This is a genomic window from Mesorhizobium waimense, assembly GCF_003601975.1.
Taxonomy (GTDB): Bacteria; Pseudomonadota; Alphaproteobacteria; order Rhizobiales; family Rhizobiaceae; genus Mesorhizobium; species Mesorhizobium waimense.
This window is the reverse complement of sequence record NZ_QZWZ01000004.1, coordinates 110,808-164,161: the sequence shown is the minus strand read 5'-3', so window position 1 is coordinate 164,161 and position 53,354 is coordinate 110,808. Positions and strand designations below refer to the sequence as shown.

Annotated in this window: 60 protein-coding genes and 1 tRNA gene (2 of these 61 cut by a window edge); 31 read left to right on the top strand and 30 right to left on the bottom strand. The window is 63.2% G+C overall.

Going from position 1 to position 53,354, the window contains the following annotated elements; genetic code table 11:
• The 6 genes from D3227_RS07625 to D3227_RS07600 all read right to left on the bottom strand — a co-directional run.
• Positions 1-294 carry the 5' end (the start) of an aminotransferase class V-fold PLP-dependent enzyme gene (locus D3227_RS07625; RefSeq protein WP_120013502.1) on the bottom strand. It extends 912 nt beyond the left edge of the window, so the window shows 294 of its 1,206 coding nt (coding positions 1-294); the start codon lies at positions 292-294; its stop codon lies off the left edge, out of view.
• 24 nt (positions 295-318) lie between these two features.
• Positions 319-780, bottom strand: coding sequence for a RidA family protein (locus D3227_RS07620; protein ID WP_120013501.1), 462 nt, complete (start codon positions 778-780; stop codon positions 319-321).
• 35 nt (positions 781-815) lie between these two features.
• Positions 816-1,604, bottom strand: coding sequence for an amino acid ABC transporter ATP-binding protein (locus D3227_RS07615; RefSeq protein WP_120013500.1), 789 nt, complete (start codon positions 1,602-1,604; stop codon positions 816-818).
• A 5-nt stretch (positions 1,605-1,609) separates the two neighbouring features.
• Positions 1,610-2,260 carry an amino acid ABC transporter permease gene (locus tag D3227_RS07610; protein WP_120013499.1) on the bottom strand — a complete coding sequence of 217 codons (651 nt, stop codon included), beginning with the start codon at positions 2,258-2,260 and terminating at the stop codon, positions 1,610-1,612.
• Between the two features lies 1 nt (position 2,261).
• Positions 2,262-2,927 carry an amino acid ABC transporter permease gene (locus D3227_RS07605; RefSeq protein ID WP_006203774.1) on the bottom strand — a complete coding sequence of 222 codons (666 nt, stop codon included), beginning with the start codon at positions 2,925-2,927 and terminating at the stop codon, positions 2,262-2,264.
• Positions 2,928-3,013: 86 nt separating this feature from the next.
• Positions 3,014-3,895: a transporter substrate-binding protein gene (locus D3227_RS07600; RefSeq protein ID WP_120013614.1), complete on the bottom strand. Its 882-nt coding sequence runs from the start codon at positions 3,893-3,895 to the stop codon at positions 3,014-3,016.
• Positions 3,896-4,014: 119 nt separating this feature from the next.
• Between D3227_RS07600 and D3227_RS07595 the strand changes: the two genes are divergently transcribed.
• A complete protein-coding gene (locus tag D3227_RS07595) occupies positions 4,015-4,818 on the top strand; it encodes an IclR family transcriptional regulator (RefSeq protein ID WP_120013498.1) in 804 nt (267 codons plus the stop codon).
• A 30-nt stretch (positions 4,819-4,848) separates the two neighbouring features.
• Here the strand turns inward: D3227_RS07595 and D3227_RS07590 are convergent, their stop codons facing one another.
• A complete protein-coding gene (locus D3227_RS07590; RefSeq protein ID WP_120013497.1) occupies positions 4,849-5,052 on the bottom strand; it encodes a YdcH family protein in 204 nt (67 codons plus the stop codon).
• Between the two features lie 241 nt (positions 5,053-5,293).
• On the opposite strand from D3227_RS07590, the gene D3227_RS07585 reads away from it, so the two are divergent.
• From D3227_RS07585 to D3227_RS07565, 5 genes are all read left to right on the top strand, one after another.
• Positions 5,294-5,473, top strand: coding sequence for a YdcH family protein (locus D3227_RS07585; RefSeq protein ID WP_006203778.1), 180 nt, complete (start codon positions 5,294-5,296; stop codon positions 5,471-5,473).
• A gap of 265 nt (positions 5,474-5,738) precedes the next feature.
• The gene (ispG, locus tag D3227_RS07580) at positions 5,739-6,992 is read left to right on the top strand and encodes a flavodoxin-dependent (E)-4-hydroxy-3-methylbut-2-enyl-diphosphate synthase (RefSeq protein WP_120013613.1); all 1,254 of its coding nucleotides are present in this window, start codon (positions 5,739-5,741) and stop codon (positions 6,990-6,992) included.
• Positions 6,993-7,137: 145 nt separating this feature from the next.
• Positions 7,138-7,995, top strand: coding sequence for a lytic transglycosylase domain-containing protein (locus D3227_RS07575; protein WP_120013496.1), 858 nt, complete (start codon positions 7,138-7,140; stop codon positions 7,993-7,995).
• A 38-nt stretch (positions 7,996-8,033) separates the two neighbouring features.
• Positions 8,034-8,453: a phosphotransferase-like protein gene (locus D3227_RS07570; RefSeq protein ID WP_245451687.1), complete on the top strand. Its 420-nt coding sequence runs from the start codon at positions 8,034-8,036 to the stop codon at positions 8,451-8,453.
• 12 nt (positions 8,454-8,465) lie between these two features.
• Positions 8,466-9,263, top strand: a complete 798-nt coding sequence (locus D3227_RS07565) for a Stf0 family sulfotransferase (RefSeq protein WP_120013495.1) — start codon at positions 8,466-8,468, stop codon at positions 9,261-9,263.
• Between the two features lie 17 nt (positions 9,264-9,280).
• Here the strand turns inward: D3227_RS07565 and D3227_RS07560 are convergent, their stop codons facing one another.
• Both D3227_RS07560 and D3227_RS07555 read right to left on the bottom strand, forming a co-directional pair.
• On the bottom strand, positions 9,281-11,623 hold the full coding sequence (locus tag D3227_RS07560) for a response regulator (RefSeq protein WP_120013494.1): 2,343 nt from the start codon (positions 11,621-11,623) through the stop codon (positions 9,281-9,283).
• Positions 11,624-11,768: 145 nt separating this feature from the next.
• Positions 11,769-12,503, bottom strand: a complete 735-nt coding sequence (locus tag D3227_RS07555; RefSeq protein WP_208646346.1) for a hypothetical protein — start codon at positions 12,501-12,503, stop codon at positions 11,769-11,771.
• A 170-nt stretch (positions 12,504-12,673) separates the two neighbouring features.
• On the opposite strand from D3227_RS07555, the gene D3227_RS07550 reads away from it, so the two are divergent.
• Complete coding sequence (locus tag D3227_RS07550; protein ID WP_120013493.1) at positions 12,674-13,351, top strand: TetR/AcrR family transcriptional regulator; 678 nt, start codon at positions 12,674-12,676, stop codon at positions 13,349-13,351.
• Positions 13,352-13,373: 22 nt separating this feature from the next.
• Here D3227_RS07550 and D3227_RS07545 read toward each other — a convergent pair whose 3' ends face one another.
• Positions 13,374-14,291 carry a polyprenyl synthetase family protein gene (locus tag D3227_RS07545; RefSeq protein ID WP_120013492.1) on the bottom strand — a complete coding sequence of 306 codons (918 nt, stop codon included), beginning with the start codon at positions 14,289-14,291 and terminating at the stop codon, positions 13,374-13,376.
• A gap of 129 nt (positions 14,292-14,420) precedes the next feature.
• Between D3227_RS07545 and D3227_RS07540 the strand changes: the two genes are divergently transcribed.
• The 4 genes from D3227_RS07540 to D3227_RS07525 all read left to right on the top strand — a co-directional run bounded on the left by D3227_RS07540 (position 14,421) and on the right by D3227_RS07525 (position 17,293).
• Positions 14,421-15,128 carry a transglycosylase domain-containing protein gene (locus tag D3227_RS07540; protein WP_120013612.1) on the top strand — a complete coding sequence of 236 codons (708 nt, stop codon included), beginning with the start codon at positions 14,421-14,423 and terminating at the stop codon, positions 15,126-15,128.
• A 220-nt stretch (positions 15,129-15,348) separates the two neighbouring features.
• On the top strand, positions 15,349-15,531 hold the full coding sequence (gene rpmF / locus D3227_RS07535) for a 50S ribosomal protein L32 (RefSeq protein ID WP_006203806.1): 183 nt from the start codon (positions 15,349-15,351) through the stop codon (positions 15,529-15,531).
• Positions 15,532-15,682: 151 nt separating this feature from the next.
• Positions 15,683-16,624, top strand: a complete 942-nt coding sequence (locus D3227_RS07530) for a phosphoribosylaminoimidazolesuccinocarboxamide synthase (RefSeq protein WP_120013491.1) — start codon at positions 15,683-15,685, stop codon at positions 16,622-16,624.
• A gap of 267 nt (positions 16,625-16,891) precedes the next feature.
• Positions 16,892-17,293 carry a hypothetical protein gene (locus D3227_RS07525; RefSeq protein WP_120013490.1) on the top strand — a complete coding sequence of 134 codons (402 nt, stop codon included), beginning with the start codon at positions 16,892-16,894 and terminating at the stop codon, positions 17,291-17,293.
• A gap of 14 nt (positions 17,294-17,307) precedes the next feature.
• On the opposite strand, the gene D3227_RS07520 is transcribed toward D3227_RS07525, so the two are convergent.
• The 3 genes from D3227_RS07520 to D3227_RS07510 form a co-directional block, all read right to left on the bottom strand.
• Positions 17,308-17,739, bottom strand: coding sequence for a GlcG/HbpS family heme-binding protein (locus D3227_RS07520; RefSeq protein WP_120013611.1), 432 nt, complete (start codon positions 17,737-17,739; stop codon positions 17,308-17,310).
• Positions 17,740-17,933: 194 nt separating this feature from the next.
• Positions 17,934-18,167 (bottom strand): hypothetical protein, encoded by a 234-nt coding sequence (locus D3227_RS07515; protein ID WP_120013489.1) that lies wholly within the window; start codon positions 18,165-18,167, stop codon positions 17,934-17,936.
• Between the two features lie 79 nt (positions 18,168-18,246).
• The gene (locus D3227_RS07510) at positions 18,247-18,768 is read right to left on the bottom strand and encodes a winged helix-turn-helix transcriptional regulator (protein WP_120013488.1); all 522 of its coding nucleotides are present in this window, start codon (positions 18,766-18,768) and stop codon (positions 18,247-18,249) included.
• Between the two features lie 98 nt (positions 18,769-18,866).
• On the opposite strand from D3227_RS07510, the gene D3227_RS07505 reads away from it, so the two are divergent.
• A complete protein-coding gene (locus D3227_RS07505; protein WP_120013487.1) occupies positions 18,867-19,706 on the top strand; it encodes an alpha/beta fold hydrolase in 840 nt (279 codons plus the stop codon).
• An 88-nt stretch (positions 19,707-19,794) separates the two neighbouring features.
• Entirely contained in the window at positions 19,795-20,451 is a 657-nt protein-coding gene (locus D3227_RS07500; protein WP_120013486.1) for a glutathione S-transferase family protein, read from the top strand.
• Positions 20,452-20,485: 34 nt separating this feature from the next.
• Here D3227_RS07500 and D3227_RS07495 read toward each other — a convergent pair whose 3' ends face one another.
• The 3 genes from D3227_RS07495 to D3227_RS07485 form a co-directional block, all read right to left on the bottom strand.
• Entirely contained in the window at positions 20,486-20,773 is a 288-nt protein-coding gene (locus D3227_RS07495; RefSeq protein ID WP_120013485.1) for an ArsR/SmtB family transcription factor, read from the bottom strand.
• 31 nt (positions 20,774-20,804) lie between these two features.
• Positions 20,805-22,052 carry an MFS transporter gene (locus D3227_RS07490; RefSeq protein WP_120013484.1) on the bottom strand — a complete coding sequence of 416 codons (1,248 nt, stop codon included), beginning with the start codon at positions 22,050-22,052 and terminating at the stop codon, positions 20,805-20,807.
• A 99-nt stretch (positions 22,053-22,151) separates the two neighbouring features.
• Positions 22,152-22,346, bottom strand: a complete 195-nt coding sequence (locus D3227_RS07485) for a DUF1192 domain-containing protein (protein ID WP_120013610.1) — start codon at positions 22,344-22,346, stop codon at positions 22,152-22,154.
• 214 nt (positions 22,347-22,560) lie between these two features.
• Here D3227_RS07485 and D3227_RS07480 point away from each other — a divergent pair, with 214 nt between their 5' ends.
• The 3 genes from D3227_RS07480 (at position 22,561) to D3227_RS07470 (ending at position 25,028) form a co-directional block, all read left to right on the top strand.
• Entirely contained in the window at positions 22,561-23,571 is a 1,011-nt protein-coding gene (locus D3227_RS07480) for an NAD(P)H-quinone oxidoreductase (RefSeq protein ID WP_120013609.1), read from the top strand.
• A 296-nt stretch (positions 23,572-23,867) separates the two neighbouring features.
• Complete coding sequence (locus tag D3227_RS07475) at positions 23,868-24,008, top strand: DUF1127 domain-containing protein (RefSeq protein ID WP_006203790.1); 141 nt, start codon at positions 23,868-23,870, stop codon at positions 24,006-24,008.
• A 321-nt stretch (positions 24,009-24,329) separates the two neighbouring features.
• A complete protein-coding gene (locus D3227_RS07470) occupies positions 24,330-25,028 on the top strand; it encodes a DUF1013 domain-containing protein (RefSeq protein ID WP_120013483.1) in 699 nt (232 codons plus the stop codon).
• Between the two features lie 82 nt (positions 25,029-25,110).
• Here the strand turns inward: D3227_RS07470 and D3227_RS07465 are convergent, their stop codons facing one another.
• From D3227_RS07465 to D3227_RS07450, 4 genes are all read right to left on the bottom strand, one after another.
• Entirely contained in the window at positions 25,111-25,830 is a 720-nt protein-coding gene (locus tag D3227_RS07465; protein ID WP_065518138.1) for a helix-turn-helix transcriptional regulator, read from the bottom strand.
• A 52-nt stretch (positions 25,831-25,882) separates the two neighbouring features.
• On the bottom strand, positions 25,883-26,293 hold the full coding sequence (locus tag D3227_RS07460; RefSeq protein ID WP_167480635.1) for a hypothetical protein: 411 nt from the start codon (positions 26,291-26,293) through the stop codon (positions 25,883-25,885).
• 8 nt (positions 26,294-26,301) lie between these two features.
• On the bottom strand, positions 26,302-26,667 hold the full coding sequence (locus D3227_RS07455; protein WP_120013482.1) for a VOC family protein: 366 nt from the start codon (positions 26,665-26,667) through the stop codon (positions 26,302-26,304).
• Positions 26,668-26,799: 132 nt separating this feature from the next.
• Positions 26,800-26,967 (bottom strand): hypothetical protein, encoded by a 168-nt coding sequence (locus tag D3227_RS07450; protein ID WP_120013481.1) that lies wholly within the window; start codon positions 26,965-26,967, stop codon positions 26,800-26,802.
• Between the two features lie 184 nt (positions 26,968-27,151).
• Between D3227_RS07450 and D3227_RS07445 the strand changes: the two genes are divergently transcribed.
• The gene (locus D3227_RS07445) at positions 27,152-27,331 is read left to right on the top strand and encodes a hypothetical protein (protein ID WP_167480626.1); all 180 of its coding nucleotides are present in this window, start codon (positions 27,152-27,154) and stop codon (positions 27,329-27,331) included.
• On the opposite strand, the gene D3227_RS07440 is transcribed toward D3227_RS07445, so the two are convergent.
• The 7 genes from D3227_RS07440 to tkt form a co-directional block, all read right to left on the bottom strand.
• Positions 27,303-28,073: an SGNH/GDSL hydrolase family protein gene (locus D3227_RS07440; protein WP_120013480.1), complete on the bottom strand. Its 771-nt coding sequence runs from the start codon at positions 28,071-28,073 to the stop codon at positions 27,303-27,305. The genes D3227_RS07445 and D3227_RS07440 overlap by 29 nt on opposite strands.
• 92 nt (positions 28,074-28,165) lie before the next feature.
• Positions 28,166-28,903 (bottom strand): DUF899 domain-containing protein, encoded by a 738-nt coding sequence (locus D3227_RS07435; protein ID WP_120013479.1) that lies wholly within the window; start codon positions 28,901-28,903, stop codon positions 28,166-28,168.
• Positions 28,904-29,072: 169 nt separating this feature from the next.
• Positions 29,073-30,098: a class I fructose-bisphosphate aldolase gene (locus tag D3227_RS07430; protein ID WP_120013478.1), complete on the bottom strand. Its 1,026-nt coding sequence runs from the start codon at positions 30,096-30,098 to the stop codon at positions 29,073-29,075.
• A gap of 140 nt (positions 30,099-30,238) precedes the next feature.
• Entirely contained in the window at positions 30,239-31,435 is a 1,197-nt protein-coding gene (locus D3227_RS07425) for a phosphoglycerate kinase (protein ID WP_120013477.1), read from the bottom strand.
• A gap of 104 nt (positions 31,436-31,539) precedes the next feature.
• Complete coding sequence (locus D3227_RS07420) at positions 31,540-33,423, bottom strand: potassium/proton antiporter (protein ID WP_120013476.1); 1,884 nt, start codon at positions 33,421-33,423, stop codon at positions 31,540-31,542.
• Between the two features lie 263 nt (positions 33,424-33,686).
• Positions 33,687-34,697, bottom strand: a complete 1,011-nt coding sequence (gene gap / locus D3227_RS07415; protein ID WP_120013475.1) for a type I glyceraldehyde-3-phosphate dehydrogenase — start codon at positions 34,695-34,697, stop codon at positions 33,687-33,689.
• Positions 34,698-34,853: 156 nt separating this feature from the next.
• Entirely contained in the window at positions 34,854-36,845 is a 1,992-nt protein-coding gene (tkt, locus tag D3227_RS07410; protein WP_120013474.1) for a transketolase, read from the bottom strand.
• A gap of 258 nt (positions 36,846-37,103) precedes the next feature.
• Here tkt and D3227_RS07405 point away from each other — a divergent pair, with 258 nt between their 5' ends.
• From D3227_RS07405 to D3227_RS07395, 3 genes are all read left to right on the top strand, one after another.
• Entirely contained in the window at positions 37,104-37,376 is a 273-nt protein-coding gene (locus D3227_RS07405; protein WP_006200774.1) for a DUF4164 domain-containing protein, read from the top strand.
• 4 nt (positions 37,377-37,380) lie between these two features.
• Positions 37,381-37,746, top strand: coding sequence for a cell division protein ZapA (locus D3227_RS07400; protein WP_120013473.1), 366 nt, complete (start codon positions 37,381-37,383; stop codon positions 37,744-37,746).
• Between the two features lie 188 nt (positions 37,747-37,934).
• Positions 37,935-38,594, top strand: coding sequence for a peroxiredoxin (locus D3227_RS07395; RefSeq protein ID WP_120013472.1), 660 nt, complete (start codon positions 37,935-37,937; stop codon positions 38,592-38,594).
• A 91-nt stretch (positions 38,595-38,685) separates the two neighbouring features.
• On the opposite strand, the gene rpoH is transcribed toward D3227_RS07395, so the two are convergent.
• Both rpoH and D3227_RS07385 read right to left on the bottom strand, forming a co-directional pair.
• On the bottom strand, positions 38,686-39,597 hold the full coding sequence (gene rpoH / locus D3227_RS07390) for an RNA polymerase sigma factor RpoH (protein WP_120013471.1): 912 nt from the start codon (positions 39,595-39,597) through the stop codon (positions 38,686-38,688).
• Between the two features lie 214 nt (positions 39,598-39,811).
• The gene (locus tag D3227_RS07385; protein WP_120013470.1) at positions 39,812-40,867 is read right to left on the bottom strand and encodes an RluA family pseudouridine synthase; all 1,056 of its coding nucleotides are present in this window, start codon (positions 40,865-40,867) and stop codon (positions 39,812-39,814) included.
• Positions 40,868-40,893: 26 nt separating this feature from the next.
• Between D3227_RS07385 and D3227_RS07380 the strand changes: the two genes are divergently transcribed.
• The 6 genes from D3227_RS07380 to D3227_RS07355 all read left to right on the top strand — a co-directional run bounded on the left by D3227_RS07380 (position 40,894) and on the right by D3227_RS07355 (position 44,183).
• Positions 40,894-41,277 (top strand): fimbrial protein, encoded by a 384-nt coding sequence (locus tag D3227_RS07380; protein WP_120013469.1) that lies wholly within the window; start codon positions 40,894-40,896, stop codon positions 41,275-41,277.
• Positions 41,278-41,308: 31 nt separating this feature from the next.
• The gene (locus D3227_RS07375) at positions 41,309-41,716 is read left to right on the top strand and encodes a VOC family protein (protein ID WP_120013468.1); all 408 of its coding nucleotides are present in this window, start codon (positions 41,309-41,311) and stop codon (positions 41,714-41,716) included.
• A 90-nt stretch (positions 41,717-41,806) separates the two neighbouring features.
• A tRNA-Glu gene (locus tag D3227_RS07370) sits at positions 41,807-41,881 on the top strand.
• A gap of 211 nt (positions 41,882-42,092) precedes the next feature.
• Positions 42,093-42,674, top strand: a complete 582-nt coding sequence (locus D3227_RS07365) for a VOC family protein (RefSeq protein ID WP_120013606.1) — start codon at positions 42,093-42,095, stop codon at positions 42,672-42,674.
• 21 nt (positions 42,675-42,695) lie between these two features.
• Positions 42,696-43,514 (top strand): glutathione S-transferase family protein, encoded by an 819-nt coding sequence (locus tag D3227_RS07360; RefSeq protein ID WP_120013467.1) that lies wholly within the window; start codon positions 42,696-42,698, stop codon positions 43,512-43,514.
• Positions 43,515-43,838: 324 nt separating this feature from the next.
• The gene (locus D3227_RS07355) at positions 43,839-44,183 is read left to right on the top strand and encodes a hypothetical protein (RefSeq protein WP_425374484.1); all 345 of its coding nucleotides are present in this window, start codon (positions 43,839-43,841) and stop codon (positions 44,181-44,183) included.
• Positions 44,184-44,238: 55 nt separating this feature from the next.
• On the opposite strand, the gene D3227_RS07350 is transcribed toward D3227_RS07355, so the two are convergent.
• Positions 44,239-44,457: a hypothetical protein gene (locus D3227_RS07350; protein WP_120013466.1), complete on the bottom strand. Its 219-nt coding sequence runs from the start codon at positions 44,455-44,457 to the stop codon at positions 44,239-44,241.
• 339 nt (positions 44,458-44,796) lie between these two features.
• On the opposite strand from D3227_RS07350, the gene D3227_RS07345 reads away from it, so the two are divergent.
• The 5 genes from D3227_RS07345 to pstA form a co-directional block, all read left to right on the top strand.
• A complete protein-coding gene (locus tag D3227_RS07345; protein ID WP_120013604.1) occupies positions 44,797-45,033 on the top strand; it encodes a hypothetical protein in 237 nt (78 codons plus the stop codon).
• 655 nt (positions 45,034-45,688) lie between these two features.
• Complete coding sequence (locus tag D3227_RS07335; protein ID WP_120013465.1) at positions 45,689-49,936, top strand: response regulator; 4,248 nt, start codon at positions 45,689-45,691, stop codon at positions 49,934-49,936.
• Between the two features lie 549 nt (positions 49,937-50,485).
• Entirely contained in the window at positions 50,486-51,514 is a 1,029-nt protein-coding gene (locus D3227_RS07330; RefSeq protein WP_120013464.1) for a PstS family phosphate ABC transporter substrate-binding protein, read from the top strand.
• 102 nt (positions 51,515-51,616) lie between these two features.
• The gene (gene pstC, locus D3227_RS07325; RefSeq protein WP_120013463.1) at positions 51,617-53,074 is read left to right on the top strand and encodes a phosphate ABC transporter permease subunit PstC; all 1,458 of its coding nucleotides are present in this window, start codon (positions 51,617-51,619) and stop codon (positions 53,072-53,074) included.
• Positions 53,071-53,354, top strand: the 5' portion of a protein-coding gene (gene pstA / locus D3227_RS07320; protein ID WP_120013462.1) for a phosphate ABC transporter permease PstA. 1,033 nt of this gene lie beyond the right edge of the window; 284 of the gene's 1,317 nt are visible here — the first part of the coding sequence; the start codon lies at positions 53,071-53,073; the stop codon falls past the right edge of the window. The genes pstC and pstA overlap by 4 nt, the downstream gene beginning before the upstream one ends.

The following is a 53,354-nucleotide window of genomic DNA, read 5'->3' as shown; positions in this document are numbered from 1 at the left end:
AAGGTTGGTGCCGGTCATCGCGCCGGCGATCGCCATGGTGATGCCGCTGGCGCAACAGGCGGTGATGAAGCCGGCCTCGCCGCCGGTCAGGCGCGCGATCACCGTGCTTGCGGCGCGCTGCAGATCGTCCATCTCGACCCATTGCGAGGCGATCTCCGCCATTGCCGCGATCGCTTCCGGGACGATGATCGAAGCGCCGAGCGTCGTCATAGTGCCGGAGACATTGATGATCGGGCGCAGGCCGAGCCGGTCGCGGATTGGCAGGTTGGAGCGGTCAGCGGAATAAGTGTTCATCTCGGCAGATCCATTTCTAACAAATCAGGTGGCGATCTCGACGACCGCCTCGATTTCGACGGTGATGTTTCCAGGCAACGAGCCGACGCCGATCGCCGAACGGGCATGCCCGCCGATCCTATCAAAGACGTCGGCGAAAAGATCGGAACAGCCGTTGACCACTTGTGGGTGGTCGCTGAAGGTCGGGATGGCGTTGACGAAGCCTAGCAACTTGACGACGCGCACGATGCGGCCGAGGTCGCCCGCTGCCGCATGCATGACGGCAAGCAGGTTGAGGCCGGTGAGGCGGGCATGTTGATAGGCCTCCTCGACGGTCACGTCTTCGCCCACCTTGCCGGTGCAAAGCGTGCCGTCGGCGCGCAACGGCCCTTGTCCCGAGAGGAAGATCAGGCGTCCGCTCTCGGCATGGGTGACGAAGTTGGCGATTGGCGTCGGCGGCTCGGGCAGCGTCAGGCCGAGTTCGGCGAGCCGGATGTAAGGCGTCATAAAATGCTCCTTGCGGCAGCTTTCGCTGTCCGGTGTCAGAAATGCGAGGCGCGGAAGCGCGCCAGAAAGCTGCGCAGGCGTTCGTTGGAAGCCTCCGTCGCCAGGATTTCGGCCGGCGGACCGACCGCGCTGACGCCGCCATCGGCCATGAAGACGATGCGGCTCGAGGCGTCGCGCGCAAAGGCCATTTCATGGGTGACCATCAGCATCGTCATGCCGTCCTCGGCCAGGCTGCGCACGACCGCCAGCACTTCGCCGACCAGTTCGGGATCGAGCGCGGAGGTTATTTCGTCGAGAAGCAGGATCTTCGGCTCCATCGCCACGGCGCGGGCAATGCCGACGCGCTGCTGCTGGCCGCCGGAAAGCTCGGCCGGCAGGCTGTCGGCCTTGTGGGCGAGGCCGACCCGGCCGAGCCAATGCTCGGCGATCTTGCGCGCCTCGGCCTCGCTCTTTCCGCGCACCTTGCGCAGGCCGAGCATGATGTTGCCGGCGGCAGTCAGATGCGGGAACAGGTTGAAGCTCTGGAACACCATGCCGGTCTCGGCGCGCATCGCCGCCAGATCGCGCTCGCTGCGGCGCTGGCGTGTCCCGGCATCGCGATAGCCGACCTCCTTGCCGTCGATGCGGATAGAGCCGCTGTCGTAGCTTTCGAGGAAGTTGACGCAGCGCAGCAGCGTGGTCTTGCCGCTGCCGGACGGGCCGATGATCGTCACCACCTCGCCGCGCTTCACCTCGAGGCTGACTGCACGCAGCACCTCGACGGTGCCGAAGGCCTTGGAAACATCGCGCACATCGAGCAGCGCGGCATTGGAGGCATCGGACATTCTTGCTATTCCCGAATGAAGGAGAAGCGCTGTTCCAGCCGCCGGCTGGCAAGCGAAAGCGCGTAGTTGACCGCGAAGTAGACCAGCGCGCCGAGGATATAGAGCGGCATGGCCTCATAGGTGCGGCCGATGACCTGGTTGATCGCCTGCATCAGGTCGGTGATGCCGAGCAGCGAGACCAGCGCGCTGCCCTTGACCGCATCGGTGACGCCGTTGATCCAGGGCGGCAGGAAGCGCCTGAAAGCCTGCGGAAAGATGACGTAGGCAAGCCGCTGGCGGAAGGTCAGCCCGATCGCCATCGCCGCTTCGGACTGGCCCTTGGGGATGGAGCCGACGGCGCCGCGCAGATATTCCACGACCTGCGCCGTCTTGAACAAGGTGAGCGCCAACACGGCCGCCCAGAAGGACTGCAGGTGAAGCCCGACGGCCGGCAGTCCGTAATAGACGAAGAAGATAAGCACCAGGATCGGGATGCCGCGTATGGTGTCGCTGAAGATGCGCACTGCCAAACGCGCAGGCGCCGGACCGTAGACAAGGCCAACGCCCAGCACGACACCGGCCACGAGCGACAGGACCACGACCAGCAGCGACACCCACAGCGTCACGGCGAAGCCTTCGGCGAGGAACGGCAAGGCGTAGAGGATCTGGCTCAGCATGTCAGCGCGCCGCCCTGAACCGGCGCTCGACGAGCCTGAGTGCGAAAAGCAGCACATAGCCGGTCAGCAGATACATCGCCGTCGTCACCAGATAGACTTCGACGATGCGGAAGGTGTTGAAATTGATCCACTGGGCGCCGTAGGTGAGCTCGGGCACCGAGATGACCGAGGCGACAGAGGTGTCCTTGAACAGCGACAGGAAGGTGTTCGAAAGCGCCGGCAGCGTGATGCGCAGCATCGTCGGCAGGCGCACATGGATGAGCCGCTGCCAGGGCGTCAGGCCGATCGCCTTGCCGGCATCCAGCTGTCCGCGCGGCACGGCTTCGAGGCCGGAGCGAAACACCTCGACCAGATAGGCGCCGCTGTAGAGCGACAGCGTGGCGACGAACGAGGTCGGTGCGCTGTAAGCGATGTCGACCACGGTCGGCAGGCCGTAGAAGACGAGGTAGACGAGCAGGATCAGCGGCACGTTGCGGATGAATTCGACATAGGCGGCGATGATCGAGCGCACGACGCGCCCGGCCGAAACATACCAGACCGCCAGCACGAGCCCGATGACGATGCCGATGGCGATCGAGATGACGGCGAGCTCAAGACTGAGCAGCAGCCCGCCCCAGAGCTTGTCGAAATGTCGCCAGATCAGGTTGAAGTTGAGCGTATAGCCCATGCGTCCGCCTCAATAGCCAGCGTGGCACCACGCTGTCGAGGAGAAGGAGACGGAAGGGCGTTTGCTTGCCCTCCCGCCGGCTAGTGTCAGATGACCGGAAAACCGGGATGGCGGGCCGGCGGCTCCAACCCGAAATAGTCCTTGAATGCCGCGTCGTAGAGCGTCGTTTCATGGCCGAACATGGCAGTCGCGAAGGCTGTGTTGACGAAGGTCAGCCAGTCGGGATCGCCTTGCCGCAGTGCTGCGCCGTAAAGCATCGAGAACCAGCTCTTGCCGGCATCGAAGTATTTGTCGGGATTGCGCGAAGCGAGCCAGCGAACCGTCGAGAGATCGACGGCGGCCGCGTCGACGCGCTTCGATTCCAGCGCCTGCAGCACGTTGGCCTGGGTGTCGATCTGCATCACCTGCGACTGCGGCAGGACGAGATGGACATTCTGCTCGGCATCGACGTTCTGCAGGATGGATATGCGTGTTGCCGAACCGCCGGCAAGCAGCTTGTCGAATGTCTTGTTCTCGGCACTCGGAAGCGTCAGCAGCGCGACGCCTTCGACGTAGTACGGCCTGGAGAAGTTGATCAGCTGCGAGCGCTGGGCGGTCATGGTCATGAACTGGATGGTGATGTCGACCTTGTTGGTGGTGACATTCGGAATGCGCTGCGCCGGGTCCTGCATGACGAACTCGACCTTGGTCGGGTCGTCGAAAAGACCCTTGGCCAGGATGTGCCCCATGGTGATGTCCATGCCGACAAGTTCGCCGGCATCGTTCTCGAAATGCCAGGGCGCGTTGGTGCTGCCGGTGCCGACGATCAGCTTTCCGCGTTCGAGAACTGTACGCAGCAGGCTGTCTGGTGCGGCCTGTGCCGCCGCCTTCTGAACATCGACCGAAGCGGCTGCGCCGATTACTCCGGCCGTGGCGAGCCCGGCCATTCCCAATTTCAGAAAATCACGTCTCTTGGATGTATCGTTCATGGCGACCTCCTTTTCGTGGTTGTGTTCCCCTTTCAGATACATGTGTCTTTTGACAATTTGTCTCTTATAAAAGACATGTGTACCTTGTACAAGACAGATACTAACATCAGGAATCAGTAATGCAAGACGGCATTGGCGTTACAGATCGGCCGGACATCGGCCCGGCCGAGGACAAGGTCTCCGGCTCTCGTGAGAAGGGCCTCAACCGGGTGCTCGAGATTTTTGAGTTCCTGCACACGACGCAGCGTGCGATCGGCATTGGCGACCTCGCCAAGGGCGTGAATGCGCCGCGCTCGACGACCTATACGCTGGTGCGTTCGCTGGTGGATGCGGGGCTGCTGGAAATGGCCGGCGACGGCAACCGGGTCTATTTCGGCAAGAAGCTTTATCTCTACGGAATGGATTATGTGCGCGGCAATGACCTGCTGCGCCGAGGGCGCCAGGAGGTCGACGACCTGTCGCGCCAGACCGGCGAGACCTCCGAATTGTGCATGCTGCAGAGCGGCCGCTACACGATCGTCCACTCCAGTCCGGGCACAAGGCCGTTTCGGATCAGTTCGGCCACCGGTCTGCAGATTCCGCTGCCCTGGACGGCTTCCGGCCGACTGCTGCTGGCCGGTCTCGAAAGGGCTGATATCGAGGACATGGTCTCCGAAGAAGATCTCGTGCTGCCGGATGGACGCCGGCTTAAGCTCGACGATTTTATCGGCGATATCGCAACGGCGAGGTCTACCGGCTACTGCGTGACATCGGGCCTTGTCGACGCCTACACGAAATGCCTGGCCGCCCCCGTGTTCTCGGCTCCCGGCAAGGTCGAGGCGACGATGTGCCTGGTGGTTCCGATCGACACGTCGAGGGAAAAGACCGACGAGCTGCTTGTCCTGCTGCGCCAGCGCGCGGCGCGGCTGTCAATCGCGGCGTGACGCGTTTGAGCCGCGAGGCTCGGACGCTGCTCAGGCAATGATGTCGGGAATGATGCGGTCTTCCAGCGCCATCAGCCGATCCTTGAGGAAGAGCTTCTTCTTCTTCATGCGCTGGATCTGCAGCGGGTCGCAGCCCACGGCGATCATAGCGTTGATGGCGGCGTCGAAATCGGCGTGTTCCTGCTTCAGGCGGGAATATTCGAGGCGGATCTCAGCCTGTTCCTGTTCGGACATTATCTACCGTCTGCACGTAAGCGGCGCCCAAGGATGGGCCTGATTGGGCGGGGCCGGCGGGGTTTTGCCACCGGTGCGCAGGCCTTATCACATTTCACATTGTCGTGGAATGCTACCACAGGGCATTCGACATCGATGGCGGATGGTGGCACAGTGTCATCGCGCTGTCACAGATGCGAACTGGCGGTGGACGCATTTTGGCGGCTGCAATCGAGGAAAACCATGAAAGGGAGAACCAATCATGTCTCTTGCATCCCATCTTGATGAGTTGCAGCGGAAACACGGCGACATCGAGCGCGAAATCACCGACGCGATGAACCATCCTTCGGTCGACGACCTCGAGATCGTGAATCTCAAGCGGCGCAAGCTGGCAATCAAGGACGAGATTGAAAAGCTGAAGGCAAAACCGACGACGCACTGACGCTCCACTAGCAAACAGCGCGCCCCTTTCGGCACGCGATCAACTTTCCGGTGGCAGTCATGCCGCCGGGGTTGGTGAGTTGTTTTGAAATCCAACTTCCCATTGCGTTGCGCCGCCACCGCGATACCGGAATGCGATCTTTGCGTGAGCGCCAGGCCTCATTGGCCTCCCGGAGATTTGCCGCGACTGCTTGCCGCTTGCCATTGACAAGCCATCTTTGCTCCTCCACCTCATGCCCGGACCTTCTAAGCAAAAGGCAACCGGCATGACCGGATATTTTTCTTCTCCTTTCCCGCGCCGTACGTCGGTCGGCGTCGATGTCGGCGGCGTGACCGTTGGTGGTGGTGCACCGGTCGTCGTGCAGTCGATGACCAACACCGACACGGCCGATATCGACCAGACCGTTGCGCAAGTTGCGGCGCTGCACCGTGCCGGCTCCGAGATCGTGCGCATCACTGTCGACCGCGACGAGAGTGCCGCCGCCGTGCCCGCCATCCGTGACCGGCTTCAGCGGCTTGGCATCAACGTGCCGCTGGTCGGCGATTTCCACTATATCGGCCACAAGCTCTTGGCCGACCATCCGGCCTGCGCCGAGGCGCTTGCGAAATACCGCATCAATCCCGGCAATGTCGGCTTCAAGGACAAGAAGGACCGGCAATTCGCGGCGATCGTCGAGATGGCGATCAAATACGACAAGCCGGTGCGCATCGGCGTCAACTGGGGCTCGCTCGACCAGGAGCTGCTGACCCGTCTGATGGACGAAAACCAGGCGCAAGGCTTTCCGCTCACCGCCCAGGAAGTCACCCGCGAGGCGATCGTGCAGTCGGCGATCCTGTCGGCAGAGATGGCGGAAGAGATCGGCCTTGGTCGTGACAAGATCATCCTGTCGGCCAAGGTCAGCGGCGTGCAGGATCTGATCGCCGTCTACACCGAACTCGCCACCCGCTCCAACCATGCGCTGCATCTCGGTCTGACCGAGGCCGGCATGGGCTCGAAAGGCATTGTCGCCTCGTCCGCCGCGATGGGCATCCTGCTGCAGCAAGGCATCGGCGACACGATCCGCATCTCGCTGACGCCGGAGCCGAATGGTGACCGCACGCGCGAAGTGCAGGTATCGCAGGAATTGCTGCAGACCATGGGCTTCCGGCAGTTCGTGCCGATCGTCGCCGCGTGCCCCGGCTGCGGTCGCACGACGTCGACCGTTTTCCAGGAACTGGCGCAGAACATCCAGGCCGACCTCAGGAAGAACATGCCTGTCTGGCGCGAGAAGTATCCCGGCGTCGAGAACCTCAAGGTCGCGGTGATGGGCTGCATCGTCAACGGCCCCGGCGAATCCAAGCATGCCGATATTGGCATATCGCTGCCAGGCACCGGCGAGACGCCGACGGCGCCGGTGTTCGTCGACGGCAAGAAGGCGGCGACGCTGCGCGGGCCGTCGATCGCAGCCGATTTCGAGAAGATGGTCGCCGACTATATCGAGCAGCGGTTTGGGCGCCACGGCAAGGCCGCAGCGGAATGAGCTCATGCCGAAAATCTGCTCCGGCGGCCACCTGAAGGCGTCTTCTACGCTTCCGGTGCTCGCGGACCAGATGTCCGCTCCGCTCCGGTTCTCGAGGCCACCATCATGTGGCTCACCGGAGCGGTTTTCAACACGGGCTCAGCGTTTGGCAGATGTCCTTGCGCTTACTGTTTCCTTGGTCTCCATCTGGCTTCTGTGTAGCAACGCCGCTTACGCCGATCCGCCGCAATCCGCCGCCAAGAGATTGATCAACCGGGTCTGCGATCTGATCGAGGCGCATGCCGACCAGAATGGCCTGTCCAGGGATTTCTTTGCCCGGCTGATCTGGAAGGAAAGCCGCTTCGATCCGAATGCGGTCAGCCCGGTCGGCGCGGAAGGCATCGCCCAGTTCATGCCGGGAACCGCCAAGATGCGAGGGCTGGCCAATTCCTTCGACATCGAGCAGGCGATCCCGGCATCGGCGAAATATCTCGCCGAAATGAAAGCCGGATTTGGCAATCTCGGCTTGGCGGCGGCTGCCTACAATGCCGGCGAGAGCCGGGTGTCGCGCTGGCTGAGTTCCGGCGGCTTCCTGCCGATGGAGACCGAGAGCTACGTCTTCGACATCATGGGCGAACCCGCCGACAAGTTCACCGACACCACCTATGCCGGCACCGTCCAGCCGCTCGACAAGAAAATGAGCTTCGCCGTCGCTTGCCGCAAGCTGCCGGTGATCATGTCGAGAACCGTGGCGATGGCCTCGATCAACGTCAAGCCATGGGGTGTTCAGGTGGCCGGCAACTTCCGCCGGGGTGCTGCGATCAATCAGTGGCTGCGGGTGAGGGGCCGGTTTCCGGCCTTGCTCTCCGGCCATGATCCGGTCGTCAGCCGGGTACGCACGCCAATCGGGCGGAGAGGCATCTATGCGGTCAGGATTGGCACCGACTCCAGGGGGGCTGCCGACGTCATCTGCCAAAAACTGCGCAGTATAGGCGGCGCCTGTATTGTGGCGCGCAACCGGTAGGTCGCCCTTGGCGAGTGCCCGCTTGAAAGGGTTTTGACGTGACAGCCAAAATCGTCCTGCTCAACGGCGTCGGCAGCGCGGGCAAAAGTTCGATCGCCAAGGATGCAAACGATCACAGCCGAACCCTTCCTGCATGTGCAGATGGATGTGTTCCTGGAGATGCTGCCCGAGGCGCTGCAGAACCATACGAAAGGCTTCGCCTTCGAACACTATTGCAGGACGGCAAGCCCTCCGTCGTTATCAAGGCAGGTCCGGTCGGCCGGCGAACCATGCAGGGTATGCGGCACGCCGTTGCCGCCATGGCCGGACAGGGCAACAACCTCATCGTCGATGACGTGCTGTGCGATGACGAGATGTCGGAGTATCTCAGCTTGCTGTCAGGCTTCGAGCTTTATCTCGTCGGCGTGTTCGCGCCGCTCGAATGCGCCGGTCGCATCCAGCAGGAGTTTCGGCTATAGGCGGCCCGTGGAATGGCCGGGTTTTGCCTGCCTTTGACAAGCGACAAGGGCCGCGGAATGTTTGACGGATACATCATTTGCGGCACACCGAGAACCGGAAGCACTCTTCTGTGCAATCTTCTGGCGTCCACGAGGACGGCCGGCAATCCTCATTCATTCTATCGGCGGCAGGACATATCGGCGTGGGCCGAAGACTGGAAGCTGCCCGGTCGTGACACGATGAGCGAACTCGAATTCAATGCCGCCTATCTCGACGCAGCGATCGCCGCTGGCAAGGACGGAACAGGCATCTTCGGTCTTCGTCTGATGAGGGAAAATCTGGATGAGCTCTCGGCGATCCTCGACCAGATTTTCCCACAACTTCCGTCGGACAAAGCGCGTTTCGAAAGAGCCTTTGGCCATATTCTCTACATACACCTTTCGCGCGAGAACAAGCTTGCGCAGGCCATCTCCCTGGTCAAAGCGGAGCAGACCGGTCTTTGGCATATTGCTCCTGACGGAACCGAGATTGAAAGGGTCGCGCCTCCGAAGGAGCCCCAGTATGACTTCGAGCGGATCAAACGTGCGGTCGCTGAGCTAGAAGCCTATGATGCGGCCTGGAACACATGGTTTGCTGAGCAAGGGGTAGGCCCGCTGCGGCAAGGCTATGAGCGTCTTTCCGCCGACCCGGCAGCGACATTGCTAGGCATCTGCGAGGCCCTCGGGATTCAACCACCGAATGCCGAGGGTGTGCGGCCAGGCGTTGCAAAGCTCGCCGACGAGACAAGTCTCGATTGGATGCGCCGCTATCGTTCGGACGCAGCCGCCTGACCCACTGATTGAGGTGGTTAGGCGGTCTTCGCCACCACCGTCTCGCTGAGCCAGGTGCCGATCTTGGTGCCGAGGCGATCGGGTGAGACCGGCTTCGGCAGATAGTCGTCCATGCCGCTTTCGATGCATTTTTCGCGATCGCCTTTCAGCGCGTGCGCGGTGACGCCGATGATCGGCGTGTGGCCGCCGCTCTGCTGTTCTATCGCGCGGATGGCGCCGGTTGCTTCGTAACCGTTCATCTCCGGCATCGAAACGTCCATCAGGACCAGCTTCGGCCGCAGCGCCCGGTACATCTCGACTGCGGTGCGGCCGTTGCCGGCGATGCGATAGCTCAGCCCTAACCCGCTGAGGATCTGGCCGAACACCAGCTGGTTCACGTCATTGTCCTCGGCAATCAGGATGTCGATCGGACCATTGGGTGCGGCGGCCGACTCCGGCGCGGCAGGCGCTGCGATCGCCGGTCCGCGGATGACGGTGAAGGCGGGCGCTGCCGCCGGCGTTGCCTGCGGCGCGACCGGCTCGCGAACGAAGCGCGCCTTGCCGACCTGGGCGCGGGCCTTCTGGATGACCGAGATGACGGTGCCGAGCAGGATGGCCGAGCGCGCGGGCTTGGTCAGATACGCGGCGATGCCGAAATCGATGACCATCTTGCCGAAATCAACCTGATCGACCGAGGTCAAGAGCACGACCGGAATGGCGGCAAGCCGGCTGTCGGCGGCAATGGCCCTGGCGACGTCGGCGCCGTTCATGCCGGGCATCTGGTAGTCGAGGATGATGCAATCCACCGTCGCGCCGAGCTGGCTGGCGCGGTCGAGGAAGGCCAGGCCGACGGCGCCGCTTTCGGCAGCGGCGCAATCGAAGCTCCAGCTCTTCAACTGCTCGAGCAGAATCTCGCGGTTGACCGGATTGTCGTCGATGACCAGCACCCGCGCGCCGGTAACATCGACCGGCACGATCTCGTCGCGCGCGGCCTGCTGGTGCGCCGGCAGGGGCACGGCGAACCAGAAGACGGAGCCGCGGCCGATTTCGCTTTCGACGCCGATCTTGCCGCCCATCAGGTCGACGAGGCGGGCGGCAATCGCCAGGCCGAGGCCGGTGCCTTCATGGCGGCGCGTCGAGGAGCCGTCGACCTGCGCGAATTTCTCGAACACGTTTTGCAGCTTCTCGGCCGGAATGCCAATGCCGGTGTCCTCGACGCGGACCTTGAGCTGGATGACGCCGTCGACCACATCGCCGCCGACATCGACCAGCACATGGCCTTTCTCGGTGAATTTCACCGCATTGCCGAGCAGATTGGTGATGATCTGCCGGAAGCGGCCGGCGTCGCCGACGACGAAGGAGGGCAGGCGCGGGTCGACGCGCACGATCAGTTCGAGGTTCTTCTCGGCGACGCGCGCCGACACCAGCGTCGCCACGTCCTCGACCGCTTCGGACAGGCGGAAGGGCGCGGGGTCGAGCGTCAGCTGGCCGGCGTTGATCTTGGAGAAATCGAGGATGTCGTTGATGATGGTGAGCAGCGCATTGCCGGATTTGACGATGACGTCGGTAAAGGTCTTCTGGCGCGAGGTCAGGTCGGTCTTGGCCAGCAGCTCGGCCATGCCCAGCACGCCGTTCATCGGCGTGCGGATCTCATGGCTCATATTGGCCAGGAATTCGGATTTGGCGCGATCGGCGGCCTCGGCCTTGAACAGCGATGCGGCGGATTCGGCGAAGGCGCGGCGGATCGCCTTTTCCATTGGCCGGAAAACCCACATGGCGACAATGGCAAGGACGGCGAACAACAGGCCGCTCGCCCACAACAGCAGCCTGTCGCTCGAAGCGTCCGCCAGATGGCGTTCGGCATCCATGGCAGTGCGGACGCGGACCAGCATCGGCTGGGCAAACAGGTCGTTCTGGTTGCGGATTTCGCGATAGCTCCATTCATCGACCTTCTGCGCCACCGACATCAGGTTGAAGTTGCGTACCATGTCGCGTGCCGACCAGAACAGGTCGCCGTTCACGGATGCGGAATCGAGGTCGTTGACGGTCTTTTCGGAAAGGCGCGGTCTTACCGCGGCAATCTGGGCGGTCAGGGTTGCGATCTCGCCGGCCAGGCGCTCGGAGTGGCCTCGGGCCGATGCCACCAGCCCATCGCGGGTCTCGGCGCGCCACGCGGTGCCGGTCGTCTCGGCGAAATTGGTGGCGTTGCGCAAGTCACGGCCGAAGATGACGAAATTGCTGCTGAGGGCATCGACGTCCTGACGGAAGGAATTGACGCGGTTAAGCGCGAACATGACCGCGGCCGAGGCCAGCGCGAAAATCAGCAATCCCGACAGATAACGGACCCGGATCGACCGGATGAAGGAAGAATATTCCGGCATGCGCAACCCCAACACATACGCATCATTTTAATGACCGGGATTACGCTTGATTTACATTAAAATTTCGTTCGTGGGGTACAGCCGGATGTCGCGGCTGCATATCAATGACTGACGGACTTTGATCCTATGCCGCCGCGACAGCAATCTACCGGGCGATAGGCGCATCAATCTGAGCAGTTGGGGTCGTCACCCTTTCACGCCAGAACTCGTCGATAGCGCTCGCGCGTACCCACAGCCATCCGGCCAGCCAGGCGATCGCTATCGCAAGAACCACTAGGCCCAGATCAAGAGCCCACTCCGGCACGAACGCACGAAGCGCGATAGGCACTGCGCCAATGAAATAGAGAGCGAGCGGAATGCGCGGCACGCCTCGTCCAACGGCAAGAGAGATTACAAACGCGAGCGTCCCAATTAGAAAAAGCAACGAACTGATGACTAGAACCAGGCCGAGCGGCCCGGCTCGCAGGTCGATGATGGTCGTCAGCGGAAGTTTCGAAAATACGAGATTGATCACCACTTCCACACCTTCCAAACTTGCTAGTGCAACGAAGTTGATGACAAACGCGATAGTGCCGAATAGGCCCGCGCGTCGGCCAAACGCAAGGAACAAGCCTGTGACGAGGCCAAGCGCCAATATCTCGGCGAGTGGCGCGAGAAGTTGCGTTAGATCGGTGGTCGGGATGAGCGAACTGCGTTTAGCCGCGTTGACCAAAAGAATAAGCGCGCTTCCCACCCCGGCGGCGGCGGCAAGCCGATAAAGCGTGACGCCAGTCACAGCGGCGTTCGACTGAACAGTCCGGAAATTCTGAGGTTCTTCGGCTGCACCCTGGGACGATGTGAACGAATGCGGACGGCGAGGTTCGGCGTTTCTGGCGAGCATGTTCGTATCCTCCATCTGGGCATTTGGCGGCCGCGAAGACCGCTGGCCTGTTCCCTCCCATCTGTAATCACTGCTTACATCCTCTTGCCAGGATTGTAAACAGTGATTACATAATTTGCGGCAGCATGATATAGAGGCGGGATGCAGCCCTACGGAACGAAGGGAACGAGATGCCAAAAGCCAAGACGCCCCGCCGCACTGGTTACCACCATGGCAATTTGCGGGAGGTGCTGATCGATGCCGCGGTTCAACTTGTCGAGGAGGGCGGCCCAGGCAATGTAAGCGTGCGCGAAGCCGCAAAGCGGGCGGGCGTTTCTCCCGGCGCACCCTTCCGTCATTTCGCCAACAAGACCGCATTGATGACGGCAGTCGCAGAGCAGGCAATGAGCCGATTCCGCTCGGAGATTACCAATGCAGTCGAGAGCGTAGCTACGGACGACCCCATTGAGCGCTTTGCCGCAGTTGGAATCGCCTATTTGCGCTGGGCAATTCGAAACCCAACCCATTTCCAGGTCATCTCGACGCGGAGTCTTATTGATTGGGATAGTTCGGAGTCGCTGCGTCACGATAACGAAGCGGTGCGTGCGTTGGTAGAAGGGTCGATGGTAGAGGCACAGCGACGAAACATGCTCCGGTCGTACGACATAGCAGAAACCCAGATAGCCGCGAGGGCGCTGGTCTACGGGCTCGCACGCATGTGCATTGACGGGCACTTTGCGCAATGGGCAGTTGCTGGGCATACTGCGGAGCAAACTGCCCAGGACGTACTAAAGCACTTCGTGGCGCTCATTGGTAACGAGCCAGAAACAGCCAAGAAGGCGGATCTCACCTTGGAGCACCCGGACTAAGCGCATCCCGTTGGCCGCAACTTCAGCTGTTGCGGTTCGCCACGAATTTGGCCGCTTCCTTCAGCAGCACCGCCTGCTCGCCGTAAGGCTCCAGCAGCACATGTGCCTGGTCGACGAGGCCGTTGAGCTGGCTGCGCGCCCAGCCGGCGCCGTGTAGCGCCACCAGGGTCGCCTTGCCGGCGGCCGCGTCCTTGCCGGTCGCCTTGCCCATCTGGTGCGCGTCCGCCGTCAGGTCGAGCAGGTCGTCGGCAAGCTGGAAGGCCAGCCCGATCGCCGAACCGAATTCGGCCAGTCTTTCGCGATCCTCTTGTGATGCGCCGGCGATGATGGCGCCTGCCTCGCAGGCAAAGCGGATCAGCGCGCCGGTCTTCATTGCCTGCAGCCGGATGATGCCGGCTTCGTCCGGCCTGATACGCTCGGCCTCGAGGTCGAGCATCTGGCCGCCGACCATGCCGCCGGCGCCGGCGGCGCGGGCAAGCGCAAGCACCAGGGCTGCCCTGCGCTCGGCCGGCAGCACTGTTGCCTCATCGGCCAGGATGTCGAAGGCGAGCGTCAAAAGCGCGTCGCCGGCAAGGATCGCGGTGGCGTCGTCGAAGGCTTTGTGCACGGTGGGTTGGCCGCGGCGCAGATCGTCATCGTCCATGGCCGGCAGGTCGTCATGGATCAGCGAATAGCAATGCACGCATTCGAGCGCCGCCGCGACGCGCAATGCCGCCACGCCGTCGGCGGAAAAAAGTGCTGCACTCTCCACGACCAGGAAAGGGCGCAGGCGCTTGCCGCCATTCAGCACGCCATGGCGCATCGCCGCCATCAGCCGCTCCGGCCGGGCGATCTCGCCTGAAAGCGTGCGAGCGTCGAGGAGCCGCCTCAACATCGCCTCAAGCGGTGCCGCCCGGGCGGAAAGCAAGATTTCGAAGCCCATTTGGTCGTCTTTCGTCATGGCCGGGAGCGGTAGCCGACACTCAGACATTGCGCAAGAAGCCTCGCGCCATTATGCCGGAGCAGCTGATAGCGCGGGTGGGGCGGCTTGACGGAACCGATCGTCGACCATGAAATCGAAGGGCTGGACATGGCGCGACCGAGGCGCTTGAACCGCGCCGGTCTCAAGCGCCTGGGCCGGCGTGGCATCGTCGTGGCCGCCGTGCTGGCACTGATACCCGTGGTGCTGACCTTCCTCTATCTGCCGTCCTTCGTGCATCCAGTGTCGACGCTGATGCTGAAGGATCTGGCGACGTTCTCCGGTTACGACCGACGCTGGGTCTCGATCGACGACGTGTCGCCGGTGCTGGCGAATTCGGTGATCATGTCGGAGGACGGTCAGTTCTGCTTCCATCGCGGCGTCGATGTCGGCGAGTTGCGCGGCGTCGTCGACGATGCGCTGGCCGGCGAAGCAACGCGCGGCGCCTCGACCATCACCATGCAGACGGTGAAGAACCTCTATCTGTGGTCGAAGCCGCTGGGCACTGTGCGCAAGGTGGTGGAGCTGCCTTTGGCCGTCTATGTCGACGCGGTGATGTCGAAGCGGCGGATCATGGAGATCTATCTCAACATCGCCGAATGGGGGCCGGGCATCTACGGCATCGAGGCCGCCGCCCAGCATCATTTCGGCGTTTCGGCAAAACGGCTGTCGCGCCGGCAGGCGGCATTGCTTGCCGTCACCCTGCCCAACCCGATCGCCCGCAACCCGGCCAAGCCGGGGCCTGGCTTAAGGCGGCTGGCGGCGCTGATCGAGCGGCGCGCCGGCCGGTCCGGCGCCTATGTCGGTTGCCTGGACTAGGTGTGCCGGTATTCAGGTGAGGCCGGTCTGCGAACGGCGCTGCCTGACCTGAATATCGACACACCTTGCGCATTTCGTGCTGGGCAAAAAAGTTTGCCGCGGTGCTGGCCAAAACGGCGCAGGGCGTGTATAGGCACCCGACTTTCTCAGATTCCGGCCCCTGACGCGGCCCTTTCACGAGGGCAGGCGGGGCATTTTGACCATCTAGTGGAGCATATCCATGGCCGTTCCGAAACGAAAAACCTCTCCGTCCAAGCGCGGCATGCGCCGCTCGGCCGACGCCCTCAAGGCCCCGACCTATGTCGAGGACAAGAATTCCGGCGAAATGCGCCGTCCGCACCATATCGACCTGAAGACCGGCATGTATCGCGGCCGCCAGGTTCTGGAGCCGAAGGAAAGCTGAGAAGCTTTTCGCGGTTTTGCGTCTACCCAAAAGACCGGCCAATGGCCGGTCTTTTGCATTGTCGGGTAAGCCTCACCCTTCCCGCTTGATATGCCGAGGCTCGAGGGCCTATGCGTTGGCATTCACCAATCTTGGGAAGGCAGGAGATCCGATGCGCACTCTGTCCGATGCCTTCATTCCCGAATTGCCTGGCCACTATAGGGGCAAGGTCCGCGAGAACTACGACCTGCCGGACGGTAGGCGCATCATCATCGCCACCGACCGGCTCAGCGCCTTCGACATCATCCTGACCTCGATCCCGTTCAAGGGCGAGATCCTGACCCAGATTGCCCGGTACTGGTTCGAGGAAACCGCCGATATCTGCCCGAACCATGTTCTGGAATACCCCGACCCAAACGTCGTCGTCGGCACCCGGCTCGATATCCTGCCGGTCGAGATCGTCGTGCGCGGCTATCTGGCGGGAACCACAAGCACCTCGATATTGACCAAGTACCGGAAGGGTGAGCGGGACCTTTATGGTATCAGCCTGCCGGACGGGTTGCGCGACAACGAGAAACTGGCCGGGCCGATCATCACGCCGACGAGCAAGGCCTTGGATGGTGCTCATGATGAGCCTCTGTCCAAGGCCGAAATCATCGAACAGGGCCTTCTCACGCAGGCGCAGTGGGATACCGTATCGAACTACGCATTGCAGCTGTTCGCCAGGGGCCAGGCGCGCGCCGCCGAACGCGGCCTGATCCTCGCCGATACGAAATACGAATTCGGCACTGACAAGAACGGCACCATAGTCCTTGCCGACGAGATCCATACGCCGGACAGCAGCCGGTACTGGATCGCGGCGAGCTACGAAGAAGCCTTCGAAAGCGGCAAGCGGCCGGAGAGTTTTGACAAGGATTTCATCAGGTCGTGGGTCTCGGCACGGTGCGACCCTTACAGAGACCCGATTCCGAAGATACCCGACGAGATCGTCGACCAGGCTTCGCGCGTCTACGCGCAGGCCTATGAGGCAATCACGGGCAAGAAATTCCTTCCCGACACTTCAGGCCACACCGTGTTGGATCGCATCCGCTCGAACCTTGAGTGCTATTTTTAACGACCAAGTAAGCCCCTTCGGATCCCGCTCCTCGAGCCGCAACGTGGTAGCCCAGTTGCTACTGACGCCGTTGTTTCGGACGGTCTTTGTCCGTGTTCGCTACGCGCGCGAAAAAATCTTGACGACAATGGCCCGGGCGCTGCTAGTGAGAAGTCAGAGCGCGCCGTATCTGAGCGGCACTGTGCGGCGCACCTCGAGTTGTTGTTTCCGTGCGTATCGCTGTCCGAAGCCCGCCTTTGGGCGAAACGCACCAACCGGAGACCCGTAATGTTCGGTGCCATTCCGCTGCTGATCGTGCCCTTCGTGCTCTACAATCTCGGACTTCTCGGAATCTTCGGCAGCGGCGACGACCCGTGGGCAACCGAGATGTTCTCGATCGGCATGATGTCGGGCGGGGTGTTCTCGATGACGCTTGGCGACCTGATGGTGCTGATCGCGCTGGTCTTCCTCTTCGCCGAAATGGTGAAGTCGGTTCGCACGACGAACGCCTCGATCCTGGATCATCTCTTGTCGACACTGGTGTTCGTGGCGTTCCTGGTCGAGTTCCTGCTGGTCAAGGGCGCGGCGCACTCCGTGTTCTTCACGCTGATGGTGATTGCGCTGTTCGATGTGCTGGCTGGCTTCTCGGTGTCGATGCGGTCGGCGAGCCGCGATATCAACTTGAATTAGTGGGCGCGGACGCCTCAGCCCGGGTCGGCGGTGAAGCCGGCCGCTTCGATGCCGGCGATTGCGGCTGCCTCGTCATTGTCCGACGTATCGCCGGAGATGCCGACGGCGCCGATGACGGTGCCTGATTTGTCGCGGATCAGCACGCCGCCGACGACAGGCAGCACGCGCCCGCCCGATACGTCGGAGATGCCGGCGACGAGATGCGGCCGCTCCTTGGCGAAGGCTTCGACGCGGCGCGAGCCCATACCGATCGCCAGTGCGCCATAGGCCTTGCCGGCCGACATTTGCGGACGCAGGAACGAGGCGCCGTCCTGGCGCTGGAAGGCGACAAGATGGGCGCCGGCATCGAGGACCGACACGCCCAGCGGCTTGAGCTTGAGCTCCGTACCTTTGGCGAAGGCGGCGTCGATGATCTCAATGGCTTTGGCGAGCGGCAGTGCGGTCATGGCAGTCTCCTGTTGAAACGCGTCAATCATCGACCGGCCGCAGGAGATGCGAAATCCCGATTGCGGTTGAAATTGCTTCGCGTGAAAAGGCGAAATGGATGGCGAGAGTAACTCTGCCGGCAACCGGCACCGGGCGCCATGGCATTGCCGGGCGTCGCTTCCAGGCCGCTGGTGACGAGAAATGGCGGGTGTGGCTATTTCTTCTTGGCCCGCGCCGGTTTCTTGGCGGGAGCCGCCGCCGCATTGGCGAGGTCTTCGGCTTCCTTGGCCAGACGCAGCGCCCTCAGCTTGTTGGTCTTGACCTGGCGGGCGTCGCTTTCTGCGACATATTCAGCCATCGCCTTCTGGCGTACCGAGGCTGCTTCTTCCTGCTTCTTGAAACGCAAATCGGCCCGTGCGCGGGCAGTATCCTTAGAGTTCTCGACCAAGAGCGTTGTCCAATCCCATAAATTATTGCTTTCAGGCCCTTGATAGCAGAGCCGGCCCGCAGTTGGGAAAATAAGTTGGTCAGGCCGGGTCGCGCACGGCAGCGAGCGCCTTGCGCGCGACCACCGCCTCGTAGCCGGCCTGCAAGATTGCGCGCACAGTGGGGCCCGATGCGCGGGCGGGCGCGCCCAGATGCTCGTGGCGCAAATCGACCATGAACTGCTCCCACATCGGTGGGCCGCCCTTTTCCAGAAGCTCGGCGCGGATCGAGAGTTCCTCGCTGACCGGCAGCCATACGCGTCCCCAGGCGCCGAGATGCGCCAGGATCGGCACCAGCGAGATCGCCATTTCGGTCAGGCTGTAGATTGCCTTTTGCTTGTGGGAGGGATCGTCGGCCTTGGTCAGCATGCCCAGTTCCATCAGCCGCTTCAGCCGATCGGCAAGGATGTTGGAGGCGATGCCTTCGATCGACCCGTTAAGCAGTTCGCGAAAATGGCGCCTGCCGCCGAAGATCATGTCGCGCAGGATGATCAGGCTCCAGCGGTCGCCGAACACTTCGAGCGACAGGTTGATCGGGCACCCGGACCGATGATCGGTGTTCATGCGACTCTCCAGAAAGAACTGGTTGCATTATCGTATCGGTTTAATTATCGTGCAACTGATTGCAAAATGCAATCGGATTTGAATGCGAGGAGGAGAACATGAGCAGCAACGAGCAACCCGAAATCGTGTCGCAGACATTTGGCGATCCTGCGCATCCGGCAGTGCTGCTGATTATGGGCGCCATGGCCTCGATGCTCTGGTGGCCGGAGGCGTTCTGCCGGAAGCTGGCCGGCGAAGGCCGCTTCGTGATCCGCTACGACAACCGCGACACAGGCCGGTCGACCAAATATTCGCCGGGCGAGCCGCCCTACACATTCGACGACATGGCCGACGACGCCATCCGCGTGCTCGACGATCATGGCATCGGCAGAGCGCATGTCGTCGGCATGTCGATGGGCGGCATGATCGCGCAGCGTGTGGCGCTGAGACACCCGTCGCGCGTCGCGACGCTCACGGTCATCAGCAGTTCCCCGCTGGGAGAGGACGCATCCCATCTGCCCGGAACGACCGATGCCTATTTGGAGCACTCGGCCGCAGGCGCGAAGATCGACTGGACCGACCGTGACCAGGTGATCGGCTTCGTGGTCAGCGATGCGCGCGCCATCGCCGGCATTGCGCATCCGTTCGACGAGAAGCGGACAAGGGCGTTCGTCGAGCAGGACTACGACCGCTCCGGCGGCCTTTTGAGCGCGACCAATCACTTCATGCTCAAAGGTGGCGACGAGGATTGGAAAGGCCGCCTGCATGACATGAAGGCTCCGCTCCTTGTCATCCACGGCACGGCGGATCCGATCTTTCCGGTCGAGCATGGCGCCGCGCTTGCCAAGGCGGCTGCCGGCGCGAGGCTGCTGCGGATCGAAGGCGGCGGCCACGAACTGCATCCCGACGACTGGCCGGAAATCGTCGCCGCCATCGCAGCGCATAGCCAGGCAGGCTGAGTGCGGTCCTGTCAGTTTGGACTAGCGGCAATAGACAAGCACGTGCCTCACTGTTGAAATCGATGACCGAAGAAGAAGCGAGCAGACAATGTCCTTGATCATGCACCTCCACCCGCTGGCGTCCTTCTGCTGGAAGCCGCTTATCGCGCTCTATGAGAACGGCACGCCGTTCAGCGCCGTCATCGTCGATCTCGGCAATGAGCAGTCGCGTGCCGCCTTCTTGGAGCTGTCGCCGGCCGGCAAGATGCCGGTGCTGCGCGATGAGGCGCTCGGCCATACGGTGCCGGAATCGACCATCGTCATCGAATATCTCTGCGCGCATTACCCGGGACCGGTCGAGCTGATCCCGGTCGATATCGATCTTGCCCGTCAGGTTCGCCTGGCCGACCGCTTCTACGATTTCTATGTGCAGGAGCCGATGCAGAAGATCGTCGGCGACCGGCTGCGTCCGGAAGGCAAGACCGATCCGTTCGGCGTCGAGCAGGCCCGCGCCCAGCTGCGCGGCTCCTACGCCATCATCGAACGGGAGATGCAGTCGCGGACATGGGCGGTGGGCGAAACCTTCACCATGGCCGACTGCGCCGCGGCGCCGGCCTTGTTCTACGCCAACAAGGTCGAGCCGTTCGGCGACAAGTACCCGGCGGTGAAGCGCTACCACGACCGCTTGCTCGCGCGCCCATCGGTCGCCCGTGTGATCGAGGAAGCGCAGCCCTATTTCAAGCTGTTTCCCTACAACGACGGTTAGCGCGGATCGCCGGCTCCCCCGGCCGGCGATGCAATCAGCTTCCGGGCGAGCCAAGCTCCCCGGCTTCCCAGAACTGGTCGAGCCAGATGTTCAATCTGAGGAAGCCGGCGCTGCTCACCGCATAGACGCGCCTGGTGCCTTCGGCCTTGGCGTTGACCAGGCCGGCATCGAGCAGCACCTTCAAATGCTGGGAAACCGCCGGGCGCGACACTGGCAGCCCGGCAGCGAGTTCGTTGACGGTCTTCGGGCCGCGCCGGAGCTCTTCGAGAAGGTAGCGCCGGTTCGGATCGGCGATCGCCATGAAGGCGTCGGAAAAGATCATGCCTTATTTGTGGGGCAAAGTTCCCGGAATCTCAACCGTTGGTTTCATCCTTTCTGCGTGGATCGAGCCGCAAGGCTTCCGGCGTGACCGAGCGGTCGGCCGGCTGCGTCGTGAAGGCGTCGCGATTTTCGATCGGCACCGGCGCGCGGCGGCTGATGCGCAGCAGCGTGTAGCCCGCCAGGCAAAGATGCGCGAATGCGGTTGCAAGGAACAGGCCCTCGGGACGCATCCAGCCCATCAGCCCGGCAGCCAGCAGCGGGCCGATCATGGTGCCGAAGCCATAGAGCAGCAGCAGGCCGCCGGAGACCTTGACGAAATCCTCGGCGCGCGCGTGATCGTTGGCGTGCGCCACGGCGATCGAATAGAGCGTGTAGGCGAAGGCGCCATAGGCGGCGGTGAAGACGATCACGAACAGGCTGGAGCGCGGTTCGAACAGGAAGATCATGATGGCGAACAATGCCGACCCGAAGGCAGCACCCGCCAGCACGAAACGGCGGTCGGTCTTGTCGGACAGACGGCCGGCCGGAAGCTGCATGACAGCGCCGGCAACGACCACAAGGCTCATCATCAGCGCGATCTCGGCGGTGGAAATGCCGATGCGCGCGCCATAGACGGCGCCAAGCGTGCCCCAGGCGCCATTGGCGATGCCGATCAGCAGACAGGCGACTGCCGAAACCGGCGAATTGGCGTAAAGCCCTTTGACGTCGAGCTTGACGTCCTGCAGCGGCTTGGGGTGCGAAGCCGACGAGACGGCGGTCGGGATCAGCGACAGGCAGAACAATATGCCGGTGATCATGAACAGCGAGGCCGACTTCACGTCGCCGCCGGCGACGATCATCTGGCCGCCCATGATCGAGGCATAGGTGACCATCATATAGAGGCCGAAAACGGTGCCACGGTTCTCGTTGGTGGCCTTCTCGTTCAGCCAGCTTTCGATGACCATGAAGGCGCCGGCCATGGTGAAGCCAGTGAAGGCGCGTAGCAGGATCCAGATATATTCGTCGATGACGAGGCCGGTGAGCAGGGCGACGATGGCGCCCGACGCGGCAAAGGCGCCGAAGGCCCTGACATGGCCAGCGCGGCGCACGATGCGCGGCGCAAAGAAACAGCCGGTGACGAAGCCGCCTGCCCAGGCCGTTCCCATCAGGCCGAGCGATGCCGTCGAGAACCCTTCCACCTGGCCACGCAGCGGCAGAAGCAGCCCGTGCAGTCCGGAGGCAGCGAGCAGGAAGGCGGTGCCGCGAAGCAGCGAAAGGATCGGCCTGTAGGTTGCGAACATGTTTTGATCCGGCTGGAATTTCGGGGCGCAGCTCTGAAGACAGTGGCATTCGGGCTTTTCAGCGGCGCGCGTTGCCGCCCGAAGGCCTATCGGTGGAAATCATCCACGGCGAAACAGCGCCTCGGCAGCGGATTTGGTCGTGCCCTTGCTCTTGAGCTCGGCTTCCAGCCGGACGATCTCGTCGCGCAGGATGCCGATCCGCTCCGACAGCTCGTCGGCCGAAAGCAGCGCCAGATCCTGTCCGATCTCGTGCGGACGCGCCTTCTTTTTGGGTTCGTCGTCGAAGATCGCCATCGTCGCTCCTCCCTGATTCAGCATTTGCCTGATTTGGCAATCAGCATACATAGGGCAGGGGTGCTGATGCAAACAGCCGGCGACAGATTAGAGCGCCGCGCGGCCTTTCGGACGCGCTAAGGACGCTCTAAGGTTTTTGAATCTGCGCATCGTGCTTTCCGAAAATCGATTCCGATTTTCGGCCCGATGCGGCAAGACCGAGATGGGAAAGTTTATGGCGAGCGGACAGAAAATTCCGGCGAAGATGACGGCCATCGCGATTTCCGAACCCGGCGGCCCACGTGTGCTGAAGCCGGAAACGCGCGACGTGCCGATGCCCGGTCCGGGCGAGATCCTGATCCGGGTTCGCGCTGCCGGCGTCAACCGGCCCGACGTGCAGCAGCGCAAGGGCGCCTATCCGCCGCCGCCCGGCGCGTCCGACCTGCCGGGCCTCGAAGCGTCGGGCGAAGTGGCGGCCCTTGGCGACGAGATATCGCGCTGGCGCATCGGCGACCGGGTCTGCGCGCTGACGCCCGGAGGCGGCTATGCCGAATATGTCAAGGTGCATGCCGGCAGCGTGCTGCCGCTGCCGGCCGGCTTCACCCACACCGAGGCGGCAGCGGTGCCGGAGAACTATTTCACTGTCTGGCACAATGTGTTCGAGCGCGGCGGCCTGAAACGCGGCGAGACGCTGCTCGTCCATGGTGGCTCGTCAGGCATCGGCACCACGGCGATCCAACTGGCATCCGCCTTCGGCGCCTATGTCATCACCACCGCCGGCAGCAAGGAGAAATGCGATGCCTGCCTGAAGCTCGGCGCCGACCGGGCGATCAACTACCGCGAAGAGGATTTTGTCGCCGCGGTCAAGGACGCGACCGCGGGCAAGGGCGCCAATGTCATCCTCGACATGGTCGGCGGCGACTACATCGCGCGCAACTACGAAGCGGCGGCGATAGAAGGCCGCATCGTGCAGATCGCCTCGCAAAGCGGCGCCGTGGCGAGCGCCGATTTCTCCAAGATCATGGTCAAGCGGCTCACCCATACCGGCTCGACGCTCAGGCCACGCACCGTCGAGTTCAAGGCGGCAATTGCCGCTGCGCTCGAGGCGCAGGTGTGGCCGCTGCTCGGCACCCGCAAGGTCGCACCGGTCATGGACATGATCTACCCGCTCACGGATGCCTGGCGGGCGCATGAGCGGATGGAGGAGGGCGAGCATATCGGCAAGATCGTGCTCGACGTAGCCTAGGATGCTTCGATATTCAGGTGATGCCGGCCTGCGAATGGCGGCTTGCCGCGCTTCCGGTGCTCACCTGCTTTAAGTACGCTCCGCTCCGGTTCTCGCAAGCCACCATTCTCGGCTCGGCCTGACCTGAATCTCGACACATCCCGGGTTTGCGCGTCGCCTGCTGCATCCTGAACAAAGGCCTAATGCTGCAATGCACAATTGCATTGCGGCCATGCAAAAGCGTCCGTTCATTTCTTGGGCAACGATGCCTATCTAAGCGGCATCGAAACGATTGATCCAACAAATGGAGGACTACCATGAACCCGATCCGCGCTTTCCGTAACTGGCGCATGTACAACGAGACCGTGCGCGAGCTGAACAAGCTCAACGCCCGTCAGCTGCACGACCTCGGCATCAACCGTGGTGACATCGAGAGAATCGCCCGCCAGGCGATTTGATTTCCGGCAGGTCCGGCGCGAAAGGCCGGACCCCCGCCGAGAGAAGCCAGAGCCGCCGCTGACAGTTTTGCGTCGCCGGTTCCGAGCCCGCTGGACCCTGTCCGGCGGGTTTTGTCTTTGTGACCCCGCCCCCTTGCGGGGCATCGGCCGCCGATCGCTGATCCGGCCGTTCCGATACTCTGTCGCTGCAATCGCCGCGACTCTCCCAAAAACATTGCGAAATGGCAGCGGAGCGGTTATACAGGCCGCGAATTTCCCATTTTGGTGGCCCTAAAACCACCGCCCGCGCGGGAACGCGGGCGAACGAGAAGGATTTTTGAAATGGCCAATACGCTGCTGATGCCCAAGGCGACCGCCGTCTGGCTGGTTGACAACACCGCGCTCTCCTTCGAGCAGATCGCGCAGTTCTGCGGGCTGCATCCGCTCGAGGTCAAGGCGATCGCCGACGGCGAATCGGCGCAAGGCATTAAGGGCATGGACCCGATCATGACCGGCCAGCTGACCCGCGACGAGATCGCGCGTGCCGAGAAGGATGCGAACCATCGTCTGAAGCTCTCCGACCCCAAGGTGCGGGTGCCGGAATCCAAGCGCAAGGGTCCGCGCTACACGCCGCTGTCGAAGCGCCAGGACCGGCCGAACGCCATCTTGTGGCTGGTGCGCAACCATCCCGAACTCAAGGACGCGCAGATCTCACGCCTGGTCGGCACCACCAAGTCGACGATCGACCAGATCCGCGAGCGCAAGCATTGGAATTCGGCCAATCTGCAGCCGATGGACCCGGTGACGCTGGGTCTGGCCTCGCAGATCGACCTCGACATGGAAGTCAATCGCGCCTCGCGCGGCCGCGAGCAGGCACAGCCTGTCGGCGATACGCTGCTGCCGGCGGCGCTGACCGAACGGCTGGTGCCGGCGCCGGAAAAGCCCAAGGACGAGGATGCCGAGCTCGACGCCAACGCCGTCTTCGCCAAGCTTTCGGCCTTGAAGTCGAAAGACAAGGACGAGGAAGCGGACGACGAATAAGCCAACGTCCGCCATCGGGCAACGGCCCGCAACTTTCATCAAAAAGCCCGCTTTCGAGCGGGCTTCTTTGTTTCTTATGGTCTCAGCTTCGCGCCGCCCGATCCGGCGTCATGCCGTAGTCTTCGCTGCGCTCCACCGCCCGGTAGAAATCGGCCAGCTGCTTGCCGCGCTCCGGCTTGAAGATGCGGCCGGCGATCACGACCGAGGCGATACGGTCGATGCGGAAGGCGCGGAAATCGTCGCGCATCTCGCACCAGGCGACCAGCGTCCACACCTTGCCCCAGAACCACAGGCCGAGCGGCCGGATGTCGCGTGCCGTGCCGCGTCCAGCCTCGTCCGAGTAATCGATGGTCAGCACCTGGCGCTTCTCGACGGCACGTTCGATCAGGTCGATCGCCTCGCGTGCGGCATCGCTCACCACCCACATCGGCGTGTGGATCTCGGTGCGGGCGATGCGGTCTTTCTCGGCGTCGGGCAGGACGGCGCCGATCTTGACGAGCGCCTCGTCGGCGGCCCTGGCCATGGCGGCGCCGCCAAAGGCGCGCACCATGCGGGCGCCCGCGACCAGCGCCACGATCTCGTCACGCGTGAACATCAGCGGCGGAAGGTCGAAACCCTCCCTCATCATGTAGCCAACGCCCGCCTCGCCGTCGATCGGCACCCCGGTCGACTGCAGATCGGCGATGTCGCGGTAGATGGTTCGCTCGGAAACCTCGAGCCACGTGCCCAACTTCTGGGCGGTGACCAGACGGCCACCGCGCAGATGCTGCACGATTTGGAAGAGCCTGTCGGCACGGCGCATCTTATGGTCCCTCGGCGTTGTCTCTATGAATGTCGTGGTCGAGCGACATGCATCATGGTTTCAGCCCTTCGCGCTTGCGCTGCGCGGCGACGAACTCCGCGCCGAAGGACAATTTCCTCGTTGTCGGCGTCCTGGCGTCGATCACCCGCCAGAAGGGAGCGACGTCACTTAGCGACATGCCGCGCTCCAGATCCTCATTGGCGGCCTCCGCGACGGTGCGCAGATGATAGCCGATGGTGACGGGACATGTCACTTCGGCACCGTGCTCGATGGCTAAAGCGGTGCGCAAGGCACGGATATCCATCTCAACGCCTTCGGGAATCGAACGGATGAAATCATCAACCTGGCGCGCCGTCGGCACCAGCATAGACTGGCCTTCGATGACGTCGGCCACCGTGCGCGGCGACGGCTTGATGCCGTTGATGCCCGGTGTGTTCAGCTTTTCGTTCCAGGTTTTCACCATGAGGGAGCCTAGACGAAAAGGCCGAAACTGTTGCCGTCGGGGTCGAGGCAATAGGCGAATGTGCCGGCCGGAATTGAGATCGCCGGCGAGACGACCTGGCCGCCATTCTGCGTCACCCGCTCCATCGCATCCTCGATCGGCGCGGCCACCGACAAATGGATGGTCGGGCCGGTTCCCGGCACAGCCGGCTTTCCGGGATAGACGTGGCCCGACGCCATCCGCTCCTGCGCGCTGAACATGGCGATCGGATTCGGGCCGCTTTCCTCGAGCACCAGATCGTTCTGCAGCACCGACGCATAGAAGGCGCGGGCGCGGTCCATGTCAGTGACAGGTATCTCGAACCAGGCCGAGGCTGTTGCGGGGATGAAGGCCATGTCTTTCTCCTGAGCTTGCCGCTTTATCGCACGCCGCTCCTGACAACATACTGTCAGGAGCCTTCAGCAGTCCCGCACTTTACATCTGAGCGCCGCAGCCTCCGCATCCAAGCGCGGCGCTTAAAAAATATCTCAGCTATCGATGTGGCGGCCGTTGGCATACATGTCCGGCCAGCCAATGTCCTTGCGGATGTCCGCCGGCAAACCGTTCATGAAACGCTGGGTGCGGATCTCGTTGCGCATCGTGCGGATCTTGCCGACATAGTGCTGGACGCTACGCAAAATCGTAAAACCGTTCATGACGACTCTCCTCTGTTTTGATGAGAGCATCATCGCACACCCCTGCTGACAGCAGTCTGTCAGGAGGATGTCAGACCGCTGAAGAAGGCTTTGGGTTAGCGTGCGGTGCCTCAGAACCGGGCCTTTGTCAGTAATGGCTCAGCCGACCGAGATGACGGGAGAACTGCTTTGACAGCCGAGCGCGATGCTGGTCAAAAGCGGCATGTCGAAACTCCTCGCGCTCGTCATCATTGGCATCATGGCAATCCAGTTGATCAAGCCGCTCGGCTGGCCGGGGCTGAAGCGGCGCAGCGATTTCTGGAAGCTGGCGGTGCTGGCGATGGCGGCGATCTCGATCACGGCGCTGCTCGGCCATTGGGGGTAGGGCCGCAGTCGCTACAGCGCCTCGCCTTGCCATCCGCCAACACCAGGCCGACCAGATGCTCGGCCCACGCGCGATAGCCGGCCTCCGAGGCATGAAATCCGTCGGAGGCAAAGCCGGCCTCGGGGTTTGTGATCGGCAGCCGCGGCGCCGGTACTGCACCGCGCTCGAGACAAAGCCGCTCGCCCATGCGGTTCATCTCGGTGGCGCGGATTTCGAGGATCTTGCCGAGCAGAGGCGGCATGGCCGGCGCGCGCGTGAACTCCAGCACCGGCGACCACACCACGCGCGCCTCCGGCCATTTGGCGCGCAGCGCATAGAGCAGGCCGCCGAATTCCTTCTTGAAGCGCGGCACCGAATGAAAGTTCTTGGTGTCGTTGGTGCCGATGGCCAACACGATATGCGTCCACGGATCGGCCGACAGATTGGGCAGAACGTGGTCGCGGATCTGGCCTGACGTTGCCGAATTGAAGCCGGCTGCCCGCCACCGCACGACGCGGCCAGTGCCTTGCGAGATCAGCGCCGCCAGTTGCGCAGCAAGCCCGTCCTCGGAATTGCCGATACCGACCGAAGCGGCGGAAGAATCGCCCAGCACCAGCAGCGAGATCGGCGGCGCCTTGCCTGATATCTCGTGCATGACCGGCCCCTGCGCCGGCAGCATACGCGTAGTGCGGCGGCGCACGCCGAGCCCCTGCCAGATATAGATCGGGAAGGCGAGCCAGGTGAGGAGGGCTGGAAAACGCATCGCGATACCATTCGAGCGGACGACAACCAGCCTTTAGCGCATGCAGCGCCGCAGGTGAACCGCAGCCGACGACGGATGCAGCCGACGACGGATCAACCGCAGCAATCGTGCCCGCGCGGCCTCTCCTGGTATTCGTCATGCAGCCGAACCCAGTCCATCAGCCCGTTGTAGGGACCAGTCTCGTTGCGGCCCTTGGGAGTCATGTCGAGATAGTGGTAGGCGCCGATCAGCGGGTCGCCGCCGCGGGCGCGTGTCATGAAGGTCAGGAAGATGTCGCCGACCTCATCGCGGTAAAACACGCTGGCGCCGGGAAGATCCTTCGATTTCCGGGGACGCGTCTCGAAATTGTAGGTGGTGTCGCCCGCCGTGATCTGCTTGTCGTTGAAGGAGACCTGCATGTCGAAATTGAAGTCCGAGGCGTAGGACGACACCCAGTCGAATTTCCAGCCCATGCGCTGCTTGTAGGGCAGCAACTCGGCCAGCGGTGCCCGCGACACGACGACCAGCGACACGTCGTGGTGTTTGAGATGCAGGTTGGCGCCGTCGATATGGTCGGCGAGGAAAGAGCAGCCTTCGCAGCGGTAATCGGCGCCCGGCCCGAACATGAAATGATACACGATCAGCTGGCTTTTGCCGGCGAACAGGTCGGCCAGTTTCTTCGGGCCCTGTTCGGTTTCAAAGACGTAGTCCTTCCTGATCTTGAGCCAGGGCAAGTCGCGCCGCTCGGCGGCGATGCGGTCGCGAAAGCGCGTCAGTTCCTTTTCGCGCGCCAGATGCGCCTTGTGTGCTTCGAACCAGTCTTCCCGCGAAACGATCTTGTTGTTTGGCATGAACCACTCCCTGTTTTCCCTCCAAGGACGTTCGGCACCGGAGCAAACCGACATGACCGCCAGTTTTTTTCGAAGGGGGACATAGGCATGCGGGAGGGCCGGCCCAACCACCGGGCAAACAAAACCCGGGCACGCGGCCCGGGTCCGGATCAAGACAGGAGAGGTGTGGTCAGGCGGCCTTTTCCAGCGCCGGCTGCCATTGTCCGAGCGCCGCCAGATGGTTCATGCGGGCGCGGTGGGCGAAGGCGGCCTGGCCGGCGGCAACATTTTCCGCCTTGCCGCTCCAGGCCTTCTGCGGCGCGGCCTGCAAGGCGCGGCCGTAGGAGAAGGTCAGCTTCCATGGGTGCGGACCGATGGCGTTGATGGCGTTCAGGTTGGCGGTGGCCTCTTCGTCCGATTGTCCGCCGGAGAGGAAGGCGATGCCCGGCACCGCCGACGGCACCGTCTCGCGGAACAGCTTTATGGTCCGTTCGGCGACGTCCTCGGGGCTGCTTACCTTGCCCGACTTCTTGCCGGCCAGAACCATGTTCGGCTTCAGGATGGTGCCTTCGAGGACGACGCGGGCTGCATAGAGCTCGGTGTAGAGTTTTGTCAGCGTCGCCTTGCTGGTGTCGTAGCACGTATCGATGTCGTGGGCGCCGTCCATCAGCACCTCCGGCTCGACGATCGGCACGATGCCAGCCTCCTGGCAAAGGGCGGCATAGCGGGCCAGCGCATGGGCGTTGGAGCCGATCGAGGTGACCGAAGGCACGCCCTTGCCAACGTCGATGTCGATCACCGCGCGCCATTTGGCGAAGCGCGCGCCCATCTTGTAGTAGTCGGCGAGCCGCTCGCGCAGGCCGTCGAGACCTTCGGTGATGGTGTCGCCGGGAAAGCCCGCCAGCGGCTTGGCGCCGGCGTCGACCTTGATGCCGGGGATGGCCCCAGCCGACTTGATAATGTCGACCAGGGGCGTGCCGTCGGCGGCCTTCTGGCGGATGGTCTCGTCGTAGAGGATGACGCCGGAAATGTACTTCGACATCGCGTCCCTGGCGCGGAACATCATCTCGCGGTAGTCGCGGCGGCTGTCGGCGGTCGATTCGACGCCGATGACGTCGAAACGCTTCTTGATCGTGCCGGAGCTTTCATCGGCGGCCAAGAGGCCCTTGCCGTCGGCGACGATCGCGGCGGCAATGTCTTCGAGACGTTCGCTCATTGTGCTTCTCCTTGACGGTGTTGTTTCCGCGCTAGCAGAACATTACCGCCAAAGAAATGATGCCGGAAAGCTCGAATCGATTGAAAGTCGCAGCAGCCTCGGCGCGCTCTCCTAGTATTGATCGCCCAAGCCAGACGCTCTTAGTGCTTCAGCACCTCGACGCCGGGCAACGGCTTGCCCTCCATCCACTCCAGGAAGGCGCCGCCGGCGGTCGAAACATAGGTGAAGTCGTCGGCCACACCGGCATGGTTGAGCGCGGCCACCGTATCGCCGCCGCCGGCGACCGAGACCAGCTTGCCGGCCTTGGTGCGGTCCGCCGCGTGCCTGGCCGCCGCCACCGTGGCGTGGTCGAAGGGCTCGATTTCGAAGGCGCCGAGCGGTCCGTTCCAGACCAGCGTCGCGGCGCGGTCGATCCATTCGGCGACGGCTTTCACGGTCTTTTCGCCGACATCGAGGATCATGCCGTCGGCCGGCACTTCCGATATGGCGACGGTTTCGCTGGCAGCGCCCGCCTTGAACTCTTTCGCCACGACGCCGTCGACCGGCAGGATGATGGCGCAGCCTGCTTCGGCCGCTTCGATCATGATCTGCTTGGCGGTGGTGGCGAGGTCGTGCTCGCAGAGCGACTTGCCGACAGCCGTACCACGCGCGGCGAGGAAGGTGTTGGCCATACCGCCGCCAATGACCAGCGCGTCGACCCTCTTCACCAGATTCATCAGAAGGTCGATCTTGGTCGACACCTTGGCGCCGCCGACGATGGCGACCACCGGGCGGACGGGATTGCCGAGGCCCTTCTCCAGCGCGTCGAGTTCAGCCTGCATGGTACGGCCGGCATAGGCCGGCAAGAGATGCGCCAGTCCTTCGGTCGATGAATGGGCACGGTGCGCCGCAGAGAAGGCGTCGTTGACAAAGATGTCGCCATTGGCGGCGAGCTTTTCGGTGAAGGCCGGGTCGTTCTTCTCCTCGGCCTTGTAGAAGCGGGTGTTTTCCAAGAGCAGCACGTCGCCCTTGTTCATGGCTGCAACGGCGCTTGCCGCGGTGTCACCAACGCAGTCGGACGCAAAGCCGACCGGCCGGCCGAGCACCTCCGCCGTCGCCTTGGCGATCGGCTCCAGCGAGAATTCCGGGGTCGGGCCGTCCTTGGGACGGCCGAAATGGGCAAGCAGGATGACCTTGGCGCCCTTGCCGGACAATTCGGCGATGGTCGGGGCGATGCGCTCGATGCGGGTGACGTCGGTGACCTTGCCGTCGGCGACGGGAACGTTGAGGTCGACGCGCACCAGCACGCGCTTGCCGGAGATGTTGCCGATGTCGTCCAGTGTCTTGAAGCCGGCCATGCTGATCCCTTTTCGCGAAAAATCGCCGGGACCATACCCCGCACCGACGATGATGCAAGGCCCGCGTGAAGGCGCGCGCGCAAAAATGATGTCGCCTCGAAAGATCAGCTTTCGCTCGCGGCTTTTTCGGCCGCGGGCCTCGGTGCTTCCTCCGCCTGAAGCTCGGCAGCAGGCACTTCGGCCGGCTTGCGCCATTTGCCGATGAAGGCGGCGAGGCGGTCGCGGATTTCGCCGGCGCTCAGGAACACCGGCACGCGCGCCACCGGTGCGGTCGGTTCGAAGGACAGGCCAAGGCCTGTGATTTTGCCCTTGTCATCGACGTCGCGCACGATCAGCTCGATCGGACCGAGCAGGACACGGTCGGCATATTCGGCATGGCTGCCAAGGCGCTCTGTGACCAGGGCGCCGATGGTCATCTTGCTCTCGGCCTCGGTCAGGCCCGGCGCATAGGCGGCTTCCAGTTCCGCGGCCGAGCGTGTCGGATCGACGGCGAAGGCGCCGAAGAAATCGGCATCCTCGGGGTCGACCACGGCGCGGCTGGCGAACAGCTTGTCGAGCAGGCGCGGATAGCGGTCCGGCACGAAGATGTAGACGTGGTCGCCGGCAGCCAGCCGGCCCATGTCCTGGAAGCGCATCGAGCGGCCGTCGCGCAGCACCAGCGAGGGCCTAGCCCAGCGCGGGATGCGTTCACCGCGCGCCACCGGACTGCCCGGCGCCACGCGATAGGCGAGCAGTTCGTGATGGGCCGAGCCCGGCAGTTCAAGCTCGACCTTGTCCAGCGGCCCGAGCCGGGCCGGCACGATGAGGCCGAGGCGGCGCGCCAGCGGTCCGACGGTCCAGCCCTGGATGACAAGCGACACCAGCACGATGATGAAGGCGGTATTGAAGATGGTGCGGCCGTTTTCCAGGCCGCCGAGCAGCGGGGTGATGGCTAGAAGGATCGACACCGCGCCACGCAGGCCGACCCAGGAGACGAAGGCCACTTCCGGGCGTGGCAGGCGGAACGGGATCAGGCAGAGCCATACGGCGATCGGCCTGGCGACGAACATCAGGAATAGGCCGAGCAGCACAGCCGGAACCATAATCGCCGGAAATTGCGACGGCGTGGCGAACAGGCCGAGGATCAGGAACATGATGATCTGCGCCAGCCACGACATGCCGTCCTGGAAGCGTTTCAGGATGGTGACAGCGCGGATGTCGGAATTGCCGGCAACCAGCCCGGCTAGATACACCGCCAGGAAGCCGGAACCGCCGATGGCGCCGGCGGCGGCGAACACCATCAGCGACAGGGTCAGCACGAAGATCGGCAACAGGCCATGGTCGAGGTTGAGCCGGTCGACCAGGCGCACAATGGCGAGACCACCGAGCACGCCGACAACAGCGCCAAGGCCCATATTGAGCAGGAAGCCGATGACAAGGTTGGTGACCAGGACATTGGCTTCCGGATTAGCGTGGGCGGCGATGACCTCGACCAAGGTGATGGTCAGGAAGATGGCGATCGGGTCGTTGGTGCCGGATTCGACCTCGAGCGTCGCACGCACGCGCTCGCGCAGATTGATCTCGCCGGCGCGCAGCAGGAAGAACACGGCTGCAGCATCGGTCGAGGCGACGGCGGCGCCGAGCAGGAAGGATTCCAGCCAGGTGAGGTCGAGCAAATAATAGGCAGCGGCGCCGAACAGGCCGGTGGTCAGGATGACGCCAACCGTCGCCAGCGACAGCGCTGGCCCGGCCGCCTGGCGCAAGGCGTTGAGCGGCGTGCCGAAACCGGAATCGAACAGGATGACCGCCAGCGCAAGTGAGCCGGCAAAATAAGCCAGCCGTGCATTGTCGAATTCGATGCCGAGGCCGTCGGTTCCGGTGGCGAGACCGATGCAGAGGAACAGCAGCAGCAAAGGGGCGCCGAAGCGGAAGGCGATCAGGCTCGAAAACGCAGCGGCAACGACAAGCGCGGTGCCGATCAGCGTCACGAGATAGATCGCATGCTCCATCCGAATTTGCCCCTCACATTCGCGTTCTCATCGAATTACGGGAGAGTGAGGCGAAGACGTGACCAGTGCAAGGCGGGAGGGTGGCTTTTTGGCCTATGCCGCTGATTTCCGGATAGTTTGGCGCCTCGGCCACAATCCAGGGGAAGCCACAGCCTGCCCGATATTCCCTGTCGTCCGGAATGCCGGAACGATCATGTCGTGCATAACAAAAAACGCCCGGGCAAAGCCGGGCGTTTCAGGTCTCGAAAAAGAGAGCAGTGCGATCAGGCGATGGTCTTGCCGAAGGCGACGGCGGTATCGCCCATGCGGTTGGAGAAACCCCATTCATTGTCGTACCAGGACAGCACCGAAACGAAGTTGCCGTCCATGACCTTAGTCTGGTCGAGCGCCATGACCGAGGAATGCGGATCGTGGTTGAAGTCGATCGACACGTTCGGGTGATGGGTGACGCCGAGGATGCCCTTCAGCTTGCCGTTGGAGGCCGCGATCACCGCCTCGTTGATTTCCTGCACGGTGGTCGAGCGCTTGGCGATGAACTTGAGGTCGACGACCGAGACGTTAGGGGTCGGCACGCGGATCGAGATGCCGTCGAGTTTGCCCTTGAGATCGGGCAGCACCAGGCCGATCGCCTTGGCGGCACCGGTCGAGGTCGGGATCTGCGAGAGCGCCGCGGCGCGGGCGCGGTAGAGGTCCTTGTGCATGGTGTCCAGCGTCGGCTGGTCGCCAGTGTAGGAGTGGATCGTCGTCATCATGCCCTTCTCTATGCCGACCGCGTCGTGCAGCACGGCTGCCAGCGGCGCCAGGCAGTTGGTGGTGCAGGAGGCATTCGAGATGACGATGTGGTCCTTGGTCAGCTTGTCGTGGTTGATGCCGTAGACGACGGTGAGGTCGGCGCCTTCGGCCGGCGCCGAGACGATGACGCGCTTGGCGCCGGCGGTCAGATGCGCGGCGGCTTTGTCGCGGGCGGTGAAGATGCCGGTGCATTCGAGCGCGATGTCGATGCCGAGTTCCTTCCACGGCAACTGCGTCGGGTCCTTGATGGCGGTGACCTTGAAGGTCTCCTTGCCGACGGTGATCTGATCGCCGGACACCGACACTTCATGCGGGAAGCGGCCATGCACGCTGTCGTAACGCAGCAGGTGCGCGTTGGTCTCGACCGGGCCGAGGTCGTTGACGGCGACGACGTCGATGTCCTTGCGGCCGGATTCATGGATGGCGCGCAGGATGTTGCGGCCGATGCGGCCAAATCCGTTGATGGCAACTCTGACGGTCATTTTTCTCTCCCTGGGAGCTGGAAGGCAATTGGGTCCGCTGCTTCATAGCGGCGGACGGGCGAAGAATCCAGCCATGCAAGGCGTGGATTTAAATCGATTAGGTTGGGCCAGCCCGCGAAATCGCCTGAAGCAATTCGCGGGCCGGCCCTCAATGCCTTACTTGCCATGCAGGCGGGCTTCCGCCGCCTTCGCGGCCGCATCGGCGGTGATGCCGAAATGCGGATAGAGCTGCTCGATGGTGCCGGAGGCGCCAAAGCCGGTCATGCCGATGAAGATGCCGTCGGTGCCGATGAGGTGATCCCAGCCCTGGCGGATACCGGCCTCGATGGCGATCTTCACCGGTGCGTTGCCGATCGTCTTCTTGCGGTAGTCTTCGCTCTGCTGGTCAAACAGTTCGAAGCAGGGCACCGAGACGACACGGGTCGGATGACCGTGCCTTTCCAGCAATTCGCGCGCGCCAAGCGCGATCTCGACCTCAGAACCCGTGGAGAAGATCGTCACCGCCGCTTCGCCGCTGGCGGCGGCCAGTTCATAAGCGCCGGAAGCGCTGAGGTTCTCGGCGGCATATTCGGTGCGCACTGTCGGCAGGTTCTGGCGGGTCAGCGCCAGCGTCGACGGCGTCCTTTTCGACTCGATCGCCAGTTGCCAGCATTCGGCGGTTTCGACCGCGTCGGCCGGGCGGAACACATTGTGGTTCGGAATGGCGCGCAGTGCCGCCAGATGCTCGACCGGCTGATGGGTCGGGCCGTCCTCGCCCAGACCAATGGAATCATGGGTCATGACGAAGATCGAGCCGATGCCCATCAGCGAGGCAAGCCGCATCGACGGACGGGCATAGTCGGAAAAGCACATGAAGGTGCCGCCATAGGCGATCAGGCCGCCATGCAGCGTTAGGCCGTTGAGTGCTGCCGCCATGCCGTGCTCGCGAATGCCGTAATGGACATAGCGCTGGCCGTAATCGTCCGGCGTGATGTTCTTGGTCTGGCTGGTCTTGGTGTTGTTGGAGCCGGTCAGGTCGGCGGAGCCGCCGATCGTCTCCGGCAGCGCGCCGTTGATCACTTCGAGCGCCATTTCCGACGATTTGCGAGTGGCGACCTTCGGCTTGTCGGCCGAAAGCTTCTTCTTGTAGTCGGCAATGACGGCGTCGAAATTCGACGGCAGCTTACCGGTGACGCGACGCTCGAACTCGGCCTGCAGCTTGGCGTCGGCCTTGGCGAGACGGCCTTCCCAGTCGGTGCGCGCCTTGACGCCGGCCTTGCCGGCCGCGCGCCATGCGTCGAGGATGTCGGCCGGAATCTCGAAAGGGGCTGAATCCCAGCCGAAGAACTTCCTGGCGCCGGCGATTTCCTCGGCACCGAGCGGCGAGCCGTGTGCCTTGTTGGTGCCGGCCTTGGTTGGGGCGCCGAAGCCGATGGTCGTCTTGCAGGCGATCATCGTCGGCTTGTCGGAATGGCGCGCCGCCTCGATGGCATAGGCGATCGCTTCCGGATCCTGGCCGTCGATGTGGCTGGCATTCCAGCCGGAGGCCTGGAAGCGGGCGACCTGGTCGGTGTTGTCGGCAAGCGATACCGGGCCGTCGATCGAGATGTTGTTGTTGTCCCAGAATACGATCAGCTTGTTCAGCTTGAGATGGCCTGCCAGCGTGATGGCTTCCTGGGAGACGCCTTCCATCAGGCAGCCGTCACCGGCCAGCACATAGGTGTAGTGGTCGACGAGATCGTTGCCGAAAGCGGCGTTCATGATGCGCTCGCCGAGCGCGAAGCCGACCGAATTGGCGAGACCCTGGCCGAGCGGACCAGTGGTCGTCTCGATGCCAGCGGCATGGCCGTATTCCGGATGGCCCGCGGTCTTCGATCCGAGCTGGCGGAAATTCTTGATCTGGTCGAGGGTCATGTCCTCGTAGCCGGTCAGATGGAGCAGCGAATAGAGCAGCATCGAGCCGTGGCCGGCCGACAGGATGAAGCGGTCGCGGTCGGCCCAATGCGGAGCCTTGGCGTCGAATTTCAAGAAGCGCGTGAACAGCACCGTGGCGATGTCGGCGCAGCCCATGGGCAGGCCCGGATGGCCGGAGTTTGCCTTCTCGACGGCGTCCATGGAGAGAAAACGGATCGCGTTGGCCATCCGATCATGTTGTTCACGCGAGGTCATGCTTCCTCCGGGGTGGGGGTTTGGGGCCTTGGGAGAGGCCTGGAAAGGGTGCGCGACACATAGCAGGCGCGGCCCTTGAGTCAACAAATCGGTGCGTTTTTGCCCGGCTTGTGATGCCGCAACCCCTCTACATTAGTGTTAGCAGGGGACAGTCGCGAGAGCTTTGTTGACGTTGCCTTCACACGGCGCCTAATGTTTCCGACATAACGCGTTCTGAACGCGAACGATTCGGTGATGGGCAGGGTACAGGACAAAGCCATGACCGGGGAAACGACGCTCAAGGAAGTCATAGCCCGGCTGGGTAAAGCCATCGAGGGCCTTGAAAACGCCGTCGCGGCCAAGCTCGAGCACGAGCGCGACTATTCGGAAGCCGAGGCCGAGGTGCAGCGCATGAACGCCGACCGCTCCAGGTTGGCGCAGGAACTCGACAATTCCGAAGCGCGCGCCGAACGGCTGGAAGATGCCAACAAGGAAGTGTCGCGCCGGCTGGTGACCGCGATGGAAACCATCCGCGCGGTACTGGACAGGTAGGCCCATGGCACAGGTTACGGTTTCCATTGACGGCAAGCAGTATCGCATGGCCTGCGACGAGGGCCAGGAAGAGCACCTGATCGATCTTGCCGAGCGCTTCGACCGCTATGTTTCGCATCTGAAGGATTCTTTTGGCGAGATCGGCGACCAGCGGCTGACCGTCATGGCCGGCATCATGGTCATGGACGAGCTTTCGGAGTTGCAGAAGCGCGTCAAGGGCATGGAAAGCGAAGTGCTGACGCTGCGCAAGACGCGCGACGAGGCGCTGACCAAGGCCGACAAGAGCGATTCCGTGCTGACCAGCGCGCTTGGCGCGCTCGCCCAACGCATGGAGGATCTGGCCACCACGCTGGCAGTCAAGAAGGCCTGAGCGCTGCCCGGCTGCGGGTGTCCCGGAAGAATTGCCGCATTTCCGCGAAATGGGCGAAAATATTTCGCTGCGGGTCTCGGCGCCGGTGTCCGCCAGCGTTTGAAGGATGCTCCTACAATGCTAAGAAGATCGGGCGGCGCCGGCGGGCTGACTGTGCCGGCGGCAAAGTCAAAGGGTAGGGACACGTCATGAGTCTTCGTATCAACGACATCGCGCCGGATTTCACGGCCGAAACCACGCAAGGCACAATCAGCTTCCACGAATGGATCGGCGACGGCTGGGCGGTGCTGTTCAGCCATCCGAAGAATTTCACACCGGTCTGCACGACCGAGCTCGGCACCATGGCCGGGCTGGAAGGCGAATTCAAAAAACGCAACGTCAAGATTATCGGCATTTCGGTCGACCCGGTTTCGAGCCACGACAAATGGCAGGACGACATCAAGACCGCGACCGGCCAGGTGGTGAAATATCCGCTGATCGGCGACAAGGAACTCAAGGTCGCCAAGCTCTACGAGATGCTGCCGGCGGGTGCCGGCGAGACTTCGGAGGGCCGCACGCCGGCAGACAACGCCACGGTGCGGTCGGTCTACGTCATCGGCCCGGACAAGAAGATCAAGCTGGTGCTCACCTATCCGATGACCACCGGCCGCAACTTCGACGAGATCCTGCGCGTCATCGATTCCATCCAGCTGACGGCCAAGCACCAGGTGGCGACGCCAGCCAACTGGAAGCAAGGCGAGGACGTCATCATCACCGCCGCGGTCTCCAACGAGGACGCGATCAAGCGTTTCGGCGCCTTCGACACCATCCTGCCCTATCTGAGGAAGACCAAGCAGCCAACGGCTTGAGGCGCAGGGCAAATTCGTTCGGCCATCAACGGCCATGAAAAAGGCGGCGCCGGTTTCCCGGCGCCGCCTTTTGTTTTCGTGCCGGAGGGCTTTACGCCGCCGGCTGTGCCTCGATGGTGCGCAACGCCTGCATCTGGCGCTTGGCCGCGGCCTTGACCGCGTCTTGCACCTTCTCGAAGGCGCGCACCTCGATCTGGCGCACGCGCTCGCGGCTGATGTCGAACTCGGCCGACAGTTCTTCGAGCGTCAGCGGCTCTTCGGCGAGGCGGCGCGCCTCGAAGATGCGCCGCTCGCGCTCGTTGAGCACGGCAAGAGCGCCGGACAGCATGGTGCGCCGGTTTTCCAGCTCATCCTGCTCGATCAGCATCTCTTCCTGGCTTTCGTGGTCGTCGACCAGCCAGTCCTGCCATTCGCCGGACTCGCCTTCGCTCGCCCGGATGGGCGCGTTGAGCGAGGCGTCACCCGACAGGCGGCGGTTCATCGACACCACTTCCGCTTCGGAGACATTGAGCCTTGTGGCGATCTCGGCGATCTGGTCGGGCTTCAAGTCGCCATCGTCGAGCGCCTGGATTTTGCCCTTCACCTTGCGCAGGTTGAAGAACAGGCGCTTCTGGTTGGCGGTGGTGCCCATCTTGACCAGGCTCCACGAGCGCAGGATGTATTCCTGGATCGAGGCCTTGATCCACCACATGGCATAGGTGGCGAGCCGGAAGCCACGCTCCGGTTCGAATTTCTTGACGGCCTGCATCAGGCCGACATTGCCTTCCGAGATCACCTCGCCGATCGGCAGGCCGTAGCCGCGATAGCCCATGGCGATCTTGGCGACGAGCCTCAGATGGCTGGTGACGAGCTTGTGCGCAGCCGTGGTGTCCTCATGCTCGGCGTAGCGCTTGGCGAGCATGTACTCTTCCTGCGGCTGAAGCATCGGAAAGCGGCGGATTTCTTCCAGGTAGCGGCTGAGGCCGCCTTCGCCGGAAACGATACTGGGTAGTGACTGGGCCATGGTAGCGCCCCCTCTCTATTGGAGTGATGCCCCCGAAACGCGGCGGGCATGTGTGACGCGAGCACCATAAAGGCTCGCTCGCGGCAACTGATGTATATAGGAACAAAACCAGAAAAGACAGGCATTTGTTCAACACGAAACAGTGTGTCACGCCAAAGTGAACAACGCCAGTCAGGTTTTTTGATGGTTGGTTTGAAGCGTCTTGATGATGGGTTCAGAGCTTGCGGAAGCCGCCGACGAGTGCCTCCATGTCCCTCGGTAACGGCGCCTCGAACCTCATCGCTAGATGGGTGGCCGGGTGGCGAAATTCAAGTAGGCGCGCGTGCAGTGCCTGTCGCGGAAATGTCTTCACCGTCGTCTTCAGCGGCTCGGGCAGCCGGTTGGCCTTGGTCCGGAAGGCCTGGCCATAATCCGGATCGCCGACCACCGGATGGCCGATATGAGCCATGTGGACGCGGATCTGGTGGGTGCGGCCGGTTTCCAACCGGCACTCGACCAGGCTGGCCGTCGCAAACTCCTGCTGCTGCTCGCCGAAGCGCTCGACGACGGTGAAATGGGTAACGGCGTGGCGGGCATCGTCGCGACCCTCGGGCACCACGGCGCGCCTGACGCGGTCGGCGGCGCGGCCTAGTGGGGCATCGACCGTGCCGGTCGGCCTTGGCGGTATGCCCCAGACCAAAGCGAGATAGGCGCGCTGGAGGTCGCCGGTCCGCCCATGGTCGGCAAAGGCCTCCGACAGCGCCTTGTGGGCACGGTCGGTCTTGGCCACGACCATGACGCCGCTTGTTTCCTTGTCCAGCCGATGCACGATGCCCGGCCGCTTGACGCCGCCAATGCCGGAGAGGCTGTCGCCGCAATGGTGGATCAGCGCATTGACCAGCGTGCCGGTCCAGTTGCCGGCGCCGGGATGGACGACCAGCCCGGCCGGCTTGTTGATGACGATCAGTTCGGCGTCCTCATAGAGGATGTCGAGAGCGATCGCCTCGCCCTGCGGCGTGGCCGGCTCCGGTTCCGGCATGGTGACCGACACCACGTCGCCGGCGGCCAGCTTGCGCTTGGCCTCGTCGACTGGCTTGCCGCCGATCCTGACCGCGCCCTGCTTGATCAGCATCTGCACCCGGTTGCGCGACATGTCCGGGCCGAGCTTTCCGGCCAGCCACTGGTCAAGGCGCTGGCCGGCCGCCTCCGTGCCGGCCTCCAGAACGGTCGGCGCGGCCACGATGAATTGGTCCTCTATCAATCCAGGGGCCTCTTCGTTATGAGCGCTCATCGAAAGAAAGTTCCGGAATTTTTGCCATGGCCAGGCCAATTGCCGACGAAGACCAAGAAAAGCCGCTCGACCCCGAAGTCGAAGGCGTGCGGAAGAAACTCTTGCGCTTCATGGCCATCAATCTCGGCCTGCTGTTGCTCGCCCTTATGGTGGTGATCGGTGCGCTTGTCTACAAAGCCCGAAATGCGCCGCCCGTCAGCCCGCCACTGGCCGGCGATATCCAGGTGCCGGCCGACGAGCCGGTCAGCGGCGACATCGTGCTGCCCGTCGGCGCCAAGGTGATCAGCCAGTCGCTGTCCGGCAACCGTGTCTCGATCGATGCCGAGCTTGCCGACGGCAGCCGCACCATCTTTGTCTACGACATCGCCGAGCGCCGCCTCATCGGCCGCTTTGCGATCCGGAACAAATGACTTGGTCGCAGCAGATAACCGGGCCGCAACAATGACCGGGTTCGCCGAACACCGCCGGGTGGCGACCGTCGCGCTGGTGGTCAAAAACTACGACGAGGCGATCGCCTGGTATGTCGAGCGTCTCGGTTTTGTGCTGACCGAGGATGTCGATCTCGGCGGCGGCAAGCGCTGGGTCACGGTGACGCCGGCCGATGGCCAGGGCGCAAGACTGCTGCTGGCCGAAGCGTCCGACGCGGCGCAGAAAAGCCGCATCGGCAACCAGACCGGCGGCCGCGTCTTTCTGTTCCTCGAAACCTCCGACTTTGCCGGGGACCATCAGGCGATGCTGGCAAAGGGTGTCGAATTCCGCGAAGCACCGCGCTATGAGCCTTACGGCACGGTGGCGGTGTTCGCCGATCTTTACGGAAATCTGTGGGATCTGATCGAGCCGAAACGATAGGCTTGCGTCAGACATTTCGAGGCTTTCGTCAAACGTCGGAAGCCCAGTTGCTTTTTACCAACCGTCAGCCTATATCGCCGGTTCTTGAACGCGCCCATCGTCTAGCGGTCAGGACACCGCCCTCTCACGGCGGGAACAGGGGTTCGATTCCCCTTGGGCGTACCAAGTCTCTCCAAGCTTCCCCCCAAACGATCAACCCGATTCACCGCGTTGCGTCGCGGCGCGTCCTGGCGGGCATACCTCGCTTCTGGCGCGGCGGGGCCGATTGCTTTAGCATCGCATCATGGATTCTGAGGCACAGCCTTAGCGGCGCGCAGAACGCCAGGTGCTGGGCAGGTCCGGACCGGCAGTTGATGCCGGCGGGGAGGAAGGGCAGATGCAGAAGCTGCAATCGCAGGGCGTCCATCACATCACGCTGGTCGGCGCCGGGCGCCAGACTTCGATCGATTTTTGGGAAGGCGTGCTCGGCATGCCGTTCATCTTCGAGCAGCCCAACCTCGACAAGGCCAAGGAAAGCCATCTCTATTTCGATCCGGGCGACGGAAGGCTGATCACCATCTTTACCGATGAGAGCCGCACGCCGGAGAAGCGGCGTACGCCGACCGATCCGGGCTGCGTCCACCACATCGCCTTTTCTGTGTCGCGCGTCACCTTCCTGCAGGCGGTCGCGCGGCTCGACGAGCGCGGCATCAAGCATAGCGGCGTTAAGGATCGCGGCTTCATGGATTCGATCTATTTCGAGGATCCGCTCGGCCTGCTGATCGAGCTGGCGTCCTACCGTTTCGAGCCGCCGGCGGGCTTCACCCATGCCGACGTGCTGATGGAAGCGCACAAGCTCCGCGTCGCGCGCGGCGACTACAACATTGCGGAAGTGCATCTCGCCGATGCGATCCAGGCGCTGGTCGAGCGTTCCCGCGCTACCTTGTCGGACGACCGGGCACCGAAGAACCCATACTGAACGAACCAGAGGGAGGAACACATGGCCAAGACAGCGACGAAGAGTGCGAAGAAACCCGCGGCCAAACCGGCCGCGCAGGCGACGGCAAAAGCCGCGCAGGCGACGGCAAGAGCCGCGCCTAAGGCCAAGGCGAAGCCGGCGAAGAAACCTGGCGTGAAACTCAGCATGCTGAAGCCCAGCGTCAACAACATGACCGTTCGCGTCTTTGCGCGGGCGGCCGGGCTGGATGCCGCGGAGACCGATGCCTGGGGTCACACCCGCTCGCCGGAATTCATGGCACGCAACCCTGCCCATCTGACGCCGATGATCGAGGACAAGGGCCTTCCCAGGGGCGTGCTGTGGGAAAGCTGCGCGATCATGCAATACCTCTCCAACAAGCATGGGCTGGAGAAATTCTATCCCAAGGCGCCGGCCAAGCGGGCGATGATCGACAGCGCCATGTTCTACTTGGTCGGCACGCTCTACCCCTATGTGGCGCGCGCCACCTATCCGCTCCTCGGCTTCCCGCAATATGCAGGCGAGGTCGGCCACAGCGATGCCCACCCGGACAAGAAGTCCGAGGCCCAGAAGGCCGCGATGGCCGCGATCGCCGAGCCGCTGGAGGTTTTTCACAGCTTCTTCAGGGACGGCAAGCCGTTCATTGGCGGCAAGAACCCGTCGATCGCCGATATCCGCCTGGCGGCAACGCTCGAATTCCTGGCCGTCATCGACTACGCCTTGCCCAAATGGGCGAAGGAGTATGTGGCGGCGGTCGAAAAGAAGCTCGGCAAAGCCTATGCCGAGCCGGCCGCCGACGTGCGCGGCTATATCGCTTATGTGAAGTCGCAAGCCAAGGCGTGATGGCGGGGCTCGAACGATAAGGATTCGTTAACCAAAGCCCTGTCTACTGGATGGCAATTCACCTCTGGCTTGCGACCACGGATGTACTGGCGCGGATCGAGAGGTGGAAGGAAAGGTCGGCCATGCGCCGGCCTTTTTGCTTTTCGGGGGCCTGTCCAGAGGCAGCGAGCAGGCCGCCATGCGCTGCCGAAATCAAGTCCCCTTGCGAAGCATATTGTCATTGCCGGCTCCGACCCTATCATCGATTTCAGTTGTCCTGTGCGGACGGGCAACCGGTGGAAGAACGAGGACCTGCAAATGAAAAGCGGCGCAGCACTGCCGGCGATGGCCGGTGCGGTATTCATAGCGGCAATCGGACAATCGAATGCCGCATCGCTCAACACCATGAACGATGTCGGAACGGCGATCCAGGCGTGCTGGACGCCGCCGGCGGACGCCGGCAATTCGACGGTCACATTGAGCTTCAGCTTCAAGCGCGACGGCACGCTCATCGGCCCGCCCAAGCCTACGGCCATCAAGGTGGCCGGCGACGAAAAGGCGCGTCAGGCCTTTGTCGACGCCGCAACCGCCGCGTTGCGGAACTGTCTGCCGCTCAGCTTTTCGCCGGCGCTTGCCAAGGGCATTGCGGGTAACGTCTTTACGCTGCAGTTCAAGTCACCGAAGCAATAGCCCGACGCCTGCTGGCGCAGACGGCGCTTGCTTCGGGACCTGCCCATGCAGGAGCTCAGTGATGTCCGCGCCGGGCGTTGACGTGCCGTTCCAACTCGGGCATCTCGAACACGTAATCGTTCCAGGCCGATTCCGGAATCTGGCCCGCCAGGTAGCATTCCACCAACAGTTTCTGCTCCGGGGTCAGCGCTCTCGGCCGCCACCACTCATGATCCAGTCCAAGCGAGTGGATCAGGTTCCTTGTCAGCCCCGAGACGGTGAAGTGAATAGACATCTTTGCCCTCCTTTTTACCTACAACGCGAGACGTCTGACAAAGGTTTCACAGGCAGCGGCCGACCACCGTGAAATTGGTCACGGTCGATCGTGCCGGCGCGCCGCGGCGCCGGCATCGTCTTTCGCCTCTCTCAATCTTGCAATGAAACTGTAGTTGGTGCGGTCGAGAAGCCGGCCGGCGCGCGGCCGGTGCGGGTGGTCGGACCGGCCTTCTTCCCAGCGGATGACTTTTCGGCGGATGGCTGGCCGGCCGTCGCCCTCGATCCAGGCGAATGGCTCCCGGCCGGAACGGCTTGCCGGCTGTCGCGTTGTGGCAGACGACCAACCGGAGCCATCGCCATGGTCACATTCAGGGAAATGAAGGTGCAGGAGATTGTCGAGGATCAGTCCCTGACCACCGAACAGAAGATCGCCAGGCTTCGTGACATCGAATCCGAGGCGCGCGGGTTGCAGCGTGCGGCATCGGAAGGACCGATGGGCGACGATGACGGCTGGCAGGACGAATTGCGGCAGGTTCGCATCGCGCTGGAGAAGCTTGGCGCCAAGGAACCCAAGAAAGGCGCGGCGTCGCTCTGAACGGTTCGGCGTTTGAATCGTCGACCCGCTCTAACTCTTTGTTTTGCGCAGCTCCGGACGGAAACCCGTTGCATCCTTCAGGGCGCCGTCAAACTGTCGAGCAAGTCTCGTTCGCCGAAACTATTCGCAGACGACGCGGTAGCGCGTGCCGGGTTTGCTGACATTCCTGCAGGCGAGCACCGCGGCCGGGTCGGAAGACGTGAGGGGCGGGGGACCGGATGTCACCCGTCTTGCCCGGGTGGGCGGCGGGGCGAGCCTGCGGGCCGCCGAGCGTGCTGGCGCCTGCGGTGGTGCGGGCGGAAAGACACCCACCTGCGACTGGCTGGTTTGCGCATGGGGTGGAGGCTTGTCCCAGATACGCCTGACGTCGAGCGGCTTCGGGATGACCACCGTGCCGTCGCCGCTGCGCGCGCACCCTCCCGCTGCAAGCAGCGCCGGGCAAAGGAAAACAAGCAGGATCCGTCCGAACATTAGCAACACCCCAATATACTTATAACGCGGCTCAGCCATGGCCGACAACCGATGCAAATGCCGCAGTCAGGGCCGGGTCTGGAACCCCGGTCGCGATAGTTATGGTTAGCGGTCCGTTAATGCTTCTCGGGCACATTCCGCCGACGGGCCGCGAAGGGGGTTCGGCCCTGGGGGTGGGAGCGGCATGGCGGAAGTGGACGAAACGGTCGGGACGGCTGGCAAGCGCGGTTCGCGCAAGGCAGTTGCGCATGGCGACGGCGCGTCTGCGCCTGCCGGACAGGCGGCTTTGCCCGAGGCGATTCGCGAGTTGCTCGACGTGGCTGCGGACTGGACCTGGGAAACCGATGCCGAGCTGCGGTTTTCCCGGCTTTCGGACAACTATCAGGCGGCCACCGGCATCGAGCCCGCCAGCGTTCTCGGTCGTTTTCGCTTCGACTTCCTCAAGCAGGTGTTGAAGGGCAGCCATAGCGCGGCCGCACATCTAGAGGACCTGCAGGCGCACCGGCCGTTTCGCGACTTCGTCTATGAGCTGAAGGGCGGCCGCAGCGATTGCCGCTGGGTTTCGATCACCGGCCTGCCACGCTTCGACGGCGAGGGGAAATTTGCCGGCTATCACGGCATCGGCCGCAACGTGACGGCACTGGCCGGTGCCTTCGAGGAACTCGAGCAGAACGAGCTGCCCAGCGATGAGGGCAGCGAACAGCATCTCGCCGATCTCGAGCGGACGATGGATGCCATGCACATGGGCGTCGTGCTTCTGGATGCCCGGCTCGACACGCTGATCGTCAACAAGGCCTATCGCGACCTGTCCAGGATTCCGGACGGCGCCGTGACCGTTGGCGCTCCGTTCAGCCTGTTGATGGAACTCAACCGCCGCAACGGCATCTATGGCGACATCGACGAACAGCAATGGCAGCGCTACCTCGCCACCCGCATCGAGGAGATTCGCGCCGGCTCCGTTGCGCCGCGCGAATTTCCCCATGCCAATGGCAGGACGATGATGTTCTCGGTCACCGCCCTGTCAGGCGGCAGGCGGCTGTTGACTTACTACGACGTCACCGAGGTCAAGCGTCGCGACGCCGAGATCGAGAGCGCCAACGCCAAGATCACCGAGACCTTCGCCAACCTTCGCACGATGGTCGATCAGATGCCGATCGGCGTCCTTGTCCTCGATGCGGACATGCGCGCTGAGGTGATCAACCGGGCCTTCTATGATTTCTGGGAAATCGATCCCAAGCGCGCCGGGATCGGCTGCGGTTTCCGCGAGCTGATGCAGGCCAGCCGCGACACGGACCCCTACGGCACCGACGACGCGGTATGGCAGGGCCACATCGTGGAGCGCGAGGCCGAAATCATGGCCGGCGTGGTGGGCTCCAGGCAATTGCCGCGCAATGACGGCCGTACGTTGATCGCATCGCTGGCGCCGCTTGCCGGGGGCAAGCGGCTGATCTCCTATGTCGACGTCACCGAGATGAAGGATCGCGAGGCCGAGCTTGCGGACGCGCTGGAGAAATCGCGGCTGGCCGAGGCGGTGATCAAGCGGCGCGAGACGGAAGCAGAGGAGGCCCGCAAGAACCTTGCCACCGTGCTGGAATCGCTGCCGGCCGCCGTCATCATTTACGACCGCGACGACAATTTCGTCTTCGCCAACCGCAAGCTGCAGGACACGCTGCCGGCGCTGAAGCCGGCATGGCAGCCCGGTCGCAGCTTCCGCGAGGCGCTGGAACTTGGACATTCGGCCGGCTATTTCCGGCTGAGCGGCGATGCCGAAATCGACAGGCTCTACGATGGCGATCTCGACGTCTGGCTGGACGCCATCCTCGCGCGCTACCGGCTGCCCAACTCGTCCTACGAGCGCCTCAACCCCGACGGCCGCTGGTACCAGGTCTACGACATGCGGACCGACGACGGCACCTTCATCGGGGTGCGCGTCGACATTTCCGACATCAAGCGCCGCGAGAAGGCGCTGCATGACTCGATGCGCCAGATCGACCTGTTCCGGCACGTCATGGACGAATTGCCGGTGGCGGCCTTCATCAAGGCCCAGGACCTCAGCATCGAATTCGTCAACAAGGCATGGTGCGCGCTGACCGGCCTTGTCAAGGAAGACGTCATCGGGCGAACGGATCGCCAGCTGTTCGGCACCGCGGACGCCGACAGCTACAGCCACGACGATACCGAGGTGGTGGTCACCGGCAAGGTATTGGAGGTCGAGGAGCCGGTTACCCATCGCGATGGCACCCTGCGGCAATTGATGACGCGCAAGAGTCGGCTGGTGGCGCTCGACGGGTCGGTGCATCTGGTCGGTTCCAGTACCGACATCACCGACGTCAAGGCGCGCGAGCGGGTGCTGGAAGAGAGCATGCGCGAGAACGAGGTGTTCCGCAGCCTGATCGATAATGTGCCGGTGTCGATCTACGCCAAGCGCTCCGACCTCAGGCAGTTCTACGTCAACAAGGGTTGGTGCGATCTCACCGGTCTCAGCAGGGAAGACGCGATCGGCAAGACCGACATCGAGATATTCGGGAAGGACGGCGAAGCCTTCGTCAATGGCGATCTTGCCGTCCTGCGCACGGGCGAAACGCAGGAGGTCGAGGAGGCGGTGACGCTTGCCGATGGCGGGGTGCGGCACCAGTTCGCCCGCAAGGGCGCGATGATCGCGTCCGATGGCTCGCTCTATCTGATCGGCTCGACCACCGACATCACCGAGCTGAAGCAGCGCGAGGCTGAACTCAGCGAGGCGCGGCAGCGCGCGGTGCTTGCCGATCGCGCCAAGTCGGAATTCCTGGCCAATATGAGCCACGAGATCCGCACGCCGATGAATGGCGTGCTCGGCATGGCGGAGTTGCTCGCCAAGTCCGACCTCGACCCCAAGCAGAAGACGTTTACCGACATCATCGTCAAGTCGGGCAACGCGCTTTTGACCATCATCAACGACATCCTGGACTTCTCCAAGATCGATGCCGGCCAGCTTGTGCTCGATCCGGCGCCCTTCAACCTGGCCGAGGCCATCGAGGACGTGGCGACGCTGGTGTCGACACGCGCCAAGGAGAAGGATCTCGAGCTGATCGTGCGCGTCCAGCCCGGCCTCGAAAGCCAGTTCGTCGGCGATGTCGGGCGCATAAGGCAGATCGTCACCAACCTGCTCGGCAATGCGGTGAAGTTCACCGACGAAGGCCATGTGCTGGTCGATGTCACAGGTGTCCGGGTTCCCGCGGGAACGAAACTCACCATCTCGGTCACCGATACCGGCATCGGCATCCCCGAGGAGAAGCTGAAAGCCGTCTTCGAGAAATTCAATCAGGTCGACACCTCGTCGACCAGGCGGCATGAAGGCACCGGGCTCGGCCTCGCCATCACGTCGCGGCTGGTCGAGCTGATGGAAGGCGAGATCGGCGTGGAGAGTGCCGAAGGCAAAGGCTCGACCTTCTGGTTCACGGTGACGCTGCCCAGGGCAGAGCAGCAAAGCGGGCAACGGATCATGCCGGTGGACGTAACCGGCGCACGGGTACTGATCGTCGACGACAATGCCGTCAACAGGTCGATCCTGAGCGAGCAGATGGCCTCTTGGACCTTCGATTCCTGCGCGGCCGAAAGCGGCGCCGAAGGGCTGAAGGTGCTGATCGCGGCCGCCGCCTATGGCGTTCCGGTCGACTGCGTCGTGCTCGACTACCAGATGCCCAACATGAGCGGTGCCGAGATGGCGCGGATCGTACGCAACACCGCCGGTCTCGCCCATACGCCGATCATCATGCTGACCTCCGTCGACCAGTCGCTAGCCAACACCAGCTACCGCGACCTCGGCATAGATGCCCAATTGATCAAGCCGGCGCGCTCCTCGGTGCTCCTGGAGGCGCTGGTCGCCACCATCCAGCGTCACCACCACAGTGCGCAGGCCAGCCGCGTGCTGCCCTTGGCGAGCGGCGGGGGCGCTCAGGCGCCGTCGCCGGTGCAGCCGTCCTCGGCGGCCTCGGTGCGAGCCCAGCTGCAACCGCCACCGGTTCGGGCGCGCGTCCGGGCCACGGGCGAGCGCGGGCTCGACATTCTGGTCGCGGAGGACAATGAGGTCAACCAGATGGTGTTCACCCAGATCCTCGGCGAGACCGGCTACGGTTTCGAAATCGTCGGCAATGGCCGCAAGGCGCTCGACGCCTTCGGCAGGCTCAATCCGCGCATGATCCTGATGGACGTGTCGATGCCGGAGATGAACGGGCTGGAGGCGACAGCCGCCATTCGCCGGCTCGAGGAAGAGACGGGCACGCATGTGCCGATCGTCGGCGTCACGGCGCATGCGCTCAAGGGCGACCGCGAGCGCTGCTTGGAGGCCGGCATGGACGACTATCTGCCCAAGCCGATCAGTCCCAGGGCCCTGCTCGAGAAGCTCGAACGCTGGATCGGGGCGGATAGCCAGGCTCAGCGCAACGCCGGATAGGATTTATCGCGGCGTGCGTCGGTGCACCGTCCCTGCAAGGGCGGTCGCCGTCGCACGCGATTTGCTCGCGGCGCCCCGGAAATCGCCGGGTGACCCAAAGGTATGGTGCGATCGCGCCATACCAAAATCGGCGACCAGCCGTGACAATGGGTGCATCGAATTTGGCTCCCTCGGTTACGGGCGGGAGCAGCGACCGCCGACTAGAACAGCGTCGAATCTACCCCAACGGACCTGTTTTCGGCGATGGCTCGGCCATGACACGCTCTGGCCACGGGCAACGCGTTTCCGTCCGGCTTTTCTTTTCTCGGCGGCGCGGCTCGTGCCGCCGAGGGCAGACGAGGCTAGAAAATCCCGCAAGTCCCTGATTCCCGCGGCAAACCTCCGATACGCCGCCAAGGCTGGCAGCCGGCGGTTTCCGACATGGCTGTCAGACGTTACCGGGCTGACATCAAACTGTCATGCGACTGTAATAATCGGGAGCTATTGGCCTCACCGGGCGCCTAGGACAAGGGTTGCCGAGAGACCATCTTCCGAACAGGAGCAGGCCACATGAAGAAATTTCTCCTCACGGCGTCGGCCGCAGCGCTTGCGCTCGCCGCGTCGTCCGGCTTCGCCGCCGCGCGCGACCAGATCCAGGTCGCCGGGTCGTCGACCGTGCTACCCTATGCCAAGATCGTCGCCGAGCAGTTCGGCGAAACCTTCACCAACTTCAAGACCCCTGTGGTCGAGTCCGGCGGCAGCGGCGCCGGCATCAAGGAATTCTGCAAGGGCGTTGGCGAAGACACCATCGACATCGCCAACTCCTCGCGCCCGATCAAGAAGGACGAAATCCAGTCCTGCGTCGACGCCGGCGTGAAGGAAATCCAGGAAGTCCGCATCGGCTATGACGGCATCGTCTTCGCCACCGACATCAAGGGTCCGGACTGGGCGCTGGTTCCCGCTGACATCTACAAGGCGCTCGCCGCCAAGCTGGTCGTCGACGGCAAACTCGTCGACAATCCGAACACCAAGTGGAACCAGGTCAATCCGAAGCTGCCCGACTGGGATATCGCCGCCTACATTCCCGGCGAAAAACACGGCACCCGTGAAGTGTTCGAGACCAAGGTTCTCGACGCAGGCTGCGACAAGGCCGCCATCAAGGCCGCCGGCGTTGCCGACGACAAGGAAATCGGCAAGGCCTGCATCGCGGTTCGCAAGGACGGCAAGGCTGTCGACATCGATGGCGACTATACCGAGACATTGGCCCGCATCGACTCGAACAAGACCGGCGTCGGCGTGTTCGGCCTCTCCTTCTACGAGAACAATGCCGACAAGCTGAAGGTCGCCACCGTGGACGACATCACGCCTTCGACCGAGACCATCGCCAGCGGCAAGTATCCGGTTTCGCGCCCGCTGTTCTTCTACGTCAAGAAGGCGCATCTCGGCGTCGTTCCGGGCCTGAAGGAATATGTTGAATTCTTCCTCGACGACCAGATGGTCGGCCCGGAAAGCCCGCTCGCCGAATATGGCCTCGTGGCTGCTCCGGAAGCCGAGCGTCAGGCCCAGCGCGACGCTTTTGCCGCCGGAAAGTCGATGTAGTCAATCTTCCAAACCAGGGCGCGGGCCAAGTCCGCGCCCTGGTCTTATCGCCTGCCGCATTGGCGCCGGCGACTGGTCTGAAGTTTCCCCGGGGGTGGGTCCATGTCGTCCTTGCTCGTACTCGCCATCGTCGTCGCCATAGGCGTGGTTGCGTTCCTGATCGGCCGGCAGCGTGCCGCAGCGCACGAAAACGGCACGGTGAAGCCACATTCACGCGCCCACTATCACGGCTGGTGGGCTTTCCTGCTCGCCGTCCTGCCCGCCCTTCTGCTGCTTGCCGTCTGGACCATTGGCTCTTCCGTCTATCTCGACCGGCACATTCATGCCGCCCTGCCCGAGCGCACCGCTGACAGCAAGGTCGCCAGCGAGGCGCTTGATGTCAGCCTTGTGAAGAGCCTTGCCAAAGGCATTCGCCGGCTCGATGCCAACACGTTGCCCGCCAGCTTTGCCGAACTGCAGCCGCTGCTCGCCGCCAAGGGTGTGGCGCTGGCGACCGACACGCAGGACTACATGATCCCGATCGCCGTCGAGGCGAACAAGGTCCAGGACAGGCTCGGCCTGTTCGGCGCGGTCATCACCCTTGCTCTGGCAATCGCCGGCGCCTTTTATGCGCTCAGGCAGATCGCGCCGCGCGCGCGCGCCAGGAACAATGTCGAGAGGCTGATGCTGTGGGGGCTGCTCGCCGCCTCGACCATCGCCATCCTGACCACCATCGGCATCGTGCTGTCGATGCTGTTCCAGACGATCACCTTCTTTGAAAGCGTATCGCCGATGAGCTTCTTCTTCGGCACTGTGTGGGATCCGCGTTTCGCCGATGCCGGTTCGGGCGGCAGCCAAGGCCAGTTCGGCCTGATCCCACTTCTTGCTGGCACGCTCTACATCGCCGCCGTCGCCCTTCTGGTTGCGGTGCCTGTCGGGCTGATGTCGGCGGTCTACATGGCCGAATATGCGTCGCCCAAGGTGCGCGGGGTGGTCAAGCCGGCGCTTGAGCTGCTCGCCGGCATCCCCACCATCGTCTACGGCATCTTCGCCGTCGTTACGCTCGGGCCGTTCCTGCGCGATCTCTCGGCGGCGCTGACCGGCGGCTCGCCCTTCATCCAGGGCCAGAGCATTTTCACCGCCGGCCTGGTCATGGGCATCATGCTGATCCCTGTCGTGTCCTCGCTGTCCGACGACATCATCACCGCGGTGCCGCGCGCCATGCGCGACGGCTCACTCGGCCTCGGGGCAACACGCTCCGAAACGATCAAGCGGGTGATCCTGCCGGCGGCACTCCCAGGCATCGTCGGCGCCATCCTGCTGACCGCTTCGCGCGCCATCGGCGAGACCATGATCGTCGTGCTGGCGGCCGGCGTGGCCGCCAACCTCACCGTCAACCCGTTTGAAGCGATGACCACCATCACCGTCAAGATCGTCAACCAGCTCACCGGCGACCTCGAGTTCAATTCGCCGCAGACGCTGGTCGCCTTCGCGCTCGGCCTCACGCTGTTTGCGCTGACGCTGGTGATGAACATCGTCGCGCTGTACATCGTGCGCAAATACCGGGAGCAGTACGAATGACCGACATCCCCATGGATTCGATGGTCCGGGCGGCGGCTCATCCGCGCCGCGACATCGGCCTCAAGGCCCGCTACGCCGCCGAACGCCGCTTCCGCATCTATGGCGCGCTGGCGATCTCGGTCGGCCTGGCGTTCCTCGCCATCATGCTGATCACCATCGTGTCGAAGGGCTACACCGCCTTCTGGCAGACGACTGTGACGCTGCCGATCAACTTCGATGAGAAGCTGATCGATCCGTCCAACAAGCGCGCCACCGATCCGAGCGTGCTGATCAAGGCAAA

What these genes read in the sequence shown, in the direction of transcription:
- D3227_RS07620 (WP_120013501.1), bottom strand. Translation starts at nt 780, where the DNA reads ATGACGCCTTACATCCGGCTCGCCGAACTCGGCCTGACGCTGCCCGAG.
- D3227_RS07615 (WP_120013500.1), bottom strand. Translation starts at nt 1,604, where the DNA reads ATGTCCGATGCCTCCAATGCCGCGCTGCTCGATGTGCGCGATGTTTCC.
- D3227_RS07610 (WP_120013499.1), bottom strand. Translation starts at nt 2,260, where the DNA reads ATGCTGAGCCAGATCCTCTACGCCTTGCCGTTCCTCGCCGAAGGCTTC.
- D3227_RS07605 (WP_006203774.1), bottom strand. Translation starts at nt 2,927, where the DNA reads ATGGGCTATACGCTCAACTTCAACCTGATCTGGCGACATTTCGACAAG.
- D3227_RS07600 (WP_120013614.1), bottom strand. Translation starts at nt 3,895, where the DNA reads ATGAACGATACATCCAAGAGACGTGATTTTCTGAAATTGGGAATGGCC.
- D3227_RS07595 (WP_120013498.1), top strand. Translation starts at nt 4,015, where the DNA reads ATGCAAGACGGCATTGGCGTTACAGATCGGCCGGACATCGGCCCGGCC.
- D3227_RS07590 (WP_120013497.1), bottom strand. Translation starts at nt 5,052, where the DNA reads ATGTCCGAACAGGAACAGGCTGAGATCCGCCTCGAATATTCCCGCCTG.
- D3227_RS07585 (WP_006203778.1), top strand. Translation starts at nt 5,294, where the DNA reads ATGTCTCTTGCATCCCATCTTGATGAGTTGCAGCGGAAACACGGCGAC.
- ispG (WP_120013613.1), top strand. Translation starts at nt 5,739, where the DNA reads ATGACCGGATATTTTTCTTCTCCTTTCCCGCGCCGTACGTCGGTCGGC.
- D3227_RS07565 (WP_120013495.1), top strand. Translation starts at nt 8,466, where the DNA reads ATGGCCGGGTTTTGCCTGCCTTTGACAAGCGACAAGGGCCGCGGAATG.
- D3227_RS07560 (WP_120013494.1), bottom strand. Translation starts at nt 11,623, where the DNA reads ATGCCGGAATATTCTTCCTTCATCCGGTCGATCCGGGTCCGTTATCTG.
- D3227_RS07555 (WP_208646346.1), bottom strand. Translation starts at nt 12,503, where the DNA reads ATGCTCGCCAGAAACGCCGAACCTCGCCGTCCGCATTCGTTCACATCG.
- D3227_RS07550 (WP_120013493.1), top strand. Translation starts at nt 12,674, where the DNA reads ATGCCAAAAGCCAAGACGCCCCGCCGCACTGGTTACCACCATGGCAAT.
- D3227_RS07545 (WP_120013492.1), bottom strand. Translation starts at nt 14,291, where the DNA reads ATGACGAAAGACGACCAAATGGGCTTCGAAATCTTGCTTTCCGCCCGG.
- D3227_RS07540 (WP_120013612.1), top strand. Translation starts at nt 14,421, where the DNA reads ATGGCGCGACCGAGGCGCTTGAACCGCGCCGGTCTCAAGCGCCTGGGC.
- rpmF (WP_006203806.1), top strand. Translation starts at nt 15,349, where the DNA reads ATGGCCGTTCCGAAACGAAAAACCTCTCCGTCCAAGCGCGGCATGCGC.
- D3227_RS07530 (WP_120013491.1), top strand. Translation starts at nt 15,683, where the DNA reads ATGCGCACTCTGTCCGATGCCTTCATTCCCGAATTGCCTGGCCACTAT.
- D3227_RS07525 (WP_120013490.1), top strand. Translation starts at nt 16,892, where the DNA reads ATGTTCGGTGCCATTCCGCTGCTGATCGTGCCCTTCGTGCTCTACAAT.
- D3227_RS07520 (WP_120013611.1), bottom strand. Translation starts at nt 17,739, where the DNA reads ATGACCGCACTGCCGCTCGCCAAAGCCATTGAGATCATCGACGCCGCC.
- D3227_RS07510 (WP_120013488.1), bottom strand. Translation starts at nt 18,768, where the DNA reads ATGAACACCGATCATCGGTCCGGGTGCCCGATCAACCTGTCGCTCGAA.
- D3227_RS07505 (WP_120013487.1), top strand. Translation starts at nt 18,867, where the DNA reads ATGAGCAGCAACGAGCAACCCGAAATCGTGTCGCAGACATTTGGCGAT.
- D3227_RS07500 (WP_120013486.1), top strand. Translation starts at nt 19,795, where the DNA reads ATGTCCTTGATCATGCACCTCCACCCGCTGGCGTCCTTCTGCTGGAAG.
- D3227_RS07495 (WP_120013485.1), bottom strand. Translation starts at nt 20,773, where the DNA reads ATGATCTTTTCCGACGCCTTCATGGCGATCGCCGATCCGAACCGGCGC.
- D3227_RS07490 (WP_120013484.1), bottom strand. Translation starts at nt 22,052, where the DNA reads ATGTTCGCAACCTACAGGCCGATCCTTTCGCTGCTTCGCGGCACCGCC.
- D3227_RS07485 (WP_120013610.1), bottom strand. Translation starts at nt 22,346, where the DNA reads ATGGCGATCTTCGACGACGAACCCAAAAAGAAGGCGCGTCCGCACGAG.
- D3227_RS07480 (WP_120013609.1), top strand. Translation starts at nt 22,561, where the DNA reads ATGGCGAGCGGACAGAAAATTCCGGCGAAGATGACGGCCATCGCGATT.
- D3227_RS07475 (WP_006203790.1), top strand. Translation starts at nt 23,868, where the DNA reads ATGAACCCGATCCGCGCTTTCCGTAACTGGCGCATGTACAACGAGACC.
- D3227_RS07470 (WP_120013483.1), top strand. Translation starts at nt 24,330, where the DNA reads ATGGCCAATACGCTGCTGATGCCCAAGGCGACCGCCGTCTGGCTGGTT.
- D3227_RS07465 (WP_065518138.1), bottom strand. Translation starts at nt 25,830, where the DNA reads ATGCGCCGTGCCGACAGGCTCTTCCAAATCGTGCAGCATCTGCGCGGT.
- D3227_RS07460 (WP_167480635.1), bottom strand. Translation starts at nt 26,293, where the DNA reads ATGGTGAAAACCTGGAACGAAAAGCTGAACACACCGGGCATCAACGGC.
- D3227_RS07455 (WP_120013482.1), bottom strand. Translation starts at nt 26,667, where the DNA reads ATGGCCTTCATCCCCGCAACAGCCTCGGCCTGGTTCGAGATACCTGTC.
- D3227_RS07450 (WP_120013481.1), bottom strand. Translation starts at nt 26,967, where the DNA reads ATGAACGGTTTTACGATTTTGCGTAGCGTCCAGCACTATGTCGGCAAG.
- D3227_RS07445 (WP_167480626.1), top strand. Translation starts at nt 27,152, where the DNA reads ATGCTGGTCAAAAGCGGCATGTCGAAACTCCTCGCGCTCGTCATCATT.
- D3227_RS07440 (WP_120013480.1), bottom strand. Translation starts at nt 28,073, where the DNA reads ATGCGTTTTCCAGCCCTCCTCACCTGGCTCGCCTTCCCGATCTATATC.
- D3227_RS07435 (WP_120013479.1), bottom strand. Translation starts at nt 28,903, where the DNA reads ATGCCAAACAACAAGATCGTTTCGCGGGAAGACTGGTTCGAAGCACAC.
- D3227_RS07430 (WP_120013478.1), bottom strand. Translation starts at nt 30,098, where the DNA reads ATGAGCGAACGTCTCGAAGACATTGCCGCCGCGATCGTCGCCGACGGC.
- D3227_RS07425 (WP_120013477.1), bottom strand. Translation starts at nt 31,435, where the DNA reads ATGGCCGGCTTCAAGACACTGGACGACATCGGCAACATCTCCGGCAAG.
- D3227_RS07420 (WP_120013476.1), bottom strand. Translation starts at nt 33,423, where the DNA reads ATGGAGCATGCGATCTATCTCGTGACGCTGATCGGCACCGCGCTTGTC.
- gap (WP_120013475.1), bottom strand. Translation starts at nt 34,697, where the DNA reads ATGACCGTCAGAGTTGCCATCAACGGATTTGGCCGCATCGGCCGCAAC.
- tkt (WP_120013474.1), bottom strand. Translation starts at nt 36,845, where the DNA reads ATGACCTCGCGTGAACAACATGATCGGATGGCCAACGCGATCCGTTTT.
- D3227_RS07405 (WP_006200774.1), top strand. Translation starts at nt 37,104, where the DNA reads ATGACCGGGGAAACGACGCTCAAGGAAGTCATAGCCCGGCTGGGTAAA.
- D3227_RS07400 (WP_120013473.1), top strand. Translation starts at nt 37,381, where the DNA reads ATGGCACAGGTTACGGTTTCCATTGACGGCAAGCAGTATCGCATGGCC.
- D3227_RS07395 (WP_120013472.1), top strand. Translation starts at nt 37,935, where the DNA reads ATGAGTCTTCGTATCAACGACATCGCGCCGGATTTCACGGCCGAAACC.
- rpoH (WP_120013471.1), bottom strand. Translation starts at nt 39,597, where the DNA reads ATGGCCCAGTCACTACCCAGTATCGTTTCCGGCGAAGGCGGCCTCAGC.
- D3227_RS07385 (WP_120013470.1), bottom strand. Translation starts at nt 40,867, where the DNA reads ATGAGCGCTCATAACGAAGAGGCCCCTGGATTGATAGAGGACCAATTC.
- D3227_RS07380 (WP_120013469.1), top strand. Translation starts at nt 40,894, where the DNA reads ATGGCCAGGCCAATTGCCGACGAAGACCAAGAAAAGCCGCTCGACCCC.
- D3227_RS07375 (WP_120013468.1), top strand. Translation starts at nt 41,309, where the DNA reads ATGACCGGGTTCGCCGAACACCGCCGGGTGGCGACCGTCGCGCTGGTG.
- D3227_RS07365 (WP_120013606.1), top strand. Translation starts at nt 42,093, where the DNA reads ATGCAGAAGCTGCAATCGCAGGGCGTCCATCACATCACGCTGGTCGGC.
- D3227_RS07360 (WP_120013467.1), top strand. Translation starts at nt 42,696, where the DNA reads ATGGCCAAGACAGCGACGAAGAGTGCGAAGAAACCCGCGGCCAAACCG.
- D3227_RS07355 (WP_425374484.1), top strand. Translation starts at nt 43,839, where the DNA reads ATGGCCGGTGCGGTATTCATAGCGGCAATCGGACAATCGAATGCCGCA.
- D3227_RS07350 (WP_120013466.1), bottom strand. Translation starts at nt 44,457, where the DNA reads ATGTCTATTCACTTCACCGTCTCGGGGCTGACAAGGAACCTGATCCAC.
- D3227_RS07345 (WP_120013604.1), top strand. Translation starts at nt 44,797, where the DNA reads ATGGTCACATTCAGGGAAATGAAGGTGCAGGAGATTGTCGAGGATCAG.
- D3227_RS07335 (WP_120013465.1), top strand. Translation starts at nt 45,689, where the DNA reads ATGGCGGAAGTGGACGAAACGGTCGGGACGGCTGGCAAGCGCGGTTCG.
- D3227_RS07330 (WP_120013464.1), top strand. Translation starts at nt 50,486, where the DNA reads ATGAAGAAATTTCTCCTCACGGCGTCGGCCGCAGCGCTTGCGCTCGCC.
- pstC (WP_120013463.1), top strand. Translation starts at nt 51,617, where the DNA reads ATGTCGTCCTTGCTCGTACTCGCCATCGTCGTCGCCATAGGCGTGGTT.